The organism is Streptomyces sp. NPDC005925 (genome assembly GCF_040638805.1).
Lineage (GTDB): Bacteria > Actinomycetota > Actinomycetes > Streptomycetales > Streptomycetaceae > Streptomyces.
The window spans coordinates 172,267-229,207 of the sequence record NZ_JBEXVL010000009.1 but is presented as its reverse complement, the minus strand read 5'-3'; the positions used below and the strand labels follow the sequence as shown (position 1 = coordinate 229,207).

General features: G+C 72.5%; 45 protein-coding genes and 5 pseudogenes (1 of these 50 cut by a window edge). 18 read left to right on the top strand and 32 right to left on the bottom strand.

The genetic code is table 11. The annotated features are described in order from the left end of the window. From ABZ354_RS14580 to ABZ354_RS14570, 3 genes are all read right to left on the bottom strand, one after another. A protein-coding gene (locus ABZ354_RS14580) for an ABC transporter permease (RefSeq protein WP_358656558.1) crosses the window boundary here: on the bottom strand, nt 1-531 show its 5' portion. 270 nt of this gene lie to the left of the window's left edge; only the first 531 of its 801 coding nucleotides appear in the window; the start codon lies at nt 529-531; the stop codon falls past the left edge of the window. Continuing rightward, nucleotides 528-1,331: an ABC transporter ATP-binding protein gene (locus ABZ354_RS14575; protein WP_358656556.1), complete on the bottom strand. Its 804-nt coding sequence runs from the start codon at nt 1,329-1,331 to the stop codon at nt 528-530. Before ABZ354_RS14575 ends, ABZ354_RS14580 begins: the two co-directional genes overlap by 4 nt. Before the next feature lie 724 nt (nt 1,332-2,055). After that, nucleotides 2,056-2,436 (bottom strand): SH3 domain-containing protein, encoded by a 381-nt coding sequence (locus ABZ354_RS14570; RefSeq protein WP_358656554.1) that lies wholly within the window; start codon nt 2,434-2,436, stop codon nt 2,056-2,058. Between the two features lie 181 nt (nt 2,437-2,617). Between ABZ354_RS14570 and ABZ354_RS14565 the strand changes: the two genes are divergently transcribed. Then, complete coding sequence (locus tag ABZ354_RS14565; protein ID WP_358656553.1) at nt 2,618-4,843, top strand: serine/threonine-protein kinase; 2,226 nt, start codon at nt 2,618-2,620, stop codon at nt 4,841-4,843. A gap of 94 nt (nt 4,844-4,937) precedes the next feature. Here the strand turns inward: ABZ354_RS14565 and ilvD are convergent, their stop codons facing one another. The 4 genes from ilvD to ABZ354_RS14545 form a co-directional block, all read right to left on the bottom strand. Next, a complete protein-coding gene (ilvD, locus tag ABZ354_RS14560; RefSeq protein ID WP_358656551.1) occupies nt 4,938-6,791 on the bottom strand; it encodes a dihydroxy-acid dehydratase in 1,854 nt (617 codons plus the stop codon). 168 nt (nt 6,792-6,959) lie between these two features. After that, nucleotides 6,960-7,583: a TetR family transcriptional regulator gene (locus ABZ354_RS14555; protein ID WP_358656549.1), complete on the bottom strand. Its 624-nt coding sequence runs from the start codon at nt 7,581-7,583 to the stop codon at nt 6,960-6,962. Continuing rightward, nucleotides 7,580-8,404 (bottom strand): sugar phosphate isomerase/epimerase, encoded by an 825-nt coding sequence (locus tag ABZ354_RS14550; protein WP_358656547.1) that lies wholly within the window; start codon nt 8,402-8,404, stop codon nt 7,580-7,582. Before ABZ354_RS14550 ends, ABZ354_RS14555 begins: the two co-directional genes overlap by 4 nt. A 251-nt stretch (nt 8,405-8,655) precedes the next feature. After that, nucleotides 8,656-9,588 (bottom strand): Ppx/GppA phosphatase family protein, encoded by a 933-nt coding sequence (locus tag ABZ354_RS14545; protein WP_358656545.1) that lies wholly within the window; start codon nt 9,586-9,588, stop codon nt 8,656-8,658. A gap of 94 nt (nt 9,589-9,682) precedes the next feature. Here ABZ354_RS14545 and ABZ354_RS14540 point away from each other — a divergent pair, with 94 nt between their 5' ends. After that, complete coding sequence (locus ABZ354_RS14540) at nt 9,683-10,585, top strand: hypothetical protein (RefSeq protein WP_358656543.1); 903 nt, start codon at nt 9,683-9,685, stop codon at nt 10,583-10,585. Nucleotides 10,586-10,770: 185 nt separating this feature from the next. Here the strand turns inward: ABZ354_RS14540 and ABZ354_RS14535 are convergent, their stop codons facing one another. Next, on the bottom strand, nt 10,771-12,483 hold the full coding sequence (locus ABZ354_RS14535) for a hypothetical protein (RefSeq protein WP_358656541.1): 1,713 nt from the start codon (nt 12,481-12,483) through the stop codon (nt 10,771-10,773). 206 nt (nt 12,484-12,689) lie between these two features. Here ABZ354_RS14535 and radA point away from each other — a divergent pair, with 206 nt between their 5' ends. Together radA and disA are read left to right on the top strand one after the other, a co-directional pair. Further along, nucleotides 12,690-14,099 (top strand): DNA repair protein RadA, encoded by a 1,410-nt coding sequence (gene radA, locus ABZ354_RS14530; protein ID WP_358656539.1) that lies wholly within the window; start codon nt 12,690-12,692, stop codon nt 14,097-14,099. A gap of 80 nt (nt 14,100-14,179) precedes the next feature. Further along, nucleotides 14,180-15,304, top strand: coding sequence for a DNA integrity scanning diadenylate cyclase DisA (gene disA, locus ABZ354_RS14525; protein WP_358656537.1), 1,125 nt, complete (start codon nt 14,180-14,182; stop codon nt 15,302-15,304). A 166-nt stretch (nt 15,305-15,470) separates the two neighbouring features. Here disA and ABZ354_RS14520 read toward each other — a convergent pair whose 3' ends face one another. Continuing rightward, nucleotides 15,471-16,316 (bottom strand): hypothetical protein, encoded by an 846-nt coding sequence (locus ABZ354_RS14520; protein ID WP_358656535.1) that lies wholly within the window; start codon nt 16,314-16,316, stop codon nt 15,471-15,473. A 485-nt stretch (nt 16,317-16,801) separates the two neighbouring features. On the opposite strand from ABZ354_RS14520, the gene ABZ354_RS14515 reads away from it, so the two are divergent. Further along, the gene (locus ABZ354_RS14515; protein WP_358656533.1) at nt 16,802-17,737 is read left to right on the top strand and encodes an A/G-specific adenine glycosylase; all 936 of its coding nucleotides are present in this window, start codon (nt 16,802-16,804) and stop codon (nt 17,735-17,737) included. Nucleotides 17,738-17,759: 22 nt separating this feature from the next. Further along, a pseudogene (locus tag ABZ354_RS14510) lies at nt 17,760-18,336 on the top strand (IS5 family transposase); the annotation flags it as partial. A 22-nt stretch (nt 18,337-18,358) separates the two neighbouring features. Here ABZ354_RS14510 and ABZ354_RS14505 read toward each other — a convergent pair. Continuing rightward, entirely contained in the window at nt 18,359-19,663 is a 1,305-nt protein-coding gene (locus tag ABZ354_RS14505) for a phospholipase D-like domain-containing protein (protein ID WP_358656531.1), read from the bottom strand. Between the two features lie 390 nt (nt 19,664-20,053). After that, a pseudogene (locus ABZ354_RS14500) lies at nt 20,054-20,194 on the bottom strand (IS5/IS1182 family transposase); the annotation flags it as partial. A 297-nt stretch (nt 20,195-20,491) separates the two neighbouring features. Here ABZ354_RS14500 and ABZ354_RS14495 point away from each other — a divergent pair. The 4 genes from ABZ354_RS14495 (at nt 20,492) to cseC (ending at nt 24,009) form a co-directional block, all read left to right on the top strand. Further along, nucleotides 20,492-21,043, top strand: coding sequence for a SigE family RNA polymerase sigma factor (locus tag ABZ354_RS14495; RefSeq protein ID WP_358656529.1), 552 nt, complete (start codon nt 20,492-20,494; stop codon nt 21,041-21,043). 41 nt (nt 21,044-21,084) lie between these two features. Further along, on the top strand, nt 21,085-21,684 hold the full coding sequence (locus ABZ354_RS14490) for a hypothetical protein (RefSeq protein ID WP_358656591.1): 600 nt from the start codon (nt 21,085-21,087) through the stop codon (nt 21,682-21,684). A gap of 148 nt (nt 21,685-21,832) precedes the next feature. Beyond that, nucleotides 21,833-22,534 (top strand): two-component system response regulator CseB, encoded by a 702-nt coding sequence (gene cseB, locus ABZ354_RS14485; RefSeq protein ID WP_358656527.1) that lies wholly within the window; start codon nt 21,833-21,835, stop codon nt 22,532-22,534. Between the two features lie 185 nt (nt 22,535-22,719). Then, nucleotides 22,720-24,009: a two-component system sensor histidine kinase CseC gene (gene cseC / locus ABZ354_RS14480; protein WP_358656589.1), complete on the top strand. Its 1,290-nt coding sequence runs from the start codon at nt 22,720-22,722 to the stop codon at nt 24,007-24,009. Between the two features lie 88 nt (nt 24,010-24,097). Here the strand turns inward: cseC and ABZ354_RS14475 are convergent, their stop codons facing one another. The 3 genes and pseudogenes from ABZ354_RS14475 to ABZ354_RS14465 all read right to left on the bottom strand — a co-directional run bounded on the left by ABZ354_RS14475 (nt 24,098) and on the right by ABZ354_RS14465 (nt 27,300). Then, nucleotides 24,098-24,541, bottom strand: a complete 444-nt coding sequence (locus ABZ354_RS14475; RefSeq protein ID WP_358656525.1) for a VOC family protein — start codon at nt 24,539-24,541, stop codon at nt 24,098-24,100. A gap of 308 nt (nt 24,542-24,849) precedes the next feature. Further along, nucleotides 24,850-25,233 (bottom strand): annotated as a pseudogene (locus tag ABZ354_RS14470) (helix-turn-helix transcriptional regulator); the annotation flags it as partial. A 435-nt stretch (nt 25,234-25,668) separates the two neighbouring features. Further along, nucleotides 25,669-27,300 (bottom strand): MDR family MFS transporter, encoded by a 1,632-nt coding sequence (locus tag ABZ354_RS14465; protein WP_358656523.1) that lies wholly within the window; start codon nt 27,298-27,300, stop codon nt 25,669-25,671. Nucleotides 27,301-27,436: 136 nt separating this feature from the next. Here ABZ354_RS14465 and ABZ354_RS14460 point away from each other — a divergent pair, with 136 nt between their 5' ends. Continuing rightward, a complete protein-coding gene (locus ABZ354_RS14460) occupies nt 27,437-28,018 on the top strand; it encodes a TetR/AcrR family transcriptional regulator (RefSeq protein ID WP_358656521.1) in 582 nt (193 codons plus the stop codon). Between the two features lie 48 nt (nt 28,019-28,066). Here the strand turns inward: ABZ354_RS14460 and ABZ354_RS14455 are convergent, their stop codons facing one another. Then, nucleotides 28,067-28,792: a M23 family metallopeptidase gene (locus ABZ354_RS14455; protein WP_358656519.1), complete on the bottom strand. Its 726-nt coding sequence runs from the start codon at nt 28,790-28,792 to the stop codon at nt 28,067-28,069. Between the two features lie 410 nt (nt 28,793-29,202). Between ABZ354_RS14455 and ABZ354_RS14450 the strand changes: the two genes are divergently transcribed. Continuing rightward, nucleotides 29,203-32,325 (top strand): NACHT domain-containing protein, encoded by a 3,123-nt coding sequence (locus ABZ354_RS14450; RefSeq protein WP_358656587.1) that lies wholly within the window; start codon nt 29,203-29,205, stop codon nt 32,323-32,325. Nucleotides 32,326-32,457: 132 nt separating this feature from the next. Here ABZ354_RS14450 and ABZ354_RS14445 read toward each other — a convergent pair. Then, nucleotides 32,458-32,532, bottom strand: a pseudogene (locus tag ABZ354_RS14445) (hydrolase); the annotation flags it as partial. Between the two features lie 20 nt (nt 32,533-32,552). Between ABZ354_RS14445 and ABZ354_RS14440 the strand changes: the two are divergent. Then, nucleotides 32,553-32,723, top strand: coding sequence for an HAD family acid phosphatase (locus tag ABZ354_RS14440; protein WP_358656517.1), 171 nt, complete (start codon nt 32,553-32,555; stop codon nt 32,721-32,723). Nucleotides 32,724-32,917: 194 nt separating this feature from the next. On the opposite strand, the gene ABZ354_RS14435 is transcribed toward ABZ354_RS14440, so the two are convergent. Next, nucleotides 32,918-35,440, bottom strand: coding sequence for an ATP-dependent Clp protease ATP-binding subunit (locus ABZ354_RS14435; RefSeq protein ID WP_358656515.1), 2,523 nt, complete (start codon nt 35,438-35,440; stop codon nt 32,918-32,920). Nucleotides 35,441-35,881: 441 nt separating this feature from the next. Here ABZ354_RS14435 and ABZ354_RS14430 point away from each other — a divergent pair, with 441 nt between their 5' ends. Continuing rightward, nucleotides 35,882-36,670 (top strand): SCO3374 family protein, encoded by a 789-nt coding sequence (locus ABZ354_RS14430; RefSeq protein ID WP_358656513.1) that lies wholly within the window; start codon nt 35,882-35,884, stop codon nt 36,668-36,670. Nucleotides 36,671-36,695: 25 nt separating this feature from the next. On the opposite strand, the gene ABZ354_RS14425 is transcribed toward ABZ354_RS14430, so the two are convergent. The 10 genes and pseudogenes from ABZ354_RS14425 to ABZ354_RS14380 all read right to left on the bottom strand — a co-directional run bounded on the left by ABZ354_RS14425 (nt 36,696) and on the right by ABZ354_RS14380 (nt 45,759). Next, entirely contained in the window at nt 36,696-37,031 is a 336-nt protein-coding gene (locus ABZ354_RS14425) for an Lsr2 family protein (protein ID WP_358656512.1), read from the bottom strand. Between the two features lie 222 nt (nt 37,032-37,253). Beyond that, complete coding sequence (locus ABZ354_RS14420; RefSeq protein ID WP_358656510.1) at nt 37,254-37,787, bottom strand: amino-acid N-acetyltransferase; 534 nt, start codon at nt 37,785-37,787, stop codon at nt 37,254-37,256. Between the two features lie 369 nt (nt 37,788-38,156). Further along, nucleotides 38,157-38,474, bottom strand: a pseudogene (locus tag ABZ354_RS14415) (BlaI/MecI/CopY family transcriptional regulator); the annotation flags it as partial. A gap of 188 nt (nt 38,475-38,662) precedes the next feature. Next, nucleotides 38,663-38,842 carry a hypothetical protein gene (locus ABZ354_RS14410; protein ID WP_358656508.1) on the bottom strand — a complete coding sequence of 60 codons (180 nt, stop codon included), beginning with the start codon at nt 38,840-38,842 and terminating at the stop codon, nt 38,663-38,665. A gap of 98 nt (nt 38,843-38,940) precedes the next feature. Then, nucleotides 38,941-39,699, bottom strand: coding sequence for a hypothetical protein (locus tag ABZ354_RS14405; protein ID WP_358656585.1), 759 nt, complete (start codon nt 39,697-39,699; stop codon nt 38,941-38,943). Between the two features lie 232 nt (nt 39,700-39,931). Next, nucleotides 39,932-40,729, bottom strand: coding sequence for a type III pantothenate kinase (locus tag ABZ354_RS14400; RefSeq protein ID WP_358656506.1), 798 nt, complete (start codon nt 40,727-40,729; stop codon nt 39,932-39,934). A gap of 11 nt (nt 40,730-40,740) precedes the next feature. Further along, on the bottom strand, nt 40,741-41,718 hold the full coding sequence (nadC, locus tag ABZ354_RS14395) for a carboxylating nicotinate-nucleotide diphosphorylase (protein ID WP_358656504.1): 978 nt from the start codon (nt 41,716-41,718) through the stop codon (nt 40,741-40,743). A gap of 23 nt (nt 41,719-41,741) precedes the next feature. Beyond that, entirely contained in the window at nt 41,742-43,598 is a 1,857-nt protein-coding gene (locus tag ABZ354_RS14390; protein ID WP_358656502.1) for an L-aspartate oxidase, read from the bottom strand. Next, nucleotides 43,595-44,650: a pantoate--beta-alanine ligase gene (panC, locus tag ABZ354_RS14385; RefSeq protein ID WP_358656501.1), complete on the bottom strand. Its 1,056-nt coding sequence runs from the start codon at nt 44,648-44,650 to the stop codon at nt 43,595-43,597. The genes ABZ354_RS14390 and panC overlap by 4 nt, the downstream gene beginning before the upstream one ends. Beyond that, complete coding sequence (locus tag ABZ354_RS14380) at nt 44,647-45,759, bottom strand: DUF2520 domain-containing protein (RefSeq protein ID WP_358656499.1); 1,113 nt, start codon at nt 45,757-45,759, stop codon at nt 44,647-44,649. Before ABZ354_RS14380 ends, panC begins: the two co-directional genes overlap by 4 nt. Before the next feature lie 182 nt (nt 45,760-45,941). Here ABZ354_RS14380 and ABZ354_RS14375 point away from each other — a divergent pair, with 182 nt between their 5' ends. Then, nucleotides 45,942-47,315, top strand: a complete 1,374-nt coding sequence (locus tag ABZ354_RS14375; RefSeq protein ID WP_358656497.1) for a beta-eliminating lyase-related protein — start codon at nt 45,942-45,944, stop codon at nt 47,313-47,315. Between the two features lie 117 nt (nt 47,316-47,432). Here ABZ354_RS14375 and ABZ354_RS14370 read toward each other — a convergent pair whose 3' ends face one another. From ABZ354_RS14370 to ABZ354_RS14360, 3 genes are all read right to left on the bottom strand, one after another. Then, on the bottom strand, nt 47,433-48,065 hold the full coding sequence (locus tag ABZ354_RS14370) for an AAA family ATPase (protein ID WP_358656495.1): 633 nt from the start codon (nt 48,063-48,065) through the stop codon (nt 47,433-47,435). Nucleotides 48,066-48,124: 59 nt separating this feature from the next. Next, complete coding sequence (locus ABZ354_RS14365) at nt 48,125-48,796, bottom strand: response regulator transcription factor (RefSeq protein WP_358656493.1); 672 nt, start codon at nt 48,794-48,796, stop codon at nt 48,125-48,127. 177 nt (nt 48,797-48,973) lie between these two features. Further along, nucleotides 48,974-50,176: a sensor histidine kinase gene (locus ABZ354_RS14360; protein WP_358656491.1), complete on the bottom strand. Its 1,203-nt coding sequence runs from the start codon at nt 50,174-50,176 to the stop codon at nt 48,974-48,976. A 118-nt stretch (nt 50,177-50,294) separates the two neighbouring features. Here ABZ354_RS14360 and ABZ354_RS14355 point away from each other — a divergent pair, with 118 nt between their 5' ends. Next, a complete protein-coding gene (locus ABZ354_RS14355; protein WP_358656489.1) occupies nt 50,295-51,626 on the top strand; it encodes an SAM-dependent methyltransferase in 1,332 nt (443 codons plus the stop codon). Here ABZ354_RS14355 and ABZ354_RS14350 read toward each other — a convergent pair. Continuing rightward, complete coding sequence (locus ABZ354_RS14350) at nt 51,591-52,742, bottom strand: NADH-quinone oxidoreductase subunit D (protein WP_358656487.1); 1,152 nt, start codon at nt 52,740-52,742, stop codon at nt 51,591-51,593. The two genes, ABZ354_RS14355 and ABZ354_RS14350, sit on opposite strands and share 36 nt — an antisense overlap. A 31-nt stretch (nt 52,743-52,773) precedes the next feature. Here ABZ354_RS14350 and ABZ354_RS14345 point away from each other — a divergent pair, with 31 nt between their 5' ends. Both ABZ354_RS14345 and ABZ354_RS14340 read left to right on the top strand, forming a co-directional pair. After that, entirely contained in the window at nt 52,774-53,322 is a 549-nt protein-coding gene (locus tag ABZ354_RS14345; protein ID WP_358656485.1) for a PH domain-containing protein, read from the top strand. A 239-nt stretch (nt 53,323-53,561) separates the two neighbouring features. Then, a complete protein-coding gene (locus ABZ354_RS14340) occupies nt 53,562-54,890 on the top strand; it encodes a PH domain-containing protein (RefSeq protein ID WP_358656483.1) in 1,329 nt (442 codons plus the stop codon). A 94-nt stretch (nt 54,891-54,984) separates the two neighbouring features. Here ABZ354_RS14340 and ABZ354_RS14335 read toward each other — a convergent pair whose 3' ends face one another. Further along, nucleotides 54,985-56,280, bottom strand: coding sequence for a hypothetical protein (locus tag ABZ354_RS14335; protein ID WP_358656481.1), 1,296 nt, complete (start codon nt 56,278-56,280; stop codon nt 54,985-54,987). Between the last annotated feature and the right edge of the window lie 661 nt (nt 56,281-56,941).

The following is a 56,941-nucleotide window of genomic DNA, read 5'->3' as shown; positions in this document are numbered from 1 at the left end:
GGCCGCGAAGGCCGAGACGAAGAGGCCGAGGGCCGTACCGAGCAGGGCGTCGAGCAGCGCCACCAGGAGCAGCAGCCAGGGGCTGCCGGTGACGTCGAGGCCCAGGAACCACACAGCGAGGCCCGTGGCCAGGGCGGACTGGACGACGGCGAGCGTGCCGAAGGCGAGGGCGTAACCCGCGATGAGGTCGCCCTTGCCGAGCGGCATCGCGAGGAGGCGTTCCAGGGTGCCCGAGGTGCGTTCGCGCAGGGTGGCGATGGACGTCACAAGGAACATCGTGATCAGCGGGAAGATGCCGAGCAGTGAGGCGCCGATGCTGTCGAAGGTGCCGGGGCTGCCGTCGAAGACGTAACGCAGCAGGAACAGCATCACGCAGGGGACCAGGATCATCAGCGCGATCGTGCGCGGGTCGTGGCGGAGCTGGCGCAGGACGCGGGCGGCGGTGGCCGTGGTGCGGGAGGCGTTCAGGGCGCGCGGGGTGGCCGCCGGGTCGCGCGGGGCGTCGGGTGCGGTGGTGGGTGTCGTGGTCATCGGATGCGGTCCTTGTCGCGGCCTGCCGGGGTCGCCTCGTCCACGAGGTGGAGGAAGGCGGCCTCGACGGTTTCGGTGCCGGTACGGGTGCGCAGGGCGTCCGGGGTGTCCTCGGCGAGGATCTCGCCCTCGCGCATGAGCATGAGGCGGTGGCAGCGCTCGGCCTCGTCCATGACGTGGGAGGAGACGAGGAGGGTGGCGCCGCGGTCGGCGGCGATGGCGTGGAAGAGGGCCCACAGGTCGCGGCGCAGGACGGGGTCGAGGCCGACGGTGGGTTCGTCGAGGACGAGCAGTTCGGGCGTGCCGAGGAGGGCCACGGCGAGGGAGACGCGGTTGCGCTGGCCGCCGGAGAGGTTGCCGGCGAGGGCGTCGGCGTGGCTGGTGAGGTCGACGTCGGCGATCGCGCGGGTGACGTTCTCGTGGCGGCGGTCGGCTGCCGCGCGGCCCGGGTCGAGGATCGCGGCGAAGTAGGCGAGGTTCTGGCGGACGGTCAGGTCGTCGTAGACGGACGGGGCCTGCGTCACGTAGCCGACGCGGGCGCGCAGGGCGGGATGGCCCGCGGGGCGGCCGAGGACGTCGAGGGTGCCGGTGACCTTGGCCTGCGTGCCGACGACGGAGCGCATCAGCGTGGATTTGCCGCAGCCGGAGGGGCCGAGCAGGCCGGTGATACGGCCGCGGGGGACGGTGAAGTCGAGGCCGCGGAGCACGGTGCGGGGGCCTCGGACGACGGTCAGGTCCGTGGCGTGGACGGCTGGGGGGTCGGCGGTGGACGGGCCACCGTCCAGGCTGTTATTCATCATGTGATGAATAATGCTCCTGGGGGCGGTGGGCGTCAAGGAGGGGGCGGGTCCGTGGTGCGGGGGGTGGTGGGGTGGGGGTGGGGGGCCGGCACCGGGGCGCCGGGCAGGGGCCGGTGCTTGGCCGGACGGGGTGACGCGGGCGGTGGGACGGGCGGCGCGGACGCGGGCGCGCTGGCGGTGCGGGCGGGCGGCGTGGCCCGGGGCGCGGGCGCGGGGCGTCAACACGGCGGCGGTGCGGAGGGCGGCGTAGGCGCGGGGCGCGATCTGGGCACGCCGGCACGGCGGCGGTGCCACGGGCGGCGTGCGTCCGGGGCGCGGGGACACGGTGGTGGTGCGGGCGGGGCGGGGCGCAGATCGTCGCGCCTGACGGCCCTGTGTCCCGGAGCACCCGGGGCCCCGTGCCGTCCGGGACGCCGTTCGCTCGCCGCCCTCCGTGCGATGACGGTTCCGGACACCCACGGCCCCGGGGCTCCGGGACAGGAAGGCCAACGGGCAGGACACCCCGGGAGCCTTGGGGCCCGAAGGCCGCGGGGACCGCGGGAACTTCGGGAACTTCGGGGACCCCGGGGACTTCGGAGATCGCGGGACTCCGGGGGCCCATAACCCTGGGCCGGGAATCCGGGAACTCAGGACCCCAGGACCCCAGGGCCCCGGGAACCCAGGACCCCGGAAACCAGGAGCCTTGGGCCCCCAGAACCCGGGTCCCGGATTCGGGTCGTCCCGTCTAGCCGCAGTGCGGGCGGATGTAGCCGTCGCTGCCCGTCTGGACGTAGGCGTCCGAGACGAACTGGCCGTTGGCGATGTTGTCCCAGATGTTCGACGTGCCGTACGGGCCGCTGATCCAGGTGCCCGGGGACTGGCAGTTGATGGGGATCTCGGAGCCCTCGGGCAGGACCCGGACGATCGAGTAGTTGGTGCCGGGACCGCTGCGGACGTTGACGCTGTAGCCCGGGGCGATCGAGTAGTAGGTGGTGGCCGTGAGCGTGGCCTCGGCCGTCGTGACGGAGTCCACGGACTCGATGGCCTCTACGGGCTCTATGAGCGCTGTGGACTCCGTGGGTATCGCCGGGCCGTTCTCCGCCGTTTCGGCATGCTCGACAGACATGTGGAACCTCCCCCGTTGTGCCCCATGACATCCATGGGGTGGGGTAGATACCCGGGAATCACGCCACAAACACCTGTACGTAATCCGCACATGAGCGCGAGCCGGCCGCCTCTGCCTGGTACGGGTCATCCACTAGGCTCCGAGCGTTGCGCGCGCGGACGACAGCACGGGGGTGGGTCCCATGGCGCCACAGCGAAACGCCGGAGCGGACGCGGAAGCGGAACTTCCGGAGTACGCCGGTCACTACCGTCTCGAGTCCCGCCTGGGCTCGGGCGGCATGGGTGTCGTGCATCTGGCGCGCAGCACCTCCGGGATGAAGCTCGCGGTGAAGGTCGTGCACGCCCAGTACGCCCGGGACCCCGAATTCAGGGGCCGCTTCCGGCAGGAGGTGGGGGCCGCCCGGAGAGTGAGCGGGGCCTTCACCGCGCCCGTGGTGGACGCCGACCCGGAGGCCGAACGGCCCTGGATGGCCACGCTGTTCATCCCCGGCCAGACCCTCGCCCAGCACGTGAAGCGAAACGGGCCGATGGGCGCCGCCCAGCTGCGCCGGCTGACGGCGGGACTGGCCGAGGCGCTGCGGGACATCCACCGGGTCGGCGTGGTGCACCGGGATCTCAAACCGAGCAACGTGCTGCTCGCCGAGGACGGTCCGAAGGTCATCGACTTCGGTATTTCCCGGCCGAAGGACAGCGAACTGCGCACGGAGACGGGCAAGTTGATCGGCACGCCGCCGTTCATGGCACCGGAGCAGTTCCGGCGGCCGCGCGAGGTGGGACCGGCGGCCGACGTGTTCGCGCTGGGCTCGGTGCTGGTGCACGCGGCGACCGGGCGGGGCCCGTTCGACTCCGACAGTCCCTACGTCGTCGCCTACCAGGTCGTGCACGACGAGCCCGACCTGAGCGACGTACCGGAGGAACTGGCCCCGCTGGTGCTGCGCTGCCTCGCCAAGGAGCCCGAGGAGCGGCCCACGCCGGACGAGCTGATGCGCGAACTGCGGTCGGTGTCGGCGTCGTACGACACGCAGGCGTTCATACCTGCCCAGCGGACCGTGGACCCGGAGGACCCGGACCCGGATGCGGATGCGGATCCGGATGCGGATCCGGATGCGGATGCGGATGCGGATGCGGACTCGGGTTCGGACTCGGACTCGGACTCGGATTCGGGGCAGGCGTGTGCGAGCTCACCGGAGTCGCGGGACGTCGGATCCGCGCCCGGGGGCGGCCGCCCGGCCCGTAAGCGGGTCGCGCTGCTGGCCGTCACCGCGCTGGCCCTGGTCACGAGCGCGGGCACCGCCTACCTGCTGCTGGACGACTCCTCCCAGCCGGCGCGCCGGTCCCCGGCGGGCGCCTCCGCCCGGTCGGACGGCTTCCGCGGCTGGGCGGCCGAAGCGGCGTCCGAGGAACACGGCATGCCGCGGTGCGCGTACGGCGCGGAGCGTCTGGTGTGCGTGCGGTCGGGGCGGCTCAGCGCGCTCGATCCGGCCGACGGCCGGGTGCTGTGGCGGCGCGCCCTCGACGGCGTCGACGGTCCGTCCGAACCGCCGGTGTTCTCCGGCGGGTACGTGCAGGTGCGGACCCACGAGGGGGCGTACGTGGAGGCCTTCGACCCGGCCTCCGGCAAACGGGCGTGGCGGATGGACGTGTCCGGCTACCCCGCGTCCCACCACGCGGGCGGCATGCTGCTGCTGACCGCCGACGACGGGCGTGTCACCGGCGTGGACAGCGCCTCGGGCGAGGCGAGGTGGACCCGGCGGATCGCGGACCTGGGCAGTCCCTACTTCACCTCGTTCGACGGCGACCGCCACGCCCTGGCGGCCACCGTGGCGGACGACGGGGCGCGCACCCGGGTCACGGCGGTGGACCCGGACACCGGCGACGTGCGCTGGGACGCGCGGCTGGCGGGCAACCTCACCCCCGTCGGCTTCGCGGACGGCAGCGTGATCCTGCTGGCCGGCGGGCGCAACTACGGCCAGGCCGACAGCGTGGTCCGCTACGACCCCGAGTCGGGCCGGACCACGCGGGTGGCCCTCGCCGTACCGCTGGAAGGGGCGCAGGCCACCGTGCGCGGAAACCTCGTCTGCCTCCTGGGGGTCGGCGGCTCCCTCACGCTCGTCGACCTCGGCGCGGCCGAGCAGCGGTGGTCGCTGGAGACGTCGGTGAGCCGGGGGTCGGCGCCCGTCACCGACGGGCGGCACGTGTACTTCACCGGCGCCGACGGGCGACTGCTCGCCGTGGACGCCGCCGACGGCCGGCTCCTCGGCCAGACCCGGGCCCGCCTGGCCGGCGAGGACGCGGACAAGCTCGTCGCCACGCTGCCCGAGCCCCGCATCGCCGACCGGGCCGTCTACGCCACCGCCCCCGACGGCACGGTCTTCGCCGTGGACGGGCACCGGCCCGCGGACTGGTAGCCCTCCCCGGGGTGCCGGGCCGGGCACGCGTGAGGGCCGCTCCCCCAGGGGCGGCCCTCACGCGTCGCTTCCGTTCCGTCCGTGCGCGCGGGGCTCAGCCCAGCTTCGACACGTCCCGCACCGCGCCCCTGTCCGCGCTCGTGGCCATCGCCGCGTAGGCGCGCAGGGCCGCCGAGACCTTGCGCTCGCGGTTCTTCGGGGCGTACACGCCGTTCAGGGCGCGCTCACGGCGGGACAGTTCCGCGTCGTCGACCAGCAGCTCGATCGTGCGGCCGGGGATGTCGATGCGGATCCGGTCGCCGTCCTCGACCAGCGCGATCGTGCCGCCCGAGGCCGCCTCGGGAGAGGCGTGGCCGATGGACAGGCCGGACGTGCCGCCGGAGAAACGGCCGTCGGTGACCAGCGCACAGGCCTTACCGAGGCCGCGGCCCTTCAGATACGACGTCGGGTAGAGCATCTCCTGCATGCCGGGGCCGCCCTTGGGGCCCTCGTAGCGGATGACGACGACGTCGCCCTCCTCGACCTGCTGGGTGAGGATTTTCTGGACGGCCTCTTCCTGCGACTCGCAGACGACCGCGGGGCCCTCGAAGGTCCAGATGGACTCGTCGACGCCGGCCGTCTTGACCACGCAGCCGTCGACGGCGAGGTTGCCCTTGAGGACCGCGAGGCCGCCGTCCTTGGAGTACGCGTGCTCGGCGGAGCGGATGCAGCCGCCCTCGGCGTCCTCGTCGAGGGTGTCCCAGCGCTCGGACTGGGAGAAGGCCTCGGCGGAACGCACGCAGCCGGGGGCCGCGTGCCACAGCTCCACCGCGTCCGGGGAGGGGGAGCCGCCGCGGATGTCCCACGTCTTGAGCCAGTCGGACAGGGACGGGCTGTGGACCGAGTGGACGTCCTCGTCGAGCATGCCGGCGCGGTGCAGCTCGCCGAGCAGGGCCGGGATGCCGCCCGCGCGGTGCACGTCCTCCATGTAGTACGTACGGTCCTTGGCGACGTTCGGGGCGACCTTCGCCAGGCACGGGACGCGGCGGGACAACTCGTCGATCTCGGCCAGGCCGAAGGGGACCCCGGCCTCCTGGGCGGCGGCCAGCAGGTGCAGGATCGTGTTGGTGGAGCCGCCCATGGCGATGTCGAGGGCCATGGCGTTGCGGAAGGCGGCCGGGGTGGCGACGGAGCGCGGGAGGACCGTGTCGTCGTCCTGCTCGTAGTGGCGGCGGGTGATGTCCATGACCGTCCGCGCCGCACGCACGTAGAGCTGCTTGCGGGCCGTGTGCGTGGCCAGGACCGAGCCGTTGCCGGGCAGGGACAGGCCGATCGCCTCGGTGAGGCAGTTCATCGAGTTGGCGGTGAACATGCCGGAGCAGGAACCGCAGGTCGGACAGGCGTTCTCCTCGATACGGAGGACGTCCGCGTCGGAGATCTTGTCGTTGGCGGCCTCGACCATGGCGTCGACCAGGTCCAGGGTGCGGACCGTGCCGTCGACCAGGGTGGCGCGGCCGGACTCCATCGGGCCGCCGGAGACGAAGACCGTGGGGATGTTCAGGCGCAGGGCCGCGTTGAGCATGCCCGGGGTGATCTTGTCGCAGTTGGAGATGCAGATCAGGGCGTCGGCGCAGTGCGCCTCGACCATGTACTCCACGCTGTCCGCGATCAGGTCGCGCGACGGGAGGCTGTACAGCATGCCGCCGTGGCCCATCGCGATGCCGTCGTCCACGGCGATCGTGTTGAACTCGCGCGGAATGCCGCCCGCCTCGACGACCGCCTCGCTCACGATGCGGCCGACGGGGGCCAGGTGGGTGTGGCCGGGCACGAACTCGGTGAAGCTGTTGGCGACCGCGATGATCGGCTTGCGGCCGATGTCCGCGCCGGGTACACCGGAGGCGCGCATCAGGGCGCGGGCGCCCGCCATGTTGCGGCCGTGGGTGACTGTGCGGGACCTCAGCTCGGGCATCGTCGCTCGCTCCTTCGGAGAGTTGTGACTCCCGCCGAGCCTACGCCGGTCTTCCAGGAAGCGGACACCGCGTCCGGATGCCGGGACATGTGCGGTGCGCGCGGCGGGCCCGCGCTCTCCCGCTCGAAGGCCGGCCCCGGCGGCAGGGGCGGGAGGGTGGGGGTGGGCTCAGGGCCCGGTCAGATGCCCCTGCACCACCGGTGCCACCCGCGCGATGATCTGCTCCGCGTCGGCCGTGGCCAGCGGCTCGATCTTGATGACGTACCGGATCATGGCGATGCCGACGAGTTGTGCGGCGGCGAGTTCGGCGCGCAGGTCCGCGTCCGGCAGGTCGAGCCGGTCGGCCACGCGGCGCAGCAGCTGGGTGGCGATCAGGCGCCGGAACACGGCCGCCGCGGACTCGTTGTTGACGGCCGAGCGGACGATCGCCAGCAGCGGGGGCCGGGTCACCGGGTTCTCCCACAGCCCGAAGAACATGCGGGTCAGCCGCTCACCGACACCGTCGAGGGGCCCCTGGACGACCTCGTCGCGGATCTTCAGGGCGGGCGCGAAGGCCACCTCCACGGCCGCTTCGAAGACGTGTTCCTTGGTGCCGAAGTAGTGATGCACGAGCGCCGCGTCGACGCCGGCCGCCTTGGCGATGCCGCGTACGGACGTCTTCTCGTAGCCGCGCTCGGAGAACTCCTCGCGGGCCGCGGTGAGGATCCGCCTGCGGGTGTCGCCCGACTCCGTGCCGGGCGGGCGGCCCCGGCGCCTGCCGCGCGCCTTCTCCGCCCCGGGGGCGTCGGTCATCGGCGCGGCACCCCGGTCCGCGACGCCAGATGCAGGCGCGTGAACGCGAGCGCCTCGGCGAGGTCGGCCTCCCGCTCGGCGCTCGACATGGCGCGGCGGGTGTTGACCTCGACGACGACGTGCCCGTCGAAACCGGTCAGGGCCAGCCGCTCCAGCACCTCGGCGCAGGGCTGGGTGCCGCGGCCCGGGACGAGGTGCTCGTCCTTGCCGGAGCCCCGGCCGTCGGCCAGATGGACGTGACCGAGCCGGTCGCCCATGCGGTCGATCATGTCGAGGGCGTCGGAGCGGGCGGTGGCGGTGTGGCTGAGATCGATCGTGAAGTGCCGGTAGTCGTCCCTGGTGACGTCCCAGTCGGGGGCGTACGCCAGCATCTCGCGGTCCCGGTAGCGCCACGGGTACATGTTCTCGACGGCGAACCGCACGTCGGTCTCGTCCGCCATGCGCCAGATGCCGTCCACGAAGTCCCGCGCGTACTGCCGCTGCCAGCGGAACGGCGGATGCACGACGACGGTGCTCGCGCCCAGCCTCTCGGCCGCCGCGCGGGCCCGCCGGAGCTTGGTCCACGGGTCCGTGGACCACACGCGCTGCGTGATGAGGAGACACGGCGCGTGCACGGCGAGGACCGGCATGCGGTGGTAGTCGCTGAGTCTGCGCAACGCCTCGACGTCCTGGCTGACCGGGTCGGTCCACACCATGACCTCGACTCCGTCGTACCCGAGGCGCGCGGCGATCTCGAAGGCCGTCGCCGTCGACTCCGGGTACACGGACGCCGTCGACAGGGCGACCTTCGCCTCCGGTATCCGCACGACTGGCTCTGCCATGGGGGACAGGTTACGGGGTGCGGTGTCGGGGACGCGGGGTGTCTCCCGACGGTTGTGGCGCATGCCACGAGCGCGCGTACCGGGGGCCTCCGGACGGCGGTACGTCTGCCTCACACACCCCCTCGGCGCACACCCGCGGGAGCAGGGCCGCCCGCGGCCCGCCTCGCCGGGTGCCGCCGTCCCGCCGTCCCGCCGCGCCGTCCCCCGCGGGCACGCCCGCACCGGGAGCCTCCGGACGCGGTACCCCTGCGTCACGCACCCGCCATGTGGTCCAGCCGCCGCAGGATGACGCCTTCCCGGAGCGCCCACGGGCAGATCTCCACCGTCTCCACGCCGAACAGGTCCATCGCGCCCTCGGCGACCAGCGCCCCCGCGAGGAGCTGGCCCGCTCTGCCTTCGGAGACGCCGGGGAGTTCGGCGCGCTCGGCGGTGGTCATGCCGGCCAGGCGCGGCACCCAGGCCTCCACGGACTGCCGCTTCAGCTCGCGCTGCACGTACAGCCCGTCGGCGGAGCGGGCGGCGCCGGCGATGCGGGCCAGCTGCTTGAACGTCTTCGACGTCGCCACGACGTGGTCGGGCGCGCCGAAGCGGGCGATCTCCCCGACGGTGCGGGCTATCTCCGTGCGGACGTGGCGGCGCAGCGCCCGGACGTCCTGGGCGTCAGGAGGGTCGCCGGGCAGCCGGCCGGCGGTGAGGCGGCCCGCGCCGAGCGGCAGCGAGACGGCCGCGTCGGGCTGTTCGTCCATGCCGTACGCGATCTCCAGGGAGCCGCCGCCGATGTCGAGGACGAGGAGTCTGCCGGCCGACCAGCCGAACCAGCGGCGGGCGGCGAGGAAGGTGAGCCGGGCCTCCTCGGCGCCGGAGAGGACGGTGAGTTCCACACCGGTCTCGGCCCGCACGCGCGCGAGCACGTCGTCGGCGTTGCGGGCGTCCCGCACGGCGGAGGTCGCGAACGGCAGCAGGTCCTCGACGCCCTTGTCCTCGGCGGCCCGCAGGGCGTCCTGGACGACCGTGACCAGCCGGTCGACGCCCTCGGTGCCGATCGCCCCGTCGGCGTCGAGGAGTTGGGCGAGGCGCAGATCCGCCTTGTGCGAATGTGCGGGCAGCGGGCGTGCGCCGGGGTGTGCGTCCACCACCAGCAGATGCACCGTGTTCGATCCCACGTCGAGGACACCGAGTCTCATGTACGGCACGCTACTGCCCGCCGCGCGGGCCGTGACCTCCGCGTGGGAGGCGGACGCGGTCCCGCGGGGGTGCCGGGCGACTTACCCTGGTCGGGTGCCAAAGACGAACAAGGCGAACAGCGGCAAGAACGACAAGAGCGGCAAGGGCGGCAAGAGCCGTACGAAGGACAAGGCCGCCGGGAAGGCCGGTTCGGCCCCGGCTTCTTCGCGGGCGACCGCGCCGGAAGCGGGCCTTCGGGCTCCGGCGGGCGACGAGAAGGGGCTGGACTTCGCGCGCGCCTGGGTGGAGTTCCCCGATCCGGCGGACGACGAGCAGGTCTTCCGCTGTGATCTGACGTGGCTGACCTCCCGCTGGAGCTGCGTCTTCGGCAGCGGCTGCCAGGGCATCCAGGCGGGCCGCGCGGACGACGGGTGCTGCACGCTGGGCGCCCACTTCTCCGACGAGGACGACGAGAAGCGGGTCGCGGAGCACGTGGAGCGGCTCACGCCGGACATCTGGCAGAACCACGCCGAGGGCACGACGCACGGCTGGGTCTCCGAGGACGAGGACGGCGACCGTCAGACCCGCCCCTTCCAGGGCTCGTGCATCTTCCAGAACCGGCCCGGTTTCTCCGGCGGCGCGGGCTGCTCGCTGCACATCCTGGCGCTCGGGGAGGGCCGGGAGCCGCTGGAGACCAAGCCGGACGTGTGCTGGCAGCTGCCGGTCCGGCGGACGTACGACTGGATCGACCGGCCCGACGACACGCGCGTACTGCGGGTGTCGATCGGGGAGTACGACCGGCGCGGCTGGGGTCCGGGCGGTCACGACCTGCACTGGTGGTGCACGTCGGCGACCTCCGCGCACGGCGCGGGCGAGCCCGTCTACGTCTCCTACCGGGCGGAGCTGACCGAGTTGATGGGCAAGGGCGGCTACGACCGGCTCGCCGAGCTGTGCGAGCAGCGCCTGGCGTCACGACTGCCCCTGCTGGCACCGCACCCGGCCGACCCCACCGCCTGAACCAACTCGACGGCCGGCCGTATCCGAGCCCACCGCCGCAACCGACCCCACCGCCGCAACCAATTCCTACCGGCTGAAACCGGGCCCCCCGCCGCGACCGGCCCCACCGACTGAACCGGCCCCCGGCCCGGCACCGTCCGCCGGATGCGGAGACGGCGTCGCCCGGCTCGAGCCGCCGGACGCGGTTACGGCGTCGTCCCGCTCGGGTCGCCGCTGCCGTTCGGTGGGGGCGACGCGGCGTCCGGGCTGGACGGCGACGGCTCGCCCGGCGCCGGGTCCTGGGGCCCCGACGACGCCGGGTCGGACGGCTCGCCCGGCGCGGGCTCCGAGGGGGCGGGGTCGGCCGGCGCCGGGTCCGGCGCGCCCGGCGGCGGTCCGCTCGTACCGCTCGGCGCCGGTGCGGGACCCGGGCCGGTCGTGCCGGGTGCCCCGCCGTGGCCCTCGATGGAGACGGCGTCGCCCGCGGGCGCGATCGTCACGCGCGCGCTCCAGTCCCCGGACGGTTCGCGCAGCTGGTCGACGTACACCTTGAGCGTCAGCGTCCCGCCCGGCCGCAGGGTGCCCGACGACCGGCTCAGGTACAGCCAGGACGCGCGTGTGGACGCCGACCAGCGCACCGGCTCCGGGCCGGTCGCGGTGAGGGTGATCAGCGTGGTGTCGCCGCTGTGCCCGGCCGACACCTCCAGGCCGGCCGCGCCCTTGCGTCCCGGGACGCTCACCACCTCGACGGACACGTCGCCGTCCCGCCCGGACCTGCCGCCCGGCGTGCTGCTGGCGTTGCCCGCGTTCTCGTAGCCGCCCGCGCCCCCGTCGAGCGCGTCCGGGCCGGGCACCTCGCGCACGCCGGCCGAGTAGCCGCCGGAGGCCTCGCCGATCGGCGTGCCGCGGTAGGCCGCCCACAGGGCGAGCACGGGCGCGGCGACGACGGTGGCGACCACGGTCGTCGTGACGGCGCGCGTGCGCAGCCGGTCCCGGCGGGCGGCGTGGTCGCGCGGGTCCATCGGGAAGCCGCGCCGGTCGAAGCGCGGGACGTGCCCGCGCGCGCGCGTGGCGTGCCTCATCGCGGCGTACAGGGCGGCGCGGGGCGCGGTCAGTACGGGCAGTTCGGCGGGGGTGACGGCCGTGCCGGGCCAGCGGCCGGGGATGGCGCGCTCGGCGGTACGGCGGCAGCGCGGGCAGTCGTCGACGTGCCGGACGAGTTCGCGGCGCAGCGCCGAGCCGAGCACGAGCCGGCTGTCCCCCGTGAGGTGGGCCACGCTCGGGCAGGTGCCGGTCTCCACGGCGGTGAGCGCCGCGCGCGTGCGTTCGACCTCGCAGGCGGCGGAGGCGAGGAGTTCCTTGGTGGCGGCCGGTTCCCTGCCGACGACGGCCGCGACCTCGTGCGGGGCGAGGTGGTGGCGCACGGCGAGCTCGAGCGCCTCGCGCTGCTCCGGGGTGATCCCGGCGGCCTCGGGCCAGGCCAGCAGGGTGAGTTCGTGCCGGCGGTGCTCCTGGACGTCGTCCGGCGGGGTCGCCGCGCAGGACCGTTCCGGCTGTGGGGGGCCGCCGGCCCGGCCCGTGGCGTGGCTGCCAGGACGTTTCTGCTGAGCCGCGGCGAGCCGGCGCAGGCACGACCAGCGGGCCAGCGCGTACAGCCAGGTCCGGCGGTCGCGGGGGGACTCCGGGCAGTGCCGGCCGCGCCGCTCGGCGAGCGCGAGGACGTCTCCGAGGGCGGCGGTGGCCGCGTCGTGGTCGCACAGCACGGACAGGCAGTAGGTGAACAGACCGTCCAGATAAGGCTCGTAGCGGGCGGGCGGCCGTTCCGCCAGCGTACGGGCCGCCACGTGTTCGCGCGCCTCGCTGCGCGCCGGGTGCGCGCCGGTCGTGCGGGTCGGGGTCTGCGGACTGCTGCTCGTCATCCGGCGACCGTAGGCGGCGGCGCTCACCCCCTTCTCCCCGCTTGAGCATATTTAATCCGTACGGGTGAAACGATCCCTCATATGAGGGCGCGGGTCGCTTGTTCGAGGGTTTGTTCAAGCCATGGTGGCCTGTTCACGGTGGCTGTCGGCGCCCGTCGACGGGCATCGGCCGACCCGGTGTCGGTGTCGGCGGCTACGGTGCACCCATGGCTGCCCGTGCGAAGACCACCAAGGACCGGCCGTCCTACCGTTGCACCGAGTGCGGCTGGCAGACGGCCAAGTGGCTCGGCCGCTGCCCCGAGTGCCAGGCCTGGGGCACGGTCGAGGAGTACGGCACGCCCGCGGTACGCACCACGGCGCCGGGCCGCGTCACCACGTCCGCCCTGCCCATCGGCCAGGTCGACGGCAGGCAGGCCACGGCCCGCTCCACCGGGGTGCCCGAGCTGGACCGGGTGCTCGGCGGCGGTCTGGTGCCCGGCGCGGTGGTGCTCGTCGCGGGCGAGCCGGGCGTCGGCAAGTCGACCCTGCTGCTCGACGTGGCGGCCAAGGCGGCGAGCGAGGAGCACAAGACGCTCTACGTCACGGGCGAGGAGTCGGCGAGCCAGGTCCGGCTGCGCGCCGACCGCATCAAGGCCATCGACGACCACCTGTATCTCGCGGCCGAGACCGACCTGGCGTCCGTACTGGGCCACTTGGACGCGGTGAAGCCGTCGCTGCTGATCCTCGACTCGGTGCAGACGGTCGCCTCCCCGGAGATCGACGGAGCGCCCGGCGGCATGGCCCAGGTCCGCGAGGTGGCCGGGGCGCTGATCCGCGCGTCCAAGGACCGCGGCATGTCGACGCTGCTGGTGGGCCATGTCACCAAGGACGGCGCCATCGCGGGCCCGCGCCTGCTGGAGCACCTCGTGGACGTGGTGCTGCACTTCGAGGGCGACCGCCACGCCCGCCTGCGCCTGGTCCGCGGCGTCAAGAACCGGTACGGCACGACGGACGAGGTCGGCTGCTTCGAACTGCACGACGAGGGCATCACGGGCCTGACCGACCCCAGCGGCCTGTTCCTGACGCGCCGGGCGGAGCCCGTGCCCGGCACCTGCCTGACCGTCACCCTGGAAGGCCGCCGCCCGCTGGTCGCCGAGGTGCAGGCGCTCACGGTCGACTCGCAGATCCCGTCCCCGCGCCGTACGACATCGGGGCTGGAGACCTCCCGCGTGTCGATGATGCTCGCCGTACTGGAACAGCGCGGCCGGATCAGCGCCTTGGGCAAACGGGACATCTACTCCGCCACGGTCGGCGGTGTGAAGCTGTCCGAGCCCGCCGCCGACCTGGCCATCGCGCTCGCCCTGGCGTCGGCGGCGAGCGACACCCCGCTGCCGAAGAACCTCGTCGCGATCGGCGAAGTGGGCCTCGCGGGCGAGGTGAGACGCGTCACGGGCGTGCAGCGCAGGCTCGCCGAAGCACACCGCCTGGGCTTCACACATGCCCTGGTGCCGGGCGATCCCGGGAAGGTTCCGGCGGGGATGAAGGTGCTGGAGGTCGCCGACATGGGCGAGGCCCTGCGGGTCCTTCCGCGGTCCCGTCGCCGGGAGGCCCCCCGGGAGGAGACGGACCGCCGGTAGACTTTGCCCTGGTCTCGCCCGTCCGTACGACCGAGTGTGCGACACGGGAGCGCCCCACAACCTGTGACCGGAGGAGTGCAGTGGCAGCCAACGACCGGGCAGCGGCTCCCGGAAAGTCCGGTGGGAGTGCCGGTCCCGATGGCCTGATGCGCGCCTCACTGAGCGCCGTGGCTCCCGGCACACCCCTGCGTGACGGCCTGGAGCGGGTCCTTCGCGGCAACACCGGCGGCCTCATCGTGCTCGGCTCCGACAAGACCGTCGAGTCGATGTGCACGGGCGGATTCGTCCTGGATGTCGAGTTCACGGCCACGCGGCTGCGTGAGCTGTGCAAGCTCGACGGCGGCATCGTGCTCTCCTCCGACCTGTCGAAGATCCTCCGGGCGGGCGTCCAGCTCCTCCCGGACCCGACGATCCCGACCGAGGAGACCGGTACCCGGCACCGCACGGCCGACCGCGTGAGCAAGCAGGTCGGCTTCCCGGTCGTCTCCGTCTCCCAGTCGATGCGCCTGATCGCCCTGTACGTCGACGGCCAGCGCCGCGTCCTGGAGGACTCCGCGGCGATCCTGTCCCGCGCCAACCAGGCCCTGGCGACCCTGGAGCGTTACAAGCTCCGCCTCGACGAGGTCGCGGGCACGCTGTCGGCACTGGAGATCGAGGACCTGGTGACCGTCCGGGACGTTTCGGCGGTCGCGCAGCGCCTGGAGATGGTGCGCCGGATCGCCACGGAGATCGCCGAGTACGTGGTGGAGCTGGGCACCGACGGACGTCTTCTCGCGCTCCAGCTGGACGAGTTGATCGCGGGCGTCGAACCGGAGCGCGAACTGGTCGTCCGGGACTACGTCCCCGAGCCGACCGCGAAGCGCTCCCGCACGGTCGAGGAGGCCCTGGCCGAGCTGGACAAGCTCAGTCACGCCGAACTGCTCGAACTCTCCACGGTGGCCCGCGCCCTCGGCTACACCGGCTCCCCGGAGACGCTCGACTCCGCGGTCTCGCCGCGCGGCTTCCGCCTGCTGGCCAAGGTGCCGCGCCTGCCCGGCGCCATCATCGACCGCCTCGTGGAACACTTCGGCGGCCTCCAGAAGCTCCTGGCCGCGAGCGTGGACGACCTCCAGACCGTGGACGGCGTGGGCGAGGCCCGGGCCCGCAGCGTCCGGGAAGGCCTGTCACGGCTGGCGGAGTCGTCGATCCTGGAGCGGTACGTCTGAGCCTGCGGGCCTGAGCCTGCGGGTCCGAGCCTGCGGTTCTGGTCGTACGGTTCTGGTCGTACCGTTCTGGTCCGCCGGGCGGCCGGCCCTACGGACCGGACCCTGTTCCGGAAGTGGCGTCGTCGTTGTCCACAGCGCGGCAGGCGTCACTTTCGCGGCAGGAGCCTCAGGCGGCCTCGATCACGAACGACGTCTGGACCTTCGCGAAGCCCGGCGCCTTCGCCTCCACCAGGTAGGTGCCCGGCTTCGCCACCCCCGCCGAGGGGGTCGCGCACTCGGGGGCGCCCGGCTTGCGGTCCCACTTCACGGTGTACGTGATGCCGCTGTCGGACGGCACCCGGTAGAACCGGCTGCCCGCAGCCTCGGGGCAGTCGTCCGACGCCCAGAACGCGTCGTCGGCGGTGGCCGGAGTGACCGTCAGTACGGCGCTCTCGGGCCCGAAGTCCATCTTGCAGTCGCTGCCGGAGATGTTCCGCGCGGCCAGCACGAAGGTCGGCATCTGGCCGGGCTCGTACGTGTTGCGGAGGCTGCGCAGGCTCAACTTCACCGCCGACGGCGTGCAGTTGGGCAGCGGGGACCCGGCGGGAACCGTGTCGCCGGAGCCCGTACCGGCACCCGTCCCGGAGGCGGGACCGCCGCCGGGGCCGCCGGAACCACCCGCGCCACCGGAGCCGCCGTCACCCGAGCCGGAAACGTCGCCCGAACCGCTCCCGTCGCCGTCACCGTCGCCCGGACCGTCCCCGGTACCGCCGGTGTCGCCGTCTTCCGACTCGTCCCGGCCGCCCGGCGCCTGACTGATCGCCGGGCCGGAGTCCGACGGCCCCGGCGTGATCGTGGGGGCGGGATTCTTGCCGTCGGCGCTGTTCCTGCTGCCGTTGCCACCCCCGCCACCCGAGGTGACGACCCAGGCCGCCAGCAACGCCAGCACGGCGAAAAGAGACAGGAGTGCGGCCCTCCGACGCCAGTAGATGGAGGAGGGAAGCGGCCCGACCGGATTGCGCAGAGATCCCACGGCGCAAACTGTACGAGAGATCGGGACGTTCGCTGCTCCCACCCGCCGACCGCGGCCACAACTTTTCCGGATCATCATCCCGCAAACGCATCCCGCACCCCGGCTTCCGTCGGGCGCGGTACGCGCGACGACGTGCGCCACGGCTCCCGTCCGCACCCGGTCGACAACTGTCGGGGCGGGGCCGGGATCCGGGGTCGGGGCCGTGGTCGCGGTCGCGGTCGCGGTCGCGGTCGGGAGCCGAGATCGTGAGCCGGGGGTGCGGTCGCGGTCGGAGCCGGGTCGGGTCGGGTCGGCAGCTCCGAGTGCCTCGCAGGTGCGGCGCGCCGCACGCGGCGTGCGCATTCGTCCGGGCGGCGCCACCCCCGCGTCGGCGCTCCCGCGCCGCCGGTCCGGAAACCGGCACACCGCTCGCGCGGCCCGCGAACCGCCCACCTCGCCGCCCTTGCCCCCGTGTGGCCGCCCCCGCATGGCAGGATCGGAAGGCCATGACTGCGTCCACGAAGCACCCGCACGGCGGCACCGCCGACCCCGCGTCCGAGCGGTCCGCCCAAGGACCGCTGCACTCCCCCGTCATCGAATGGTTCGACGAGCACGCCCGGGACCTGCCGTGGCGGCGCCCGGAGGCCGGTGCCTGGGGGGTGATGGTCAGCGAGTTCATGCTCCAGCAGACCCCGGTCAACCGCGTCCTGCCCGTCTACGAACAGTGGCTGGCCCGCTGGCCGCGCCCCGCCGACCTCGCCGTGGAGGCGCCCGGCGAGGCCGTCCGCGCCTGGGGCCGGCTCGGCTACCCGCGCCGCGCCCTGCGCCTGCACGGCGCCGCCGTCGCCATAGCGGAACGGCACGGCGGCGACGTACCGGACGAGCACGCCCAGCTTCTCGCGCTGCCCGGCATCGGCGAGTACACGGCGGCGGCCGTGGCGTCGTTCGCCTACGGGCAGCGGCATCCCGTGCTGGACACCAACGTCCGGCGGGTCTTCGCCCGCGCGGTCACCGGGGTGCAGTACCCGCCGAACGCCACCACCGCCGCCGAACGCCGCCTCGCCCGCGCACTGCTGCCCGAGGACGAGCCCACCGCCGCCCGCTGGGCCGCCGCCTCCATGGAGCTCGGCGCGCTGGTGTGCACGGCCCGCAACGAGCAGTGCCCGCGCTGTCCGATCGCCGCGCAGTGCGCCTGGCGGCTGGCCGGCAAGCCCGAGCACGACGGCCCGCCGCGCCGCGGCCAGACGTACGCCGGCACCGACCGCCAGGTGCGCGGCCGGCTGCTCGCGGTGCTGCGGGAGGCGCACTCGCCCGTGCCGCAGCAGGCCCTGGACCGCGTGTGGCACGAGCCCGTGCAGCGCGCCCGGGCACTCGACGGGCTCGTCGCCGACGGTCTGGTCGAGCCGCTGCCGGGCGGCCTGTACCGGCTGCCGCTGACCTGACGGGCTCACGGACCTGACAGCGAGAGCCGGCGTCTGGGGCCGCCTTCACGAGGCCGTGCTGCACCGGTTGGACGATGCCGGCCTGGTCGATATCACCCGCGTCGTCCTCGACACCGCCCACGTCAGGGCGAAGAAGGGGGCGGACACACAGGTCCGAGCCCCGTGGACCGGGGCAAGCAGGGTTCCAGGATGCACGTCTTGCCGGACGCGAACGGATTGCCCCTCCTCGTCGGCGTCTCGGTCGGCAACACCCACGACAGCGAGGGGCTGAAGCCCATGGTCGAGGGTCACCAAACGAGACACGACCCTCACCGCGGCCGGTACCTCAAGCCGCAGCGTCTCCACGCGGACAACGCGTACGACCGTGCCGACCTGCGCCGATGGCTGCGCGGGAAGCGAATCGGCGTGCGCATCGCCCGCCAGGGCATCGAGTCCAGCGAGCGATCGGGGCGACGCCGCCGGGTCATCGAGCGCACCATGTCCTGGCTGTCCGGCTACCGCCGACTCAGCCCCGTTACGAGCGCGATCCCCGCAACTGCCTGGCCTTTCTCGGACTCGCCGCCCTCTGCTGCTACCAGCGCCTTGCCCGCCTCACCACACAGGAACCCGTCTCGAGAATGCCTATTCCTGGGCCTGCTTCGGGTCGATCGGGATCTCGCGTGACGTGTTCTCGGCGCGTTCCTCGGCGCTCAACCGTCGTGCTGCGGTCCCGCAGCAGCGGTCGTACTGGCTCTGCCAGTCCGTCATGAATGCGTCGTAGCTGGACTGCCCGACCAGCTTCAGGTCCGACTCGTCGTTGTGCCAGACGCCGTTGCTCGTCCAGTTCGAAGAGCCGACGAACACAAGGCTGGAGTCGGCCACACCCGCGTACGTGCCGCTGACCATCATGTACTTGTCGTGCGTGTAATGCAGGGCATTTCCGTTCGCGTCGGTGCCGCGGGAGGTGTCGTGCACGTCGATGTTCGGCCGGTCCTTCACGTAGTCCTGCACGCTGCTGTCGACCTGACCGGCGGTGAAGAGTACGTGAATCCTGACGCCCGTTTGTGCCAGGCTGACCAGCTTCTTCGGCAGCTCCAGATAGTTCCGGTCGCCCGGCTGCCCGTGAGAGGTCCACTGGTACATGGCGATGTTGATCGTGGCCGGCGCCTTGATGTTGTCCAGGAAGTCGACCCAGGTGTCGCTTTTGGTGCGCGCCTTGGGCCACTGGTAGGAGGGCGGGGACAGGGTCCTGGCGGCCGTGCCGCTGGTGGAGCTGTAGTAGTCGGGCACCAACGGGCCCGGGCCGTTGAGAGCCCCCTTGGCCATGGCTGTGAAGTAGCGGACGTAGGAGTTGTACAGGTCGACGTTCCCCTTGACGGTGGCGCTACTGTTCCACGCGGTGTTGGCCTGGGCGGAGGTGGGATTGGCGCTGCTGACGGTCACCGTCCGGTTCGCGTCGCTCCCGCCGCTGAGCATGTAGTACTTCGCATGCAAGGAGGAGCCGGAATAGTGGGTCAGACAGCCACCCGGGCACAACGCGGCGAAGCTGGAGGACTGCGGGTCGTTGCCCAGCTCGGTGACCATCGACTGCCAGATCGCATTGTCGCTGTGCGAGTCCATCAGCGCCTTGACGATGACGCCACGCTGGTGCGCGGCGATCAGGGCGTTGGCGAAGTCCGGGCCCGGCTGCGTGCTGCCGAGCGAGTACATGGCGACGCGTATGGTCTGCCCGCAACTGGCGCTGTTGATCGATTCGATGATCGGGCCCATGACGTTCATCCGGGCGGTGGCGTCCTCCGGGTCGTTGAAGCTCGGGCCCGGTCTTGAGATGAACGTCCGAGACTCGCAACTGAGCGGATCCTTGGCATTCTTGACCGCCGCGTGCGCCGTGGTCGGCGACAGCGCGGTGACGACCAGCGCGGTGATCAACGTAAGCGTGCGCTTCATGGACGGACCTTTCGATGGGCTGTTGACCATGACAAGTCGGGGTATTGCTGTACTGATTGACCAATAAGTATCGGGGTATTGCTGTGCTGATGGACCAATGAGTAATGGCCAAGGTGAGCCAGGCAGCCGACGTAGCGGTACGGGCCTGTCCGGCTGTTCGGTGTGGCGGACCCGCCAGTCACCGACCTGGTGAACTCGCCGTCAGCGACGCCGACTTGGAACCAGCTCGGAGCCCTGCACGCTGGACGCTGAACCGCCCCGGGTTCGACAGAGATCTCACATTGTGGTCGTGACCTGGGGCTTTGTGAGTCCCGTGGAGGAGTTGGTCTCGTACTCGGCGGGTGGGACGTGGCCTATCTCACCGTGCAGGCGGCGGTGGCAGTACCAGTCGATCCATGCGGCGGTAACCGGCTCGACAGGGGTGTCCTGCGTTCCGTCACCCTGTGGCCGCACTTTCGACGGCGGGATCAACGGCTTCGCGATCTCCCACAGTCCGTCCGGAACAATCCAACTCCGCGTACCCCGCCCCATGGACGGACCAACGACCGCCTCACCGGAGAGGACACTGTCTTATGCCCTTATGGCCGCCATAACCGCACGACCCGGGCCGCCTCCACGTCCCTTCCCCGCCCTCCGTTACACAACCGACGGACAGCCGCGCGTTACCCGCAGGACGGCTCGCACAGTGCCGTGACAAGTCGCCCGTAGCTTCTGTGGTGTCGCGTGCCCGGTCGACCCGGGCCGCACGGATCCACCGGCAGACGGATCACCGGCAGTGGACCGGCGGCGGCAGGCCGGCCGGGGCGGGGACAGGGGAGGCGGTTCACCATGGCGCAGGGCGAGGTGCTCGGCGAGGTGCTCGGTTTCGAGGAGTACGTCCGCAGCCGGCACGACGCGCTGCTGCGCAGCGCCCGGCGTCTGGTCCCGGACCCGGTGGACGCGCAGGACCTGCTGCAGACGGCGCTGGCGCGGACGTACGGCAAGTGGGAAAGCATCGCGGACAAGCGGCTCGCGGACGCCTATCTGCGCCGGGTGATGATCAACACGCGCACGGAGTGGTGGCGGGCGCGGAAGCTGGAGGAGGTGCCCACCGAGCAGCTCCCGGACGCCTCCGTGGACGACACCACCGAGCAGCACGCGGACCGTGCCCTGCTGATGGACGTGATGAAGGTACTCGCCCCGAAGCAGCGCAGCGTCGTCGTGCTGCGACACTGGGAGCAGATGTCGACGGAGGAGACCGCCGCCGCGCTGGGCATGTCGGCGGGGACGGTCAAGAGCACGCTGCATCGGGCGCTCGCCCGGCTCCGCGAGGAGCTCCAGGCCCGCGAACTGGACGCACGCGCGCTGGAGCGTGAGGAGCGGGAGCGTTGCGCGGCCTGACCGGTACCGGTGCCACACGAGTACGGGGCGGCTCTCCGGCGGTGGGCACGGCGGTGATCGTGCTCACCGCCGTCGCTCTCTTCGCGTGCGCCTGCGCGACCGGCGGCACCGGCACCCGTGACGAGGGTCCGGCGCACGCCGACACCGTCTCGGGCGCCCCGTCCGTGCCTGCGGTGCGTCCGGTTCGGTCCCCCGACCGGGTGGACGCGGTCCGGCTGGTTCAGGACGACCCGAGGGTGTCGGCGGAGGTCAAGCGTGGCCTGAAGCCGTGCCTGGGCGACGAGTACCCCGTGGACGTGTCGTACGGCCGCCTGACCGGCGGCCCCGCCGAGGACGTCGTGGTGAACGTACTGACCTGCGGCGACGCGGTGGGGGTCGGCGCGTACGTGTACCACGTGGAGGGCGGCGCGTACCGGAACGTGTTCCGGGCCGAGGAGCCCCCGGTCTACGCGGAGATCGACCGGGGCGATCTGGTGGTGACCAAGCAGGTGTACGAGAAGGGCGACCCGGTGTCGAGCCCGTCCGGCGAGAACGTGATCACGTTCCGGTGGTCGGCGGGGCGGTTCACGGAGCGGTTCCGCGCCCACAACGACTACAGCAACGCCGTCGGCGGGGAGGCGCCGCCCGAACCCGCGGGCTGAACGCCCCGGCCGGGAACGGCCACCGGCTGAGAACGTCCGACTGAGAAAGCCTGGCCGACCACGCCCGGCCGAGAACGCCGACCGCATACGCCGACCGAGCACGCCGACGGAGAACGCCGGCTGCGACACGAGGACTGAGAGCACCGGGATGGCAGACCAGACCCACGTCCTGTTCGTCGAGGACGACGACGTCATCCGCGAGGCGACCCAGCTCGCCCTGGAGCGCAACGGCTTCGCGGTGACCGCGATGCCCGACGGCCTGTCCGGCCTCGACGCCTTCCGGTCGAGACGGCCCGACATCGCGCTGCTGGACGTGATGGTCCCCGGCCTGGACGGCGTCAGCCTGTGCCGTCGCATCCGTGACGAGTCCACCGTGCCGGTGATCATGCTGTCCGCGCGGGCCGACAGCATCGACGTGGTGCTGGGCCTGGAGGCGGGCGCCGACGACTACGTGACGAAACCGTTCGACGGTGCCGTGCTGGTCGCCCGCATCCGCGCGGTGCTGCGCCGTTTCGGGCACGCGAACGCCGACCGGGCGGAGGCCCCCGCGTCCGACGACACCGGCGGCGTCCTCACCTTCGGCGACCTGGAGGTCGACACGGTCGGCATGGAGGTGCGCCGCGCCGGGCGACCGGTGGCGCTCACCCCGACGGAGATGCGGCTGCTGCTGGAGTTCTCCTCCGCGCCGGGCACGGTGTTCTCCCGGGACAAGCTCCTGGAGCGCGTGTGGGACTACGGCTGGGGCGGAGACACGCGCGTCGTGGACGTCCATGTGCAGCGTCTGCGGACGAAGATCGGCCAGGACCGCATCGAGACGGTCCGCGGCTTCGGCTACAAACTGAAGGCCTGAGCGAAAGTATGACGCGGGGGTTGGGGAACGGCCCGCCCGAAGCCGGCGACGCGGGTGTCGCGACCGGTGCGGGCCACACCGGCGGTGCGGGTCACGCGGCCGAGGGGCGCGCGGGAGGGCCTCCGCGCTCGGGCCCGGGCTGCCCGGAGCCACGGCGGAAGCCCGGCGCGGGCTTCCGGACGGGCCTGCGGTGGAAGCTGAGCGCGGCCATCGCGCTGGTCGGCGCGCTGGTGGCGGTCGCGCTGAGCCTGGTCGTGCACAACGCGGCCCGGGTCTCCATGCTGGACAACGCGCGTGACCTCGCGGACGAGCGCCTCATGGTCGCCCAGCGCAACTACGAACTGTCGCAGCGGCCGAACTTCCCCAACGTGAAGCTGGACGACCCCGGCCTGCCGGCCGCGCTGCGCGGAAAGGTGGCGGCGGGGCGCCGGGCGACGTACGTGTCCGACCGGGCCGGTGGTCCGCCGGACATCTGGGCGGCGGTACCGCTCAAGGACGGGCACGTGATGTCGCTGCACACCGGTTTCACCGACCGCAGCACGGACGTCCTGAACGACCTCGACCAGGCCCTGGTGATCGGTTCCATCGCGGTCGTCCTCGGCGGCAGCGCGCTCGGCGTGCTGATCGGCGGGCATCTGTCGGGGCGGCTGCGGAAGGCGGCCGCCGCGGCGCACCAGGTGGCCCGGGGCGAGCCGGACGTGCGGGTGCGTGATGCCATCGGCGGGGTCGTACGGGACGAGACGGACGACCTGGCGAGCGCGGTGGACGCGATGGCGGACGCGCTGCAGCAGCGCCTGGACGCCGAGCGGCGGGTCACCGCCGACATCGCGCACGAGCTGCGCACCCCGGTGACCGGGCTGCTCACGGCGGCCGAGCTGCTGCCTCCCGGCCGCCCGACGGAGCTGGTGCTGGACCGGGCCAAGGCGATGCGCACGCTCGTCGAGGACGTACTGGAGGTGGCGCGGCTCGACGGGGCCTCGGAGCGGGCCGAACTGCAGGACATCATGCTCGGCGAGTTCGTGGGCCGCCGCGTCGCCGTGAAGGACCCGGGGGCGAGCGTGCGGGTGGTGCACGAGTCGGAGGTGACGACCGACCCGCGCCGCCTGGAGCGGGTGCTGTTCAACCTGCTCGCCAACGCGGCCCGGCACGGCGAGCCGCCCATCGAGGTCACCGTCGAGGGCCGGGTGATCCGGGTCCGCGACCACGGGCCCGGTTTCCCGCAGAACCTGCTGGCCGACGGCCCGAGCCGGTTCCGCACCGGCAGCAAGGACCGCGCCGGGCGCGGCCACGGGCTCGGACTGACCATCGCGGCCGGCCAGGCCCGGGTCCTGGGGGCCAGGCTGACCTTCCGCAACGTCCGCCCGCCCGGCACCCCGGACCACCTGCGGGCCGAGGGCGCGGTCGCGGTGCTGTGGCTGCCGGAGCACGCGCCGACGGACACGGGCAGTTATCCGATGCTGCCGTCGGGTCAGTGACGGTCGGTGACGGGCTGCGCCGCGTGGAGCGGCGTGTCCGGTCAGTGCCCGGGCGGGGTGGTCCGGGTTCGTCGGGCGGGGGCGCCGCTCAGCAGGACCAGTCCTTCGTCGTGTCGAGGCCGTCGGCGCGGGGCTGGGTGAAGGAGAACCAGTTGCCGGAGTCGTCGCGGAACAGCGCCTCGACGCCGTAGGGCCGCTCCTGCGGCTCCTGGAGGAACTCCACACCGCGGTCCTTGAGCTTCTTGTAGTCGCCGTGGATGTCGTCGGTGGTCAGCACACCCGCGCCGAGCACGCCCTTCGCCACCAGCTTCTTGACCATCTCGGCGGACTCCGGGTCCATGCCGCCGCCCGGCACCATCAGCGTCAGTTCGACGTCGGGCTGGCGGGGCGAGCCGACGGTGAGCCAGCGCATGCCGCCCTCGCCCATCGTCATGTCGGTACGGACCTCCAGGCCGAGCTTCTCGGTGTAGAACTCCTTGGCGCGGTCCTGGTCGAGGACCCAGACGGTCGAGATCTTGAGTCCCTGGATCATGGAAGTGCTCCTGTCTGCGGTGAGGATGCGGGACGACGGCCCCGCACCGTCACCGTAGGACCCGGTGCCGTCAGACCGCTTCTTCAGAATTGCGGTCCGCTCTCCCCGCGGCACACTTCCCTTCCTCCCGCGCCGTGCTCCGCTTCCCCAGCGCCGTGATCCGCTTCCCCCACCCCGTGATCCGCCTCTGCCGCGCCGTGATCCGCCCCTGCCGCCCCGTGATCCGTTTTCTCCGCGCCGTACCCCGCGTCTCCCGCGTCGCGCTCCGCCGTTCCCGCGTCGCGCTCCGCCCGGCCGGGGCCACCACGGAAGCCGCCCGCCCAGAGCATCGCGTAGCAGCCGGGGATCAGGGCGGCGCCGCGGCCCACGTGCCGGGTGCGGTACTCGCTCGGGGTGAGCCCGGTCCACGCCTTGAACCGGGCCGAGAACGTGCCGAGGCTGCTGAAGCCGACCAGAGTGCAGATCTCGGTCACCGAGAGATCGGCGGTACGCAGCAGGTCCTCGGCACGTTCGATTTGGCGGTGGGTCAAGTACTGGCCGGGGGTCTCGCCGTAGGTCTCCTTGAAGGCCCGGATGAAGTGGTAGCGCGAGTACCCGGCGTGCGCGGCCACGGCGTTCAGGTCGAGCTCCGGGTCGCCCCAGTCCCGGTCCATGGCGTCCTTCGCCAGCCGCAACTGCCGCGTCTTGTTCATGGGCCGATGGTGGCACGGGGGTACGACAGCGGGCCCCGACCACGCGCTCCGACCACGAGCGCCGGCCACGGGTCCGACAGCGGGTCCGACGGTGGGTCCGACAGCGGGTCCGGAAAAGCAGAACCGGACTCCGGGACCAGGTCCGAGCCCACGCACCAGGACCGGACTCCGGGACCAGGTCCGGGCCCAGGCACCAGGTCCGGGCTCCGCATCCAGGCACCAGGTCCATGGACCGGCGTCGACACGCCGAAGCCCCCGGCGCGGACGCCGGGGGCTCGTGTCGGGCGAGGGCTCATCCGGGCGGGCAAGGGCCGACTGAGGCGGCCCCCAGCCGATCGACCGGCCACTGGGCCAGTCAGCCACCCCGCCACCCCGCCACGCGGTCACGCAGTCACACGGTCAGACGGACGGTCGGACCGTCAGACCGTCAGACCGTCAGACCGTCTCAGTCTGCGGGACCTTGACCCCCGCGCCCCCGGACAGAGCGCCGTCGGACACCACGGCCCCGGGCGCCGCGCCCTCCGGCGACGCGTCCTCGGCCTTCGGCCCGGCGCCCTTCAGCGGGACCTCCTTGATGAGCACCGCCGCGATCAGCGCCAGCACGGCCACCACCGAGCCCAGCAGGAACGCGGCGTGCGTGCCGTCGGAGACCGCGTACTGGTAGGCCTCCCGCGCCGCGGCGGGCAGCTTCGCGAGGCTCGCCGCATCGAGTTGCGCGGACTGCTCGGTCACCTTCGACCCCAGCGCCCCGGCCCGCTCGCTCATGGCGTCCTGGACGCGGCTGTTGAACAGGGCGCCCATGATCGCGACGCCGAAGGAGGAGCCGAGGGTGCGGAAGAGGGTGGTGGACGAGGACGCGACGCCCATGTCCTTCATCTCGACGCTGTTCTGCGCGACCAGCATCGTGATCTGCATCAGGCAGCCCATGCCCAGGCCGACCACGGCCATGAAGACGCCGGAGGTGAACCGTGAGGTCTCCGTGCCCATGGTCGACATCAGGTACAGCCCGCCGACCATCAGCACGCTGCCGGTGACGGGGAAGACCTTGTAGCGGCCGGTGTTCGTGGTGACGCGGCCGGCCACCATCGAGGTGACGAGCATCGCGCCGAGCATCGGCAGGAGCAGCAGCCCGGAGTTGGTCGCGGACGCACCCTGCACGGACTGCTGGTACAGCGGCAGGAACAGGGTGGCGCCGAACATCACGAAGCCGGTGATGAAGCCGATGAGGGACATCAGCGTGAAGTTGCGGCTGCGGAAGATGTGCAGCGGCACGATCGGCTCGGCGGCCCGGGTCTGCCAGAACACGAACCCGACGAGCGAGGCCACGCCTATCCCGATGAGCTCCATGATCCGCGCCGAGGTCCACGCGTATTCGGTGCCGCCCCACGTCGTGACCAGCACGATCGCGGTGATGCCGACGGTGAGCAGCGCGGCGCCCAGATAGTCGACGCGCGCCTCGGCCCGCTTCTTCGGCAGGTGCAGGACGACGCCGATGGCGGCGAGCGCGACAACGCCGAGCGGCAGGTTGATGTAGAAGGCCCAGCGCCAGCCCCAGTGGTCGGTGATCGTGCCGCCGACGAGCGGTCCGCCGATCATCGCGAGCGCCATGACGGCGGCCATCATGCCCTGGTACTTGCCGCGCTCCCTGGGCGGTATCAGGTCGCCGATGATCGCCATGACGCCGACCATGAGACCGCCGGCGCCGAGGCCCTGTACGGCGCGGAAGCCGATGAGCTGGCCCATGTCCTGCGCCATGCCGCTGAGCGCGGAGCCGAGCAGGAAGATCACGATCGAGGTCAGGAAGGTGCCCTTGCGGCCGTACATGTCACCGAGCTTGCCCCAGATCGGGGTGGAGGCCGCGGTCGCGAGGGTGTACGCCGTCACCACCCAGGACAGGTGCTCCAGGCCGCCCAGGTCGCCCACGATGGTGGGCATCGCGGTCCCGATGATCATGTTGTCGAGCATCGCGAGCATCATCGCGATCATGAGGGCGAGCAGCACTACCCGCACACTCCTGGGCTGTTTGCCCACCTCTGCCCCCTGTGCGGGTGCTGCCGTGTCCGCCATCGTTCCCCACTCCCCCAGCTCCGGTACTTACTTGTCGCCCGGCTAGTTGTCTACACTGGGGAAAGTAGACGCGTAACTAGCCGGGCGTCAAGTAAGTTTCCGGATGAGTACGGTAAGAGGAGGTTTGGGGCGCACCATGGACGGCACCAGGCAGCGGCGCCGCGGGAACACCCGCCAGCGCATCCAGGACGTGGCGCTCGAACTCTTCGCCGGGCAGGGCTACGAGAAGACGTCCTTGCGCGAGATCGCCGAGCACCTCGACGTCACCAAGGCCGCGCTCTACTACCACTTCAAGACCAAGGAGGAGATCCTCGCCGGCATCTTCGAGGACCTCGCGAAGCCGATCGAGGAGCTCATCGAGTGGGGCGGCGGTCAGCCGAAGACCCTGGAGACGAAACTGGAGATCGTCCGCCGTTACAGCCAGGCCCTGGCGGGCGCCTCCCGGCTGTTCCGCTTCATGCAGGAGAACCAGGCGACGGTACGGGAACTGCGCATCGGCGAGACCTTCAAGCACCGGATGCTGGCGCTGCGGGACATCCTGCTCGACCCCGACGCCTCGCTGGCCGACCAGGTCCGCTACTCCAGCGCCCTGTTCACGCTGCACGCCGGCATGTTCGCCCTGCACGACCTGGACGTCGACCCCGAGGAGAAGCGCCTGGCCGCCCTCGAGGTCGCCACGGACCTGGTCACCCAGGCCCACCGGGGCACACACCCGTAACGGCGCTCGGGCCCCTCGCCCGGAGAATCCCGTAACCCTCCGGTCCGCTCAGACGCGCACGCCCTTGGACCGCAGGAACGCCGCCGGGTCCACGGCCGAGCCGTAGTCCGGGGTGGTCCGGACCTCGAAGTGCAGGTGCGGGCCGCTGGAGTTGCCGGTGTTGCCGGACCGGGCGATGTGCTGGCCGGTCGTCACGACCTGGCCGACCCCCACGTCGATCCGGGACAGGTGCGCGTACTGGGAGTACGTGCCGTTGCCGTGCTGGATGACGACGGCGTTGCCGTAGGCGGGGCCGTCACCCGCACCCCAGCCGCCGGCCTTGACGACCGTGCCGCCGTGCGCGGCCATCACGTCCGTGCCGGAGGGCACGGCGAAGTCCTGGCCGGAGTGCTTGTGCGCCCACCGGCCGCCGTTCTCGGCGAACTTGGCGCTGAGCCGGTACGCCTTCACCGGGTCGATCCAGGAAGCGGCCTTCTTCTTCGCCGCGGCGACGGCCCGGTTCCTGGCCTCGGCGGCAGCCTTCTGCTTCACGACGGCCGCGGCCTTCGCCTTGGCCGCCTTCTCGGCCTTGTCCTTCGCGGCACCGGCCTGGGCGGCCGCCTGCGCCTCGACGGCACTGGCGGTGGTGGTGGAGGCGGCGGCGGCCGTGGTGTCGGCGGCGGCCGCGACCCCGGCGCCCAGGACGACCGAGGCTCCCAGGCCGGTGGCCAGGACGGCGGCGCGGGTGCGGAGCGGGAACGTACGGGCGTTGCGGGACGTGACGCGCTGGGACATCGAAGAACCTCATGGGGACGGGGGCGTGGAGTCACCCGGCGTACTCGTCGCCGGATGGCTGTTCCTTGGTAACCCGAACCCCCACAGACCCTCAAACATGTGACCTACGACGCCAGATAGTACGTAAGCCCTAAAGGCCTGATGTCTCCACAGAAGCCGCATTCAGTTGCATACAGCCCTCAGCAGGCCTCAATTGACCCAATCCGGTCACCCTCGAGCCGCCCCTTATGCACAAATGTCCGTTTTGCTTGTGAGGGCTTTTCCACTATGCAGGCTAGTAAGGGACAAAAGGCCTGTGCGCCATGTCACCGCTGAGCGGGATCGAAAGACTGCGGAATGTGACCGGCGCTACGCTGACCAGCTGCGACAGTGCCGCACAGGGGTGCGTGGACACAGGGGGAGACGGCGAGATGGAACCGGCCGCGGGGATGAGGATGGCGTCGAGCGTGATCGGCCCCCTCATCAAGAAGCTGTTCGTCACACAGGGGCCGGGTGCGGGCCTGGTCGACCGGCCCGTACGCATCTCGGGCCACCTCTCCTTCAGCGGCGAAAAACGCACACTGACCCGTGCCGACCTGCACAAACTCTCGGCCGAACTGGTCCGCCAGGCGCTGCGCGGCGACGGTGAACGGCCCGTCGCGGCCGACGAGGAACAGGCCGTCGTCCACGCCCTCGCCGACACCCTGCACGCGCTCGGCGACCTCACCATGACCGACGTACAGGCCGTGGAGCTCGGCCACGAAGCCCTGGCCGGTGCCCTGCGCGACGCGAGCGGCCACCCCGAGCGGGACCTCTCCCAGGACGCGGCGCTGTTCCTCGCGCGCCTCCTCGACACCGCCTGCCTGCACGTCCTGCACTTCTTCACGCAGCGCTCCACGTTCGTCCCGCGCACCCTCGTCGAACAGACCCGCCGCCAGCGCGAACTCGTCGCGAAGCTCGACGCCCTCATCGCCCGCACACCACCCACCGGCGGCACGGACACCCCCTTCGAGCGGCGCTACCTCACCTATGTCACCACCCGCCACAGCCACCTCACGATCTACGGCATCGACCTGGTCAACTCCCCCGACCGCTGGCCCCTGGACGCCGCCTACCTCAGCCTCCAGGCCCTCGGTGCCGACGAGGACGGCCACGCCACCGGCCCCGGCGGCCTGCACATCGCCCCGGCCGCCACGCCCCGCCCCGCCGAGCAGGCCCTCGCCCTGCACGACCGGGTCCTGCTGCGCGGCGTGGCCGGCTCCGGCAAGACCACGCTCGTGCAGTGGCTCGCGGTGACCGCGGCACGCGGCGAACGCGGCGACCGGGTCCCCTTCGTCCTCCCCCTGCGCACCCTGGTCCGCCACCCCGGCGGTCTCCCGGCCCCGGACGCGTTCCTCGCGGCCGTACGCGTCCCCTTCCACCCGGGACAGCCGCCCGGCTGGGCGGACCGGGTACTCACCGACGGGCGCGGGCTGCTGCTGGTCGACGGCGTGGACGAGATACCCGAACGCGACCGCGAACGCACCCGCCGCTGGCTGCGCGAGCTGCTCGAGGTGTATCCCGGCAACCAGTGGCTGGTCACCTCCCGCCCCTCCGCCGTACGCGAGGACTGGCTCACCCCCGACGGCTTCACGGAACTCGCCCTCACCCCCATGAGCCGCGACGACGTGGCCGCGTTCGTCGCCCGCTGGCACGCGGCGGCGCGCGCGGGCGCACCCGAGTCGGACACCGGACTGCTGGAGGCCTACGAGCGCTCCCTGCTCGACGCCGTCGGCACCAAACCCGACCTCGGCCGCCTCGCCACCAACCCCCTGATGTGCGGGCTGATCTGCGCCCTGCACCGCGACCGGCGCGGCTACCTCCCGCACGGCAGGCAGGAGTTGTACGACGCCGCCCTGTCGATGCTGCTCGCACGGCGCGACGAGGAACGGGACATGTTCCCGCAGGGCGGCCCGGACAGCGGCGTCCACCTCACGGAACTCCCCCAGATCCAGCTCCTCCAGCGCCTCGCGTACTGGCTGATCCGCAACAACCAGTCGGAGATGGACCGCGAGCGGGCGGTACGCATCGTGGCGGACGTCCTGCCGTCACTGCCGGCGGCCGCGTCCCAGGGCGACGCGGAGCACGTACTCGGGTACCTGCTGCTGCGCAGCGGACTGCTGAGGGAGCCGAACACGGGCACGGTGGAGTTCGTCCACCGCACCTTCCAGGACTACCTGGGGGCCAAGGCGGCGGTGGAGGACGGCGACTTCGGCCTGTTGGTGCGGGGAGCGGCGGACGAACAGTGGGCGGACATGTTCCGCATGGCGGTGGCCCACGCCCGGCCACGGGAGCGCGCCCAGCTCCTCGGTGACCTGGTCGAGTCGGCCCGGCATCTGGACGGCCCGGCCGCCACCCGCGTGCGGTTGCTGTCCCTGGCCTCCCTGGAACACGCGACGCAGATCGATCCTGCCGTACGGGAACGGGTGGAGCGGGAGGCCTCGTCGCTGATCCCCCCGCGCACCAGCCGCCAGGCGCGGGGACTGGCCGACGCCGGGCCGCTGGTCCTGGAACTGCTGCCCGGGCCGGAGGGGCTCAGGGACGAGGAGGCACGGGCCGTCGTGGTCACGGCCTCGCTGATCGGTGGCGACGCGGCGCTGCCCGTGCTCGCCCGGTTCCGTTCCCATCCCTCGCTCGGCGTGCGTGCGCAGCTCGTATGGAGCTGGCGGCGGTTCCCGGCCCGCTCGTACGCGCGCGAGATCGTCGCGCACCTGCGGGAGGAGGACCTCTTCTACACCGTGCACTCGGCGGAACATCTCGCCCTGCTCGAGGAGATGGGCGGGCGGACCTCACTGCAGCTGGAGGGTGACCTGGACCCCGGCATGCTGTCACCGGGCTCCGTCGTCCGGCTGGTCGTCCGCAAGAACGACCGGCTGCGGGACCTGAGCGTTCTGGCGGAGCACGACGGGCTCACCCGACTCGGCCTCAACGCCTGCCGCCACGTCGACGACCTGGCACCACTGCGGCACCTGCCGCTGGCGTCGCTGGCGCTGGAACGTCTGGACGGTCTGCACCGGCCGGACGTGCTGTCCGTGTTCTCCGGTTCCCCCACCCTGGAGCACCTGTCCCTGGGCACCCGGCTCGTGGCGGGCTCCCTGGCCGCCGCGCTCCCCGAGGCGGCCCTGACGTCCCTGCACCTGACGGCGGACGCCGTCATGGAGACCGGCCTGCGCGATCTGCACCTGCGCCCGTCGCTGCGACGGCTGGACCTGACGGGCCTCAACTGGAAGCTGCGGGAGAGGGAGTACGAGGAGATCGCCGCCCTTCCCGGGCTGGCCCGCCTGGACGTCGACCTTCAGGCCATCGGCTGGGGCGAGCGGCCTCTGCCGGGCGTCGTCCATCTGACGCTGGGCAACTTCCGCGGCACGGAGGACCTTTCGGCGGTCCCCGGGCTGTTCCCGGATCTGCGCACGGTCGATGTCCTGCTCGCACCGCAGGCTGCGAGGGTGGGCCGCCACATCTTCGCGCCGCTGCCGGTCGAGCCCCACGTCTCCCGGGCCACCAGGGTGGTGTGACCGCCCTCTTCCCGCCTACCGCCCGGTAACTCTATGGTTCCTTCCGCGCCACCCCGCTTCCGTACCTGAAGGAACGATCGCGAACCCGGGACCGGGCGAGAAGCAGGCCGTCGTCCTCGACATCGACAACACCGCGTACTGGGCGACTTCCCGTACGGGCCTGTTGCCGGGCTGCGGGTAGCTGAAGCCGAAGTCGGTCTCCAGCGCTCCAGGACCACGGCGTCGCCGTGTTCTTCGTGACGGCGCGCCCCGGGATCATCGCCTCGGCGACCGACTACAACCTGGACCACGCCGGCTACGACGTCGCCGGACTCTATGTCCGCGGCTTCCTCGACCTGTTCAAGAACGTCGCCGACTACAAGACGGCGCAGCGCGTCGACATCGAGTCGAAGGGCTAGCTACACGATCGTCGCGAACATCGGCAACAGCGCCACCGACCTGTCGGGCGGCCACGCCGAGGAAACGTTCAAGCTCCCGGACTACGGACTACGACGGCCAGTTGTCGTAACCCTTCCACGACAACGCCGGAGGGGGCCGGTGCCTCACGGCACCGGCCCCCTCCGGGCGGGTGTCTACGCCTACTCCCGGCTGCCTACTCCTTGTTCAGGTTCGGTCCGGCACCGCCGGCCGCCTGCTCGATCGGCGGGACGTCGGGCAGCGCCGCCTTCTCCTCGCCGCGGAACGTGAAGGTCTGGGTCTCGCCCTCGCCCTCCGTGCCCACGACCACGATGTGACCGGGACGCAGCTCGCCGAAGAGGATCTTCTCCGAGAGCGTGTCCTCGATCTCGCGCTGGATGGTGCGCCGCAGCGGACGCGCGCCCAGCACCGGGTCGTAACCCTTCTTGGCCAGCAGTTCCTTCGCGGACTGAGAGAGCTCGAGGCCCATGTCCCGGTCCTTGAGGCGCTCGTCCACCTTGCCGATCATCAGGTCGACGATCGCGAGGATGTCCTCCTGGGTCAGCTGCGGGAAGACGACCACGTCGTCGACGCGGTTGAGGAACTCGGGCCGGAAGTGCTGCTTGAGCTCGTCCGAGACCTTGTTCTTCATGCGCTCGTAGTTCGTCTTCTTGTCGCCCGAGGCCGCGAAGCCCAGGTTGAAGCCCTTGGAGATGTCCCGGGTGCCGAGGTTGGTCGTCATGATGATGACCGTGTTCTTGAAGTCCACGACCCGGCCCTGGGAGTCGGTCAGCCGACCGTCCTCCAGGATCTGCAGCAGCGAGTTGAAGATGTCCGGGTGGGCCTTCTCGACCTCGTCGAAGAGGACCACGGAGAACGGCTTGCGGCGGACCTTCTCGGTCAGCTGGCCGCCCTCTTCGTAACCCACGTATCCGGGGGGCGAACCGAAGAGACGCGAGACCGTGTGCTTCTCGCTGAACTCCGACATGTCGAGGGAGATCAGCGCGTCCTCGTCACCGAAGAGGAACTCCGCCAGTGCCTTCGACAGCTCCGTCTTACCGACACCGGACGGGCCCGCGAAGATGAACGAACCACCGGGACGCTTCGGGTCCTTCAGACCCGCACGCGTACGGCGGATCGCCTTCGACAGCGCCTTGACGGCGTCGATCTGGCCGATGACCCGCTTGTGCAGCTCCTCCTCCATGCGGAGCAGGCGGCTGGACTCCTCCTCGGTCAGCTTGAAGACCGGGATGCCGGTGGCGGTCGCGAGGACCTCGGCGATCAGGTCGCCGTCGACCTCGGCCACGACGTCCATGTCGCCGGCCTTCCACTCCTTCTCCCGCTTGGCCTTCGCGGCGAGGAGCTGCTTCTCCTTGTCGCGCAGGGAAGCGGCCTTCTCGAAGTCCTGCGAGTCGATCGCGGACTCCTTGTCGCGGCGGACGCCGGCGATCTTCTCGTCGAACTCGCGCAGGTCCGGCGGCGCGGTCATCCGGCGGATACGCATCCGGGAGCCGGCCTCGTCGATCAGGTCGATCGCCTTGTCCGGCAGGAAGCGGTCCGAGATGTACCGGTCGGCCAGGGTGGCGGCCTGGACCAGCGCCTCGTCGGTGATGGAGACGCGGTGGTGCGCCTCGTACCGGTCGCGCAGGCCCTTGAGGATCTCGATCGTGTGCGGCAGGGACGGCTCCGCGACCTGGATCGGCTGGAAGCGGCGCTCGAGGGCCGCGTCCTTCTCCAGGTGCTTGCGGTACTCGTCCAGCGTGGTCGCGCCGATGGTCTGCAGCTCACCGCGGGCCAGCATCGGCTTCAGGATCGAAGCGGCGTCGATGGCGCCTTCGGCGGCACCCGCACCGACCAGCGTGTGCAGCTCGTCGATGAACAGGATGATGTCGCCGCGGGTGCGGATCTCCTTCAGCACCTTCTTCAGGCGCTCCTCGAAGTCACCGCGGTAGCGGGAGCCGGCGACCAGGGCACCGAGGTCGAGGGTGTAGAGGTGCTTGTCCTTGAGGGTCTCGGGCACCTCGCCCTTGACGATGGCCTGGGCGAGGCCTTCGACGACGGCGGTCTTGCCGACGCCGGGCTCACCGATCAGGACCGGGTTGTTCTTCGTACGGCGGGACAGCACCTGCATGACCCGCTCGATCTCCTTCTCGCGCCCGATGACCGGGTCGAGCTTGGACTCACGAGCGGCCTGGGTGAGGTTCCGGCCGAACTGGTCGAGGACCAGGGACGTGGAGGGCGTGCCCTCGGCAGGACCGCCGGCGGTGGCGGTCTCCTTGCCCTGGTAACCGGAGAGCAGCTGGATCACCTGCTGCCGCACACGGTTCAGATCCGCGCCCAGCTTGACCAGGACCTGGGCGGCGACGCCCTCGCCCTCGCGGATCAGGCCGAGCAGGATGTGCTCCGTGCCGATGTAGTTGTGGCCCAGCTGAAGCGCCTCGCGGAGCGAGAGCTCCAGGACCTTCTTGGCACGCGGGGTGAAGGGGATGTGGCCGGAGGGGGCCTGCTGGCCCTGGCCGATGATCTCCTCCACCTGCTGGCGGACCGCCTCGAGCGAAATCCCGAGGCTCTCAAGGGCCTTGGCGGCGACACCTTCACCCTCGTGGATCAGGCCCAGGAGGATGTGCTCAGTGCCGATGTAGTTGTGGTTGAGCATCCGGGCTTCTTCCTGAGCCAGGACGACAACCCGCCGCGCGCGGTCGGTGAACCTCTCGAACATCGTTAATCGCTCCTCAGAGCGGTCAGGCAGTGGGGGGAACTTCCCCTCCCTGTCCTTCCGCAGCTTAGTCCCGCAAGCGGGGACCGCTCATTCCAACTGCCGACACCGGACCGAGAACCAACACTGCCTCCTGACCCCGTACGCCGACATGTGCTCCAACCCGATGGTGCGAGACGATGTTCCCGCAGGCCAGGCAGATACCCCACTCGCCAGTACGCCGATGGCGAACGTGAGGCGGCCTGTTCTGCGTGTCGCCCCCTCCCACTAGGGATGTCTTACCCGCCCGGACTGACAGTCCATGCCGCGCGCCCCCGTTCCCTCCGCTACGGGCGAACAACCTTGCGCCTGCCCGCAGCACCACGAGCCCTCGTGTTCGACACCCTCCGCACTCGTCGTCCCACCCAGCGTAACTCGCGGGGCCCCGGGACCGTTGCTCCTGGCATGTCCGAAGCCCTCACTCCGCCCGCGGCCCCGGAAACGACCCCGCGCGGAGCCCCGCCGGGGGTCCCGCACGGCACCCCGGCCGCCGTACCGCTGCCGCGCCGACCGTTCGAACAGGCCGGGCCGGGCGGGCGGATCGAGCGGGAGAACGCGCGGATCCGCCGTGACCGCCGGGACGACGGCTTCGTCCGGCACTGGTACGAGAACGAACTGGGGTGGCCCACGGTGCCCGGTCCTCCCGTACGGCTCGCCGTGGGCGTGCGCTTCGACGTCCTGGACGTTCCGGCGGAGGCGGGCCGCGCCGCGCTGCGGCGCCTGGCGCCGGGCTCTCCGGTGGCGGTCCGGGGCGACCGGATGCGGCTGCTCGTGGCGGCGGGCAGCGCGGAGGAGCTGCCCGGGCTGCTGGAGTGGCTGGAGTGGGGCGCGAGTGGGCTGGCGCTCGACCTGGCGGCGCTGGGGGCGGGCGATGTCATGACGGCGCCGCTGCCTCCGGGGGCACTGGTGCACGGCGTCGTCGGCTCCGGCGGTGCCGCCGGGCCCGGTGTCACGGCCGGCCCGGAAACGGGCTCTGCGGACCGTGCCGGCGCCGGCGTCTCGCAGGGGGCCGCCGAATGGGTGCGGCCCCCCGATCCCGGGTGCGAGGTCGAAGCCTCGCTGCCGACACTGTCGGCGCTGGGGGGCGACGGTGGCGCCCCCGATCTCGTGCGACTGGTCGACACGGTGGCAGCGCAGTGCCACCGCGTCCGGCTGCGGCGCGCGCGTTTACGGTCGCCCGCCTGCTTTTCGTAGGAGTTTCGTCGGGTAAGACCGTCGATCAGCCGTTGGCCTTCTCGTAGGCCTCGCGAATGGAGGCGGGAACACGGCCGCGGTCGTTCACGTCGTAGCCGTTCTCCTTCGCCCACGCGCGGATGGCCGCGGTGTCCTGGCTGCCACCGGAAGAGGCACGGGACTTTCCACGCCCGCCCGAAGCGCGGCCTCCCGTACGGCGACCGCCCTTCACGTAAGGCTCGAGAAGGCCACGGAGCTTGTCCGCATTGGCAGTGGTGAGATCGATCTCGTACGTCTTGCCGTCCAACGCGAACGTCACCGTCTCGTCGGCCTCGCCACCGTCGAGGTCGTCGACAAGAAGGACCTGAACCTTCTGTGCCACCGGATTTCCTTTCATCGATAACTTCAGGACCGGGGGCGTCGGCATCCGCCGTATCGCCGTCCCCTGTTATATGCAGTACTGCAGTACGCCGGAAAGCAAACCGCTTTTGCGGGAAAAACACAAACCCCCGGGAGAGACTCACCGGCCGCGGCCCGTCCGGAAACATGCGCGTTTCGGACATAGGGCACCGGGGCAAGCTTCGGGCGCGGCAATCGCCGTCGATCACAGATGGAGAAGCATCCGCCTGTTGCCCAAGGTGTTCGGTTTCACTCGTTCGAGTCCCAGGAACTCCGCGACGCCCTCGTCATAGGAACGCAGGAGCTCGGCGTAGACATCGGTGTCCACCGGTGCCTCACCCATCTCGACGAAGCCGTGCTTGCCGAAGAACTCCACTTCGAAGGTCAGACAGAAAACCCGGCGAACACCGAGCCAGCGTGCCGTGTCCAGCAACTTCCCCAGCAACTGATGGCCGACGCCGGCGCCCTTCAGGCCCGGCTTCACCGCGAGAGTGCGCACTTCGGCGAGGTCTTCCCACATCACGTGCAGTGCGCCGCAGCCGACCACCTCGGCGTTGTCGTCACGTTCCGCCACCCAGAACTCCTGGATGTCCTCGTAAAGCGTCACCGTGGCTTTGTCCAGCAGGATGCGGTCACGAACGTAGGCGTCAAGGAGACGGCGCACCTCCGCGACATCGCTGGTTCGGGCCCGCCGGACGGTGAGGGCTTTTGCGGTGACTTCGGGGCTGTCTGCTGACATGAGCGGACGCTATCGCCCGCCGCCGTCCGTTGCGGAGCCGGGGTTCTCGGCGGGGTTGTTGTCGGTGGTGATGCCCGGGGCGTTGTCCGCCGCCTTGTCCGCCGTCTTGTCCGTCGCGTTGTCGGTGGTGTTGTCGGTCGTGTTGTCGGCGGTGATGTCCACGGGCTTGTCCGGGCGCCTGTCCGTGGGCTTGTGCAAGCGCTTGTCCGTGTCCTTGTCGGTGCGCTTCTTGGTCGGCTTGTGCGGGGACTTGTCGCCGAGGTTGCGGGCGGGCCTGTTCGCACGCGGGGCGACGGGGTTGTTCTCCGGGGTATCGCCGGTCGTATGGGAGGGTGTATCGCCCGCGGTATCGGCGGGCGTTTCCGGAGCACGGACGATACGGAGCGCGTCACGGAGGGCCTGTCGCTGTTCGTCGCTCATCATCGCGAAGAAGGCGACGAGAGCGGCGGCGGGGTTGTCACTGTGTGACCAGGCCTCGTTCATGAGAGCCGCGGAGTAGGCGGCGCGTGTGGAGACCGCCTGATATCGATAGGCCCGGCCTTCCGCCTCGCGGCGCACCCAGCCCTTCTGATGGAGATTGTCCAAAACGGTCATCACCGTGGTGTACGCGATCGAGCGTTCCCGCTGGAGATCTTCCAGGACTTCTCGAACGGTCACCGGGCGGTTCCACTTCCACACCCGCGTCATGACCGCGTCTTCGAGTTCTCCCAATGGGCGAGGCACCCTCAGCACGATAGTGGGAGTTCACGCCTCAGGCATGCAGAACGTGCGCTTTACCGACAAACAGATCAAAAAGGGCGACGTGGGGTGCGCTGCGGGGAGACGAGGAAAACCGGTGCCGGGGCTCGAGTACCCGCGCGCGGGGTGGAGTCGGGTCAGGCGTCCTTGGCGGTGGCGGGCGCGGGGGCGGCCTCCGTGCGGGCGAGGGCGGCGTCGACGGCCGCGTCCTCCTTGGCCTTGTTGGCGCCGCCCTGCGTCTTCACGATCACGCGGATGAGGCCGACGAAGAACACGGCCATGACGACCGGGGGCACGAGCGCGGAGACGTAGTCCATGAAGCCAGAGTAGCCAGGGGCCGGGAACCGCGGCACCGGGGTCCGCCGGGGCGGCGGCGAGCGGCCGGCCGGGGCGGGGGGACGCCCCGGGCCTCGCGTCAGCCCGCGGCTTGTTGCCGGGGCGGGTTCGCCGGGGGCGGGGCGGGCTTGCGGCGCGGGAAGACCTCACCGGGGGTCGGGACGGGGCGGCCGGGCCGCCTGGGTGCGCCGGTGTCCGGGCCGGCCGGCTTGTCGGCGGGCTTCTTCTCGGGCTTCTCGGCGGGCTTCTCGTCGCCGTCCTGACCGGCCGCGGCGAGGGAGGGCCGCGCCGCGCGCCCGGGCTTCTTGGCCGAGAGCCGCGGGCCGGACGCGGAGCGGCCCCCGGGGATGGCGAGGAAGGGGGTGCGGGAGGCCGGGATCGAGGGGACGGCAGGGCTGCCCGGCTGGTTTTCCCGGGCCATCTCGTGGGCGGCCGGGGCTGCGGTGCGCAGGCCGAGGCGGACCGCGCGAGCCGCGAGGCGGGTCCGTACGTCCCGCTCGGCGAGGTTCTCGCAGTGGGCGAGGAGGGCGGCGGCGGTGGGGTTGCCGCGCAGGGCGCGCAGGGCGGCGAGGTCGTCGGGGCCGGGGCCGTAGCCGGAGCCCAGGGCCTCCTCCAGGAGTGCGAGGTAGCCGGCCGCTGTGCCGGGGAGGGCGGCGCGGTACCGGGCGAGGTCGGCCACCAGGAAGGCGCGCAGCCTGACGCCCTCCCGCATCGCCTCGTCGAGCAGGTCGGCGAGCCGGAGGCAGTCCTTGACGTCCCCGGCCGAAGCGGGGCGGGGGTGTACGGCCAGAGCGAGGGCGCGGCGGAGCACACGCAGCTCCGCCACACCGAACGCCATGCCGCCGCGGGATCCGTATGGCGTGGGCATGCTGCGACGATACGCGCTAATCAGACAAACCGGGCACTTGGGGGCGGTGTGGCGCGGGGCCGCCACTCCTCCGGAGGGGTGAATCGCCCCGGCCGGGGCGGCGCGGGTGGGGGCGGCCGCGCCCCGTCACACACCGGGCCGCGCGGCACACCCCCACGGTCACCGCCGCGCCGCGTGACGTGACACCCTTGTCACCGCCCGCTCACATGCGCGCCACGTTCCGCTCGTACACCAGCCGCAGGCCCATCAGGGTCAGCCACGGCTCGTGTTCGTCGATCACCGTCGACTCGCCCAGCACCATCGGCGCCAGCCCGCCCGTCGCGATGACCGTCACCTCGTCGGGGTCGTCGGACAGCTCCCGCACCATGCGGTTCACGACCCCGTCGATCTGCCCGGCGAAGCCGTAGATGATGCCGGCCTGCATGGCCTCCACCGTGTTCTTGCCGATCACGCTCCGCGGCCGCGCCACCTCGATCTTGCGCAGCTGCGCGCCCTTGACGCCGAGGGCGTCGACGGAGATCTCTATGCCGGGCGCGATGACCCCTCCGATGTACTCCCCGCGCGCGGACACCGCGTCGAACGTCGTCGCCGTGCCGAAGTCCACGACGATCGCGGGGCCGCCGTAGAGCTCGACCGCGGCGACCGCGTTGATGATCCGGTCGGCGCCGACCTCCTTGGGGTTGTCGGTGAGGATCGGCACGCCCGTCTTGACGCCCGGTTCCACGAGGACCGCGGGGACGTCGCCGTAGTAGCGGCGGGTGACCTCGCGCAGTTCGTGCAGGACCGAGGGGACGGTCGCGCAGATGGCGATGCCGTCGATGCCGTCGCCGAGCTCGTCGCCGAGGAGCGGGTGCATGCCCATCAGGCCCTGCAGCAGTACCGCCAGCTCGTCGGCGGTACGGCGGGCGTCCGTGGAGATGCGCCAGTGTTCGACGATATCCTCGCCGTCGAACAGACCCAGGACGGTGTGCGTGTTTCCCACGTCGATCGTCAGCAGCACGGCCGTTCCCCCTACTCCGCCGCTCGCAGATCGAGGCCGATGTCCAGGATCGGGGAGCTGTGGGTCAGCGCGCCGACCGCCAGGTAGTCGACGCCGGTGTCCGCGTACGCCCTGGCGTTGGCCAGAGTGAGGCGGCCTGAGGCCTCCAGCCTGGCGCGGCCGTCGACCAGGGCCACGGCCTCCTCGCACTCGCCCGGCGTGAAGTTGTCCAGCAGGATCAGGTCCGCGCCGGCGTCCAGGACCTCGCGCAGCTGGTGCAGGGTGTCGACCTCGACCTCGATCGGCACGTCCGGGAAGCCTTCGCGTACCGCCTTGAAGGCTTGCGCGACGCCGCCCGCGGCGACCACGTGGTTGTCCTTGACGAGGGCCGCGTCGGACAGCGACATGCGGTGGTTGACGCCGCCGCCGCAGCGCACCGCGAACTTCTCCAGGGCGCGCAGGCCCGGGGTCGTCTTGCGGGTGTCGCGGACCTTGGCCCCGGTGCCGGCGAGCACGTCCGCCCACGCGCGCGTGGCCGTCGCGATGCCCGAGAGGCGGCACAGCAGATTCAGCGCGCCGCGCTCGGCCGTGAGCAGGTCGCGGGTGCGGGTGGTGACGGAGAGGAGCTTCTGGCCCTCCTCGACCCGGTCGCCGTCCTCCACATGGCGTTCCACCTCGAACTCGTCCGTGCAGACGATCGACACGACCGCCTCGGCGACCCGGAGGCCCGCCACGACGCCGGCCTCCCGCGCGGTGAAGTCGGCGGTGGCCACCGCGTCCTCGGGGATCGTGGCGACGGTCGTCACGTCGACGCCGTGCGCGAGGTCCTCCTGAATGGCGACGTTGGCGATGTCCTCGACCTCCACGGGGTCGAGTCCGGCCTCGGTCAGGAGCTGGGCGAGGGCGGGGTCGAGCCCGCACTCCAGGTACTCCTCGCCGGTGTCGCCGCCGCAGGCACAGCCGTCACCGCAGCCGTCGGACGGGGCGAGGGGAAGGTCGGGTGAGGTCACTGCTGTCACTGCTCCTGGGGGCGTCACGCCGGGATGGCCGGGTGGGACTGGGGATTCGGGGAGGGCGGGAGGGTCGGGGGGAAGTCTGCGGTGTCGGTGGTGTGCACGGCGAGCGTGCGGTCCGGATTCAGCCGTACGACGATGTGGCGGCGCCAGGCCGTGTCGTCGCGCTCGGCGTGGTCCTCGCGCCAGTGGCAGCCGCGGGTCTCCTCGCGCAGCCGGGCCGCCGCGACCAGGACGCGGGCCACGCACAGCAGGTTGGTGGCCTCCCAGGTGTCGACGCCGGGCTCGGCCGTCTTGCCGTTCTCGTGCAGCGCGTCGCGGGCCTCGCCGTGCAGCCGCTGGAGGTGGTCGGCGGCCCGGGTGAGGGAGTCGGCGGAGCGCAGGACGCCCGCCCCGTCCGTCATGATCCGCTGGATCGTGAACCGTGCCTCGGGCGCGAGCAGCGGGTGGGCGGCGGGCGGCGCGGGGGCCGAGCTCGGGTCCGGTGCCGAGTCCGGTACCGAGTCCGGTGCCGGGGCCGGGGCTGGTACGCGCGCGTGGTGGCCGTCCCCCGTGTGCGCCGCGTACTCGGCATGCCCCGCGTCCTGCGCATGCCCCCCGTCCTGCGCGTGGCCCGCGTGGCCCGCGTGGCCCGCCGCGATGTGCGCGGCGATGCGCTCCGCGTAGACCAGCCCCTCCAGGAGGGAGTTGGACGCCAGCCGGTTGGCGCCGTGCACGCCCGTGCAGGCGACCTCGCCGCACGCGTACAGGCCCGGGACCGACGTACGTCCCCGGTCGTCCGTGCGGATGCCGCCGGACGCGTAGTGGGCGGCCGGGGCGACCGGAACGGGCTGCGTGACGGGGTCGATGCCGTGCGCGCGGCAGGCGGCGAGGATCGTCGGGAAGCGGCGCTCCCACATGTCGGCGCCGAAGTGCCGGGCGTCGAGGAACATGTGCTCCGCGCCCCGCTCCTGCATGCGGCGCATGATGCCCTTGGCGACGATGTCGCGCGGCGCGAGCTCGGCCAGTTCGTGCTGCCCGATCATGAAGCGCACGCCGTCCGCGTCGACGAGGTGGGCGCCCTCGCCCCGTACCGCCTCGGAGACCAGGGGCTGCTGGCCCTCGGCGTCCGGGCCGAGGAACAGCACCGTGGGGTGGAACTGCACGAACTCCAGGTCGCTGACCTCGGCGCCCGCGCGCAGCGCCAGGGCCACGCCGTCGCCGGTCGACACCGACGGGTTGGTGGTCGCGGAGAAGACCTGGCCCATGCCGCCGGTCGCCAGGACCACGGAGGGCGCGTGCACGGCTCCCACGCCGTCGTGCTGGCCCTCGCCCATCACGTGCAGGGTGACGCCGGCGGTGCGGCCGTCGGCGTCCGTGAGGAGGTCCAGGACCAACGCGTTCTCGATGGTGCGCAGGCCACGCGCGCGTACCGCCTCGACCAGGGCGCGGGAGATCTCCGCGCCCGTCGCGTCGCCGCCCGCGTGCGCGATGCGGCGCCGGTGGTGCCCGCCCTCGCGGGTGAGCGCCAGACCGCCCTCGGCGGACTCGTCGAACTGCGCACCGGTCCCGATCAGGCGGCGTACGGCTGCGGGGCCCTCGGTGACGAGCAGCCGGACCGCCTCCACGTCGCACAGGCCGGCGCCCGCGACCAGGGTGTCGTCCAGGTGCTGCTCGGGGCTGTCGCCCTCGCCGAGCGCCGCGGCGATGCCGCCCTGCGCCCAGCGCGTGGAGCCGTCGTCCAGGCGGGCCTTGGTGACCACGACGGTGTGCAGCCCGGCGGCCTCGCAGCGCAGCGCAGCGGTGAGCCCGGCGACGCCGGAGCCGACGACCACGACGTCGGCCGGGATCGACCAGCCGGGCGCGGGCGCGTGCAGTCGTATGCCGGTGCTGGTCACGAGGCGGCTCCGGGGGTTCCAGGGGTGCCGAGGGCTTCGGGGACTTCGGGGACTTCGGGGGCTTCGGGGGCCCGGAACGTGAGCGGGACGTTGTCGATCAGGCGGGTCGTGCCGACGCGGGCGGCGACCGCGAGGACCGCCTCGGCGGTGTGGTCGTCGGCGACCTCGGTGAAGTCGGACGGGTCCACCAGCGCCAGGTAGTCCAGCGCGAGCGGCGGATCGAGGCGGGCCGCGTCGTCGAGGATCTGCCGCGCCGCCGCGCGGACCGCGGCCGGGCCGCACGGCGAGGCCTGCGCGACCGCGTGCGCGTCGGCGGCGGCCCGGGACTCGCCCATCGCGCTGAGCGCCTCGGCACGCGCGCGCGTGGCCGGCCACTCCTGGGCCCTGACGCGCAGCGCCTCCTGCGCGGCCTGCCGGTCGCGGCCCGCGAACAGGGCCTGCGACAGGGCGAGGGCCGTACGCCGCTCCCGGGGCGAGAGGTAGCGGTTGCGGCTGGACAGCGCCAGGCCGTCGTCCTCGCGCACCGTGGGGACGCCGACGATCTCGACGCCGAAGTTCAGGTCGCGCACCATGCGCCGGATCAGGGCGAGCTGCTGGGCGTCCTTCTGCCCGTACAGCGCGGTGTCGGGTCGGGTGAGGTGCAGCAGTTTGGCGACGACGGTGAGCATGCCGTCGAAGTGCCCGGGGCGGGAGGCGCCCTCCAGGCGTTCCCCCATGGGGCCCGCGCTGATCCGGACCTGGGGTTCGCCGCCGGGGTAGACCTCGGCGAGGGACGGGGCGAACACGACGTCCGCGCCCGCCTCCTCGGCGACCTTGATGTCGGCGTCCAGGGTGCGCGGGTAGCGGTCGAGGTCCTCACCCGCGCCGAACTGGAGCGGATTGACGAAGACGGTGACCACGACCTCGCCGTCGGGTCCGGCGAGGCCGCGCGCGGTGCGGACCAGCGTGGCGTGCCCCTCGTGCAGGGCGCCCATGGTCATCACGGCGGCGCGGCGTCCCGCACGCGCGCGAGCGTGGAGTTCCTCGGCGGTGCGCAGCAGGGTGGTGGTCATCGGCCGTCCCCTTCGGTGCCGTCGGTGCCGTCCGTGCGGTCCGTGCCGTCCGTGCCGTCCGTGCATTCGGCGCCGCCGGTGCCCTCCGTGCCGCCGGTGCCTTCCGTGCCGCCGGTGCCGTCAGGCACGTCCGCTCCCTGCGAGCCGTGCGCGGCATGCGGGTCGTGCGGGCCGTGCGAGCCGTGCGGGTTGTGCAGGCCGTGGGCTCCGCCGTTGGCGAGTACGCCGAGAAGGTCCTCGGCGAGCTCCGGCTTGAGCAGGCCGGAGGCGAGCGCACGGTCGGCGGTGGCGCGGGCCAACGCCAGGTAACCGTCGACGGTGGCCGGGGCGTGCTCGCGCAGCTCACGCACGTGGGCCGCGACGGTTCCGGCGTCGCCGCGCGCGACGGGGCCGGTGAGGGCCGCGTCGCCGGAACGCAGGGCGTTGTCCAGGGCGGCGCCGAGCAGCGGGCCGAGCATCCGGTCGGGTGCCCCGACACCGGCCGTGCGCAGCAGCTCCAGCGACTGGGCGACGAGGGTGACGAGGTGGTTCGCGCCCAGGGCGAGCGCCGCGTGGTAGAGCGGACGGTTTTCCTCCGCGATCCACTCGGGTTCGCCGCCCATCTCGATGACCAGGGCCTCGGCTGCCAGCCGCAGTTCGTCGGGCGCCGTGACGCCGAAGGAGCAGCCGGCCAGTCGCTGGACGTCCACGGGTGTGCCGGTGAACGTCATCGCCGGGTGCAGGGCCAGTGGCAGCGCGCCCGCGCGCAGGGCGGGGTCGAGGACCTTCGCGCCGTACCGCCCGGAGGTGTGCGCCAGCAGCTGGCCGGGCCGTACGGCGCCGGTCTCCGCCAGCCCGGCGACCAGGCCGGGCAGGGCGTCGTCGGGGACGGTCAGCAGTACCAGGTCGGCCCGCCCGAGGACCTCCGCGGGCGGCACGAGCGGCACGTGGGGGAGCAGGTCCGCGGCGCGCCGCCGGGAGGCGTCGGAGACGCCCGAGGCGGCGACCGGGCGGTGCCCGGCGAGTTGCAGGGACGCGGCGAGCGCCGTGCCCACCCGTCCGGCGCCCACGACGCCTACGGTGAGCCGCGCGGGGCGGTCCCGGGGATCCGGCTGTTGGCTTGTACTCACGCGACGACGGCCTTCCCGTTCCAGTCCGCTCTGGGTACCGGACGATTTCTCGTCATGCTAACGCGATCGGTCCGAGGGCCGTCCGATTGTCCACAGGCTGTGGGTTCCTGTGGACAACCGAGGCCCCGGGGCGTCGGAAATTGCGCATGCCCGCGCGGGCCGCCGCACGGGATGATCCGACCATGAGCGATACGGCGAACGGCCCGGCGGGAAACGCGGCGAACGGCCCGGGGGGCGACCGGGCGGACACGGCGGACAACCCGGCGAACGGCCCGATGGGCAATCCGGCGGACGACCCGGTGGGCGCCCCGGCGAACGGCCCGACCGACAACCCGGCGGGCGACCCTGCGGACGACGCAGCAGCGCGGAATGTCCGCCTCCAGAACGCGTCCGACCAGGACGCATCCGTCTACGACCCCCACGACGAGGACGCGCAACGCCTCCGGGAGCGCCGTAGGACCGCCCAGCGCGGCGCCGAACGCGTCCTGGCGCGCCCCGGCTTCCTCGGCACCCTCCGGGACCGCCTCGCGGCGCTGGAGTCGGCGTCCGACGTGTACGACCTGGACGAGCCGTCCGACCTGTACGGCAACGGCATCGTGGAGGCCCTGGAGGAACGCACCGCCCGGCTGCTCGGCACGGAGGCCGCCGCGTTCTTCCCGACGGGCACGATGGCCCAGCAGGTCGCCCTGCGCTGCTGGGCCGGCCGCACCGGGAACCCCACCGTCGCCCTGCACCCCCTGAGCCACCCGGAGGTCCACGAGCGCGACGCGTTCAGCCGGGTCAGCGGCCTGCTTCCGGTCCGCGTGACCACCGAGCCGCGGCTGCCGACGGTCGCCGAGGTACGGGACTTCGAGGAGCCTTTCGGGGCGCTGATGCTGGAACTGCCCCTCAGGGACGCCGGATTCCTGCTGCCCACCTGGGAGGAGCTCACCGAGGTCGTGGCGGCGGCGCGGGAGCGTGACGCGGTGGTGCACTTCGACGGCGCGCGCCTGTGGGAGTCCACCGTCCACTTCGGCCGCCCGCTGGACGAGATCGCGGGCCTCGCCGACAGCGTCTACGTGTCCTTCTACAAGTCCCTGGGCGGCTTCGGCGGCGCCGCGCTCGCGGGCCCGCAGACCCTGGTGACCGAGGCGAAGGCGTGGCGCCACCGCTACGGCGGGATGCTGTTCCAGCAGTTCCCGACCGTGCTGTCGGCCCTCGCGGGCCTGGAGCGGGAACTGCCGCGGCTGCCGGAGTACGTACGGCACGCGCGCGTGGTGGCCGCGGCGCTGCGCGAGGGGCTCGCGGCGGCCGGGCTGCCGTGGGCGCGCGTGCACCCCGAGGTGCCGCACACCCACGACTTCCAGGTGTGGCTGCCCTACGACGCCGAGGACCTGACGGAGGCCGCGATCCGCACCGCCGAGGAGACCGGCACCATGCTCTTCGCGAACGCCTGGACCTCGACGGGGCCGGGCCTGGCCTGCACGGAGATCCACGTGCGGTCCCCCGGCCTGGACTGGACGCCGGACGACGTCACCGGGGCCGTCACGGAGTTCGTGGCCCGGCTCACCCGGTAGCCCGCCGACGGACCACGCCCCCGCGCCCGCCTCCGTGCCCGCGATCCGACAGACCGCGGCCTCCGTGCCCGTATGCCGGCGGACGACGCGTCCGGGCCCGCTCGCGCACCCGCGGGGTCAGTCGAAGCGGATGTGCCGCAGACCCACCCGTGCCTGCCGGAGCCTGTTGCGCAGCGCGCCGTCCTTGTTGGGCCGCAACTGCAGCCCGGCCAGGACGGCTATGCGGTCCGCGGTCTTCGGCACGGTCGAGTGGTCCGTCCACAGGTGCTCGGCGAACTCCGGTTCGCCCAGCCGCCTCAGACAGTGGTCGAGCTGCTGCACGGCCCATTTCTCGCCGCGCGCCCCGCCGTTCCTGCCGGTGAGGTGGCGCAGGGCGCGCCCGACGCCGCGCTCGCGCAGCCTGCGCAGCACGGTGCCGCGCTCTGCCAGGAGCGTGAAGTGCCGTACGTCGTGGTGGAGATCGCGCAGGGCACCCACGGTCTCGGCGAAGTAGCCGGAGTCGGTGACCGTCATGGGGACGATCACGACGCCGTCGTGCTTGGCGGCCGCGAGATCGAGCACCTCCACGACGCCCTTCCGCCAGGACGCCAAGTCCTGGAAGTCGCCGCGCAGTCCGGGAGGGAGCATGCGGCGCAGACCGAACCCGGCGTGCTCGGGATCGCAGATGACGCTGCCGGGCAGGCGGCGCTGGATCTCGTGTGCGGTCTGTGTCTTGCCGCCGCCGTAGGGGCCGTTGATCCACAGGAGCATGCGCAGACCCTACCGACGCCCGCCCGGGCGCGAGCCCGGGGGCCCCGCCGCCGGTCCCCTCAGCCGAGCCCTCCGGCCCGCACCAGACCCGTCTCGTACGCCAGGACCACCACCTGGACGCGGTCCCGGAGGCCCAGCTTGGTCAGGATGCGGCCGACGTGCGTCTTCACGGTCGCCTCGGACAGCACGAGCCGGGCGGCGATCTCCCCGTTGGACAGGCCCTGCGCGACCAGCCCCATGACCTCACGCTCCCGCTCGGTGAGCCGCTCGAGCCCTTGGTGCCCGGGCCGCGCCGCACTGCTGGGCAGCATCGGGGCGAAACGGTCCAGCAGACGGCGGGTGGTCGACGGCGCGACGACCGCGTCACCACTGTGCACGGCGCGGATCGCGGTGAGCAGTTCGCCGGGCGGCACGTCCTTGAGCATGAAGCCGGAGGCGCCCGCCTTCAGCCCGGAGAAGGCGTACTCGTCGAGGTCGAAGGTGGTGAGGATCAGCACCTTCGGCGGGTTCGGCGCGGCGCAGATGCGACGGGTGGCCTCGACACCGTCCAGCTTCGGCATGCGGACATCCATCAGGACGACGTCGGCCTCGGCCGAGGACAGCACCTGGATGGCCTCCACGCCGTCGCCCGCCTCCGCGACGACCTCCATGTCCGGCTGGGCGGCGAGCACCATCCGGAACCCGGTGCGCAGCAGCACCTGGTCGTCGACGAGCATCACGCGGATCGCCATCGGGGGCCTCTTCCGTTCGTCTCTCTCGGTCTGTCTGTCTTAAGGGTCTTCGGGGCTTCGGGGCTTCGGGGGCTTTGGGGCTCCGGAGGTCTCCCGGGGCTCCGCAGGCGGGGCCGTCGGTCGGCCGGTCGGCCGGTGTGACGGGGGTGTCGACAGCGGAGGCGGAGTACGGCGGCATCAGTGCGCGGGTTTGAGCGGGAGCAGCGCGCTGATGCGGAATCCTCCGCCGGGGCGCGGGCCCGCGTCCAGGGTGCCGCCCACCATCCCGACCCGTTCGCGCATACCGATCAGGCCGTGCCCCCGGCCGTCCAGGCCGCCGTCCTCGTACAGCTCGTGCGGGGCCCCCTTGCCGTCGTCCTCGACGAGCAGGCCGAGCCCGTCGTCGAAGTAGACCAGGCGCACACTGGCGCCCGCCTCCGGTCCGCCGTGCTTGCGGGTGTTGGTCAGCGCCTCCTGCACGATGCGGTACGCCGTGAGCTCGACGCCGCTGGGCAGCGGGCGCGGCGTGCCCTCGACCTTGAAGTCGACGGGCAGCCCGGACCCGCGGCACTGCTCGACCAGATCCTCTATCTGCTCGACGTCGGGCTGCGGCACGTACTCGCCGGCCTCCTGGTGCTCGCCGGTGCGCAGCACTCCGAGCAGCCGGCGCATCTCGGCGAGGGCCTGGCGGCCGGTGGAGGAGATGGTCTCCAGGGCCTTCTTCGCCTGGTCGGGCGCGGCGTCCAGGACGTAGGCGGCGCCGTCGGCCTGGACGACCATGACGGAGACGTTGTGCGCGACGACGTCGTGCAACTCGCGGGCGATGCGTGCGCGTTCGGCGGCGACGGCGACCTTGGCCTGCGCCTCGCGCTCCTTCTCCAGGCGGGCGGCGCGCTCCTCCAGCTGGGCGAAGTAGGCGCGGCGGGTCCGGATGGAGTCGCCCAGCACCCAGGCGAGGGCGAACGGCACCGTCAGGAACACCCCCGCCGCGACGTTGCCCGCGACGCCCGTGTACTCGTCCGGCCAGCGCACCTGCGCGAGGGGCGCGGCGCACAGGCCCGCGCCCAGGGAGAGCCGGGACGCCCAGCGCGCGCCCTCGGCGGCGACCGTGTAGATGATCACGAGCATGCCGAAGTCGGCGGTCATCGTCCCGACGTCCAGCACCAGCTGCCCGACGCCCACCGCGAGCGCGACCAGCAGCATCCGCTCGGGCATGCGCCGACGCAAGGCCAGGACCAGGCACAACAGCAGGATGACGGGGGCGACCGCCCAGGGCGGATCGGCGCCGTCGGTCTCCTGCCGGGGGCCTTCGGCCACCGCCGCGAGCCCGAGCAGGACGACGGCCCAGAAGGTGTCGACCCCGGTCGGGTGCTTGCGGAGGAAGTCATAGAGGCGCTGCACATAACCCAGCGTAGGCAAGCGTGGCGAGTGCGGGAGTCAACCGGTGGGCCGATCCGTACCGCCCCCGCCTACTCCCCAAGGTGGAGGGGCCGCGTTCCCGTGTGCTTAACCTGACCGGATGAGAGCGGACACGGCGGACACGGCTCGGGCGCCCGGCGAGTGGCGGGGCTGGCGGGCCGCCACGCGGGAGGCGCTGTACGGGCCCGCCGGGTTCTACCGCCGGAGCGAGGGGCCGGCCGGGCATTTCCGCACGTCCGTGCACGCGTCACCGCTGTTCGCCGGGGCCGTGGCGCGGCTGTTGTGCCGGGTGGACGAGGCGCTGGGCAGGCCGGAGGAACTGAGTTTCGTCGACATGGCGGCCGGGCGCGGCGAACTCGTCACGGGTGTCCTCGCGGCCCTGCCCGCAGATGTGGCGTCGCGCACGCGCGCGTACGCCGTCGAGATCGCCGACCGCCCCGCCGGGCTCGATCACCGTATCGAGTGGCTGTCCGGACCCCCGACCGGTGTCACCGGGCTGCTGTTCGCCAACGAGTGGCTGGACAACGTGCCCGTGGATGTCGCCGAGGTGGACTCCGCCGGTGCCGTCCGGCGCGTACTCGTCGGCCGGGACGGCACCGAACGGCTCGGGGAGCCGGTCACCGGCCCGGACGCCGACTGGCTGGCCCGCTGGTGGCCGCTTCCCCCCACCGGAGAGAGACGGATCGCGGCGACTCCACAGGCACCGGGGGAACCACGGACCGCGGAATATCCACGGGCCCCGGGGGGACCACGGCCCGCAGACGAGCTACGGACCACGGAGGAACCACGGGCCGCGCGTGAGCCGGGGACTGCCGGAGACCCGCGGACCGCGGAGGGAAGGGGAGCCCCTACGGGCGGGCAGCCCCCGGAGGGGGTGCGGGCCCAGGAAGGACTGCGGGCCCAGGAAGGGATGCGGGCCCAGGAAGGGATGCGGGCCGAGATCGGACAGCGGGCCCGGGAGGGACTGCGGGCCGAGATCGGGCTGCCGAGGGACGAGGCGTGGGCGTCGGCGGCCGGCACCCTCGCCCGGGGCCTCGCCGTCGCCGTCGACTACGCGCACTCGGCGCACGCCCGCCCGCCGTTCGGCACGCTCACCGGCTTCCGTGCGGGGCGCGAGGTCCCGCCCGTGCCGGACGGGTCGTGCGACATCACCGCGCACGTCGCCCTGGACGCCTGCGCCCTGCCCGGCGGGCGCCTGCTGCCGCAGCGCACCGCGCTGCGCGCCCTCGGTGTCACGGGCGCCCGGCCGCCGCTCGCCCTGGCGTCCACCGACCCGGCCGCCTACGTACGCGCCCTCGCGCGCGCGGGTGAGGCCGCCGAACTGACCGCCCCGGGCGGTCTCGGCGACTTCCTCTGGCTGCTCCAGCCCGTCGCCGTCGGCGACGCGGCGGCGGACCTATTTGTCGATGTCCCCGACGACGAAGAACATTGACCCCAGGATCGCCACCATGTCCGCGACGAGCGTCCCCGGCAGCAGCTCGGTCAGCGCCTGGATGTTGTTGTACGACGCCGAGCGCAGCTTCAGCCGGTACGGCGTCTTCTCGCCCTTGCTGACGAGGTAGTAGCCGTTGATGCCGAGCGGATTCTCGGTCCACGTGTATGTGTGCCCCTCGGGTGCCTTCAGCACCTTGGGCAGCCGCTGGTTGATCGGGCCGGGCGGCAGGCCGGCGAGCCGGTCCAGGCAGGCGTCCGCGAGGTCGAGGGAGTTGTGCGTCTGCTCCAGCAGGCACTCGAAGCGGGCCAGGCAGTCGCCCTCCTGCCGGGTGACGACCCTCAGGACGTCCTGAAGATCGCCGTACGCCAGATACGGCTCGTCGCGGCGCAGGTCGAAGTCGACGCCCGACGCCCGCCCGATCGGCCCGCTGACCCCGTACGCGTGCACCGCCCGCGGCGGGAGGACGCCCACGCCGCGCGTGCGGCCACGGAAGATCTCGTTGCCCAGGACCAGGTCGTCGAGGCGGTCCATGCGCGAGCGCACGGCGGCGACGGCCGCCCGCGCGCGTGCCGTCCATCCGGCCGGCAGGTCCTCCTTGAGGCCCCCGACCCGGTTGAACATGTAGTGCATACGCCCGCCGGAAACCTCCTCCATCACGTTCTGGAGGGTCTCGCGCTCCTGGAACGCGTAGAACACCGGCGTGATCCCGCCGAGCTCCAGCGGGTACGAGCCGAGGAACATCAGGTGGTTGAGCATGCGGTTCAGCTCGGCGAGCAGCGTGCGCGTCCACACCGCCCGCTCGGGAACCTCCATGCCGAGCATGCGCTCCACCCCGAGGACCACGCCGAGCTCGTTGGAGAACGCCGACAGCCAGTCGTGGCGGTTGGCCAGCATGATGATCTGCCGGTAGTCCCGCGCCTCGAACAGCTTCTCCGCACCCCGGTGCATATAGCCGATCACCGGCTCCGCACGCGTGATGCGCTCACCGTCCAGGACGAGCTTCAGCCGCAGCACGCCGTGCGTGGACGGGTGCTGGGGCCCGATGTTCAGCACCATGTCGGTGCTCTCCGCGGCGCCGCCGATTCCGACCATGGTCTCCGTCGTAGGAGTCATGAACACAGTCTCCCCTACGTACGCTGACCCCATGGAAACGGGGAGCGCGGACGGGACGCAGGCAGCGGGAACGCCCGGAGCGGCGGCCGGAGCGGACGGCACGGGGGCGGGCGGCGCCGAACCGGAGTGGACCGGGCTGCCGCACGGCCTGCTGCGGATGCGCCGGCTGCTGCTGGTGGTGTGGCTGGGGCTGCTGACCCTGGCCGCCGGGCTGCTGCCGGGGCTGCTGGTGGGGCCCGGCTGGGCGGCGGTCGCGCTGCTGCCGCTGGCCGTGATGGCCTGGGGCTGGGTGGTGCTGGGCCGCAACTGGCGCTCCTGGCGGTACGCCGAACGCGCCGACGACCTGCTGATCAGCCGGGGTGTGCTGTGGCGCGAGGAGACGGTCGTGCCGTACGGGCGCATGCAGCTCGTGGAGGTGACGTCCGGGCCGGTCGAGCGGCACTTCGGGCTGGCCGGGGTGCAGCTGCACACGGCCGCCGCCGCGACCGACGCGAGCATCCCGGGTCTCGACCCCGCCGAGGCGGAGCGCCTGCGCGACCGCCTCACCGCACTGGGCGAGGCCCGATCGGCCGGGCTGTGACCGCGCCGGAGGAAGACCTCCCGGAAGCGGACCTTCCAGGGAACGGCTCGCCGGGGAACGGCTCGCCGGGGAAGGACCTTCCGAAGGAGGACCCCACGGGAAAGGACCCCACGGACGAGGACCCCACGGAAAGGGGCCCCACAGACGTAGACCGCACGGAAAGGGACTCCACGGACGTAGACCGCACGGAAAGGAACTCCACGGAAGAGGACCGTACGGAACAGGGCGAGGGGACAGCCGTGCCGGCCCCGTCCGCCGGGAAAGGCGGCGGCGAGGGCATCACCGAGCGGCGGCTGCATCCCGTCACCCCGTTGCGCCGCGCCTGGGCGCCCGTCGCCGTCGTCGTCGGCTGGGCCGTCCACGACCCCGACCAGACGCAGCGCCAGCTCACCCGGCTGACCACCGAGACCCTCCTCGCCGGCCTCGCGGTACTCCTCCCGGCCGCCGCCCTGTACGGCTTCCTGACCTGGTGGTTCACGCACTTCGCGGTGACCGGCACCGAACTGCGCATCCGCACCGGCCTGCTGTTCCGGCGCACCGCGCACATCCGGCTGGACCGTCTCCAGGCCGTCGACGTCACCCAGCCGCTGCTCGCCCGGGTCGCGGGCGTCGCGAAACTCCGGCTCGACGTCATCGGCACGCACAAGAAGGACGAACTGGCGTTCCTGGGCGCCGACGAGGCACGCGCGCTGCGCGCCGAACTCCTCGCGCGGGCGGCCGGTTTCGCCCCCGAGACCGCGCACGAGGTCGGGGAGGCGCCGTCCCGCGAGCTGCTGCGCGTACCGCCCGGCGTGCTCGCCGTGTCGCTGCTGCTGACCGGCGCGACGTGGGGCACGCTGGCCGCCGCGCTCGTCGTACCGCCGGTGCTGTGGCTGTTCACGCACAGTCCCTGGACGGTCCTGGCGACCGCCCTGCCCCTGCTCGGCGCGGCGGGCGCGAGCAGCGTGGGCCGCTACGTCCGCGAGTACGACTGGACGGTGGGCGAGTCCCCCGACGGACTGCGCCTTGACCACGGACTGCTGGACCGCACCCACGAGACGGTGCCGCCGGGCCGGGTGCAGACGGTACGGATCGTGCAGCCGCTGCTGTGGCGCGGGCGGGACTGGGTGCGTGTGGAGCTGGACGTGGCCGGATCGTCCAACTCGGTCCTGATGCCCGTCGCCCCGCGGGAGGCCGCCGCCGCGATCGTGACGCGTGTGCTGCCCGGCGTGAGCGTGCCGCCGCGCGCCGCGCTGTCCCGGCCGCCGCGCCGTGCCGGGCGGTGCGTGCCGGTGTGGTGGCGGGGCCACGGACTGGGCGTCTCCGGCACGGTGTTCGCCACCGGTTCCGGACTGCTGCGCCGCAGCCTCTCGCTGGTGCCGCACGCGAAGGTGCAGAGCGTACGGCTCACGCAGGGGCCGTGGCAGCGGCTGTGCCGGGTGGCCGACGTGCACGTGGACACCGGCGCCAACAGGACGGTGACGGCCCGTCTGCGGGACGCCGAGGAGGCCGCGGACCTCCTGCGCGCCCAGGCGGAGCGCTCCCGCACCGGCCGCAGGGACGCCCGTCCGGACCGCTGGATGGCGTGAGCGGGGGCGGACGGCACCGACGCGGGACGGCGTGTTCCGCCTGCCCCGCGTCGGCGTCGCGAGCGAGGAGTCGTCCGCCGGTCGTGCGGCGTCGTCAGGAGGCGGCGCTGCGCAGTCCCTGCACGTCGATCTGCTCGGTCTCGTCGTGCGCCGTCAGGTCGATCACCTGCGGGTTCTCCCGGGAATCCGCGTCGGGCGACTTGAAGTCGGCCTCCGACTCGGCCTTGTGGAACGCCAGCGCCTCCTGGCCGACGACGTCGGCGAGATCCTCGTTCTGCATGGCCTCCAGGGCGCCGGCCCGTTCCGGCGTCTGCTGCTTCGTACCGAAGAAGTCGAACCCGCCCTCGGCCGACGGACGCCGTGCCGGGGCCTGCGGGGCGACGGCCACCGCGGTCGGCACGGTGAAGTGACCGGACCGGCCGGGCCCCTGCGCGCCCTGCGCCCGCGGTGCCGCGGAGTGGGCTGCGGAGTGGGCGGCCACGCGCTCGTGCACGTCGGCCGCCTCGGGCTTCCCCCGCGCTTCGTCCTCCCGCGCGGTCCCGTGCCCGGTACCGGCCGCGCCCGCCTTCGCGCCCGCCCCGGCCGCCCGGCCCCTGGGCGCGCCGCCGCCGCCCTTGGGCGACCCGTCGCCGTCACCGTCGCCGTCGCCGCTCTGGTCCGGGCCGACGGGACCCCGGGGGCCCTCGGGTCCGTCGGGGTCGAGCCTGGCCAGCGCCGCCCGCGCCCGCAGGTACAGCTGCGAACCCTCGGGCGAGAACACCGCGGGGACGGCCGGCGTCTTCTCAGACTTTTCGGCCGCCCCGTCCGCGCCGCTCTCGCGCCCGCTCTCCTCGACCGACCGGGGCGACTCGGCCGGCACCGCCGACCGGGCCGTCCCGGCCGGCGGTGCCGCTTGCGCCGGGACGGGCGCCGCGGGCAGCGCGCGGGCGGGAGTCGACGCCTCGATCTCCAGCAGGCGGCGGCCCTCCAGGGCACTCGCCCGCTCCGTCTCGGCCGTGGCGTACCGCCGCAGCAGCGCCGCGTGCTCGTTGCGCAGCCCCGCCAGTTCCGCCCGCTTGGCGCGCAGCTTCTGCTCCAGCTTGCCGCGCAGTTCCCGCGACTCCTCGAGGTCGGTCTCCAGCTCGGCGACGCGTTCCTCGTGCTGCCACTCGTCGCTCGCACGCACGCGCATGAGGTCGGCGACCCGCTTGCCCGCCTGGATGTCCCAGCGGCGCATGACGACGGCGCCGGCGAGCGCGGTCACCGCGGCGGTGGCGGCCAGGCCGCGCAGCACCAGGGCTTCCGAGAACACCCAGGGTCCCAGCGCGCAGACGACGGAGACGCCTGCGATCGCCGACGGGGGCAGCAGCCTGTGCAGGGGCGGGGAATGGCGGTGACGTCCACGTGGCATGGCCAGAAACCTACCGCGCGCGGGCGATTCTTGGCTCCCCGGGCGGCAAAAACAAAGCCATCCCGAGGGGTTCAAGAGGAATAGTCAATTCCGCCAGGATCGTTCATCGGTCGCCGCTCTCCCGCGCCTGCCGATCCCTTCCTGATCCACTCCGGACCCCTTCCCCGATCCACTTCGGCCGCGCCGGAAACCCCCGTCCCGCCTGCCCCGGGCGCCCCCGCACCCCCTCACCCACGGGCTTTCTGCTCCCCCGGAGGAACATGTGCCGAAAGCGAGTGAACCTCCCCCGCCAACTGACCGTCCTAGAAGACGCAATGCCGCCGAATGCCTCTCCCGGCACCCGGCCCAGGATCTCTCACCGAAGCAGCGAACCGACGGAACCAGCCGAGCCGGCGGCACCAGCGGAACGACGGGATGCGATGTCTGTCAGGACCGGAAGGGAAAGGCCGGGCGCGGTCGCGGCCCGCCCGCGTCGCCTGCCGCGCACCCTGCGTCGCCTCCGCCCCGGTGCCCTGCCGGGCCGCGTCGGCCGGACCCGCGCCGTCGTGAAGCTCCCGGACGTCGCCGCCCGCGTCGTCCCGCCTCCCGGCCCCGCGGAGCCAAGGGCGCCGCACGGGCGAGCCTGCTCCCCGTCGCCGTGCTCACCGCCCTGGCCGGGACC

Excerpts from the sequence above, each read along its gene's own strand:
- ABZ354_RS14410 (WP_358656508.1), bottom strand. The coding sequence starts at position 38,842 with ATGGACTACGTCTCCGCGCTCGTGCCCCCGGTCGTCATGGCCGTGTTC.
- cseB (WP_358656527.1), top strand. The coding sequence starts at position 21,833 with ATGGCAGACCAGACCCACGTCCTGTTCGTCGAGGACGACGACGTCATC.
- ABZ354_RS14565 (WP_358656553.1), top strand. The coding sequence starts at position 2,618 with ATGGCGCCACAGCGAAACGCCGGAGCGGACGCGGAAGCGGAACTTCCG.
- ABZ354_RS14370 (WP_358656495.1), bottom strand. The coding sequence starts at position 48,065 with ATGCTCCTGTGGATCAACGGCCCCTACGGCGGCGGCAAGACACAGACC.
- ABZ354_RS14335 (WP_358656481.1), bottom strand. The coding sequence starts at position 56,280 with ATGCCACGTGGACGTCACCGCCATTCCCCGCCCCTGCACAGGCTGCTG.
- ABZ354_RS14350 (WP_358656487.1), bottom strand. The coding sequence starts at position 52,742 with ATGACTCCTACGACGGAGACCATGGTCGGAATCGGCGGCGCCGCGGAG.
- ABZ354_RS14555 (WP_358656549.1), bottom strand. The coding sequence starts at position 7,583 with ATGACCGACGCCCCCGGGGCGGAGAAGGCGCGCGGCAGGCGCCGGGGC.
- ABZ354_RS14505 (WP_358656531.1), bottom strand. The coding sequence starts at position 19,663 with ATGAAGCGCACGCTTACGTTGATCACCGCGCTGGTCGTCACCGCGCTG.
- ABZ354_RS14475 (WP_358656525.1), bottom strand. The coding sequence starts at position 24,541 with ATGATCCAGGGACTCAAGATCTCGACCGTCTGGGTCCTCGACCAGGAC.
- ABZ354_RS14355 (WP_358656489.1), top strand. The coding sequence starts at position 50,295 with ATGAGAGCGGACACGGCGGACACGGCTCGGGCGCCCGGCGAGTGGCGG.
- ABZ354_RS14575 (WP_358656556.1), bottom strand. The coding sequence starts at position 1,331 with ATGATGAATAACAGCCTGGACGGTGGCCCGTCCACCGCCGACCCCCCA.
- ABZ354_RS14545 (WP_358656545.1), bottom strand. The coding sequence starts at position 9,588 with ATGAGACTCGGTGTCCTCGACGTGGGATCGAACACGGTGCATCTGCTG.
- ABZ354_RS14455 (WP_358656519.1), bottom strand. The coding sequence starts at position 28,792 with ATGTCCCAGCGCGTCACGTCCCGCAACGCCCGTACGTTCCCGCTCCGC.
- ABZ354_RS14570 (WP_358656554.1), bottom strand. The coding sequence starts at position 2,436 with ATGTCTGTCGAGCATGCCGAAACGGCGGAGAACGGCCCGGCGATACCC.
- ABZ354_RS14535 (WP_358656541.1), bottom strand. The coding sequence starts at position 12,483 with ATGACGAGCAGCAGTCCGCAGACCCCGACCCGCACGACCGGCGCGCAC.
- ABZ354_RS14405 (WP_358656585.1), bottom strand. The coding sequence starts at position 39,699 with ATGGCGTTCGGTGTGGCGGAGCTGCGTGTGCTCCGCCGCGCCCTCGCT.
- ABZ354_RS14550 (WP_358656547.1), bottom strand. The coding sequence starts at position 8,404 with ATGGCAGAGCCAGTCGTGCGGATACCGGAGGCGAAGGTCGCCCTGTCG.
- ABZ354_RS14375 (WP_358656497.1), top strand. The coding sequence starts at position 45,942 with ATGAGCGATACGGCGAACGGCCCGGCGGGAAACGCGGCGAACGGCCCG.
- ABZ354_RS14345 (WP_358656485.1), top strand. The coding sequence starts at position 52,774 with ATGGAAACGGGGAGCGCGGACGGGACGCAGGCAGCGGGAACGCCCGGA.
- ABZ354_RS14460 (WP_358656521.1), top strand. The coding sequence starts at position 27,437 with ATGGACGGCACCAGGCAGCGGCGCCGCGGGAACACCCGCCAGCGCATC.
- ABZ354_RS14515 (WP_358656533.1), top strand. The coding sequence starts at position 16,802 with ATGACTGCGTCCACGAAGCACCCGCACGGCGGCACCGCCGACCCCGCG.
- ABZ354_RS14465 (WP_358656523.1), bottom strand. The coding sequence starts at position 27,300 with ATGGCGGACACGGCAGCACCCGCACAGGGGGCAGAGGTGGGCAAACAG.
- radA (WP_358656539.1), top strand. The coding sequence starts at position 12,690 with ATGGCTGCCCGTGCGAAGACCACCAAGGACCGGCCGTCCTACCGTTGC.
- ABZ354_RS14420 (WP_358656510.1), bottom strand. The coding sequence starts at position 37,787 with ATGTCAGCAGACAGCCCCGAAGTCACCGCAAAAGCCCTCACCGTCCGG.
- ABZ354_RS14450 (WP_358656587.1), top strand. The coding sequence starts at position 29,203 with ATGGAACCGGCCGCGGGGATGAGGATGGCGTCGAGCGTGATCGGCCCC.
- ABZ354_RS14435 (WP_358656515.1), bottom strand. The coding sequence starts at position 35,440 with ATGTTCGAGAGGTTCACCGACCGCGCGCGGCGGGTTGTCGTCCTGGCT.
- ABZ354_RS14495 (WP_358656529.1), top strand. The coding sequence starts at position 20,492 with ATGGCGCAGGGCGAGGTGCTCGGCGAGGTGCTCGGTTTCGAGGAGTAC.
- ilvD (WP_358656551.1), bottom strand. The coding sequence starts at position 6,791 with ATGCCCGAGCTGAGGTCCCGCACAGTCACCCACGGCCGCAACATGGCG.
- panC (WP_358656501.1), bottom strand. The coding sequence starts at position 44,650 with ATGACCACCACCCTGCTGCGCACCGCCGAGGAACTCCACGCTCGCGCG.
- ABZ354_RS14430 (WP_358656513.1), top strand. The coding sequence starts at position 35,882 with ATGTCCGAAGCCCTCACTCCGCCCGCGGCCCCGGAAACGACCCCGCGC.
- ABZ354_RS14365 (WP_358656493.1), bottom strand. The coding sequence starts at position 48,796 with ATGGCGATCCGCGTGATGCTCGTCGACGACCAGGTGCTGCTGCGCACC.